At 64.1% G+C, this 56,746-nt stretch carries 56 protein-coding genes (1 of these 56 running past the window's edge); 15 read left to right on the top strand and 41 right to left on the bottom strand.

Annotation, left to right across the window (positions count from 1 at the left end):
• Positions 1–98: 98 nt before the first annotated feature.
• The gene (locus GA566_RS00780; RefSeq protein ID WP_137923575.1) at positions 99–1,085 is read right to left on the bottom strand and encodes a tripartite tricarboxylate transporter substrate-binding protein; all 987 of its coding nucleotides are present in this window, start codon (positions 1,083–1,085) and stop codon (positions 99–101) included.
• Positions 1,086–1,441: 356 nt separating this feature from the next.
• On the opposite strand from GA566_RS00780, the gene GA566_RS00775 reads away from it, so the two are divergent.
• From GA566_RS00775 to GA566_RS00750, 6 genes are all read left to right on the top strand, one after another.
• Complete coding sequence (locus tag GA566_RS00775) at positions 1,442–1,972, top strand: Fur family transcriptional regulator (RefSeq protein ID WP_137923576.1); 531 nt, start codon at positions 1,442–1,444, stop codon at positions 1,970–1,972.
• 65 nt (positions 1,973–2,037) lie between these two features.
• On the top strand, positions 2,038–3,135 hold the full coding sequence (locus tag GA566_RS00770; RefSeq protein WP_160471210.1) for a GTP-binding protein: 1,098 nt from the start codon (positions 2,038–2,040) through the stop codon (positions 3,133–3,135).
• A 388-nt stretch (positions 3,136–3,523) separates the two neighbouring features.
• Positions 3,524–4,210 (top strand): RNA polymerase-binding protein DksA, encoded by a 687-nt coding sequence (gene dksA / locus GA566_RS33160; RefSeq protein ID WP_237379999.1) that lies wholly within the window; start codon positions 3,524–3,526, stop codon positions 4,208–4,210.
• 200 nt (positions 4,211–4,410) lie between these two features.
• A complete protein-coding gene (locus GA566_RS00760; protein WP_160471209.1) occupies positions 4,411–5,613 on the top strand; it encodes a GTP-binding protein in 1,203 nt (400 codons plus the stop codon).
• Positions 5,546–6,007 (top strand): hypothetical protein, encoded by a 462-nt coding sequence (locus GA566_RS00755; protein WP_237379996.1) that lies wholly within the window; start codon positions 5,546–5,548, stop codon positions 6,005–6,007. Before GA566_RS00760 ends, GA566_RS00755 begins: the two co-directional genes overlap by 68 nt.
• Positions 6,008–6,115: 108 nt before the next feature.
• Positions 6,116–8,230 (top strand): TonB-dependent receptor, encoded by a 2,115-nt coding sequence (locus GA566_RS00750; protein WP_137923580.1) that lies wholly within the window; start codon positions 6,116–6,118, stop codon positions 8,228–8,230.
• Between the two features lie 172 nt (positions 8,231–8,402).
• Here GA566_RS00750 and GA566_RS00745 read toward each other — a convergent pair whose 3' ends face one another.
• The 23 genes from GA566_RS00745 to GA566_RS00635 form a co-directional block, all read right to left on the bottom strand.
• Positions 8,403–9,323, bottom strand: coding sequence for an MBL fold metallo-hydrolase (locus GA566_RS00745; RefSeq protein ID WP_160471207.1), 921 nt, complete (start codon positions 9,321–9,323; stop codon positions 8,403–8,405).
• Complete coding sequence (locus GA566_RS00740) at positions 9,320–9,574, bottom strand: DUF1289 domain-containing protein (protein ID WP_160471205.1); 255 nt, start codon at positions 9,572–9,574, stop codon at positions 9,320–9,322. Before GA566_RS00740 ends, GA566_RS00745 begins: the two co-directional genes overlap by 4 nt.
• Positions 9,571–10,080 carry a YbaK/EbsC family protein gene (locus tag GA566_RS00735; protein ID WP_137923583.1) on the bottom strand — a complete coding sequence of 170 codons (510 nt, stop codon included), beginning with the start codon at positions 10,078–10,080 and terminating at the stop codon, positions 9,571–9,573. The genes GA566_RS00740 and GA566_RS00735 overlap by 4 nt, the downstream gene beginning before the upstream one ends.
• A gap of 14 nt (positions 10,081–10,094) precedes the next feature.
• The gene (locus GA566_RS00730; protein WP_160471203.1) at positions 10,095–11,024 is read right to left on the bottom strand and encodes a hydroxymethylglutaryl-CoA lyase; all 930 of its coding nucleotides are present in this window, start codon (positions 11,022–11,024) and stop codon (positions 10,095–10,097) included.
• Between the two features lie 49 nt (positions 11,025–11,073).
• On the bottom strand, positions 11,074–12,015 hold the full coding sequence (locus tag GA566_RS00725; protein WP_160471201.1) for a glyoxylate/hydroxypyruvate reductase A: 942 nt from the start codon (positions 12,013–12,015) through the stop codon (positions 11,074–11,076).
• A gap of 262 nt (positions 12,016–12,277) precedes the next feature.
• A complete protein-coding gene (locus tag GA566_RS00720; protein WP_160471199.1) occupies positions 12,278–14,320 on the bottom strand; it encodes an acetyl/propionyl/methylcrotonyl-CoA carboxylase subunit alpha in 2,043 nt (680 codons plus the stop codon).
• Positions 14,321–14,383: 63 nt separating this feature from the next.
• On the bottom strand, positions 14,384–15,424 hold the full coding sequence (bioB, locus tag GA566_RS00715) for a biotin synthase BioB (protein WP_160471197.1): 1,041 nt from the start codon (positions 15,422–15,424) through the stop codon (positions 14,384–14,386).
• Positions 15,425–15,457: 33 nt separating this feature from the next.
• Positions 15,458–16,216, bottom strand: coding sequence for a dethiobiotin synthase (bioD, locus tag GA566_RS00710; RefSeq protein WP_160471195.1), 759 nt, complete (start codon positions 16,214–16,216; stop codon positions 15,458–15,460).
• A complete protein-coding gene (bioF, locus tag GA566_RS00705) occupies positions 16,213–17,448 on the bottom strand; it encodes an 8-amino-7-oxononanoate synthase (protein ID WP_137923589.1) in 1,236 nt (411 codons plus the stop codon). The genes bioD and bioF overlap by 4 nt, the downstream gene beginning before the upstream one ends.
• The gene (bioA, locus tag GA566_RS00700) at positions 17,438–18,835 is read right to left on the bottom strand and encodes an adenosylmethionine--8-amino-7-oxononanoate transaminase (RefSeq protein ID WP_160471194.1); all 1,398 of its coding nucleotides are present in this window, start codon (positions 18,833–18,835) and stop codon (positions 17,438–17,440) included. Before bioA ends, bioF begins: the two co-directional genes overlap by 11 nt.
• Before the next feature lie 409 nt (positions 18,836–19,244).
• The gene (locus GA566_RS00695; RefSeq protein WP_137923591.1) at positions 19,245–20,030 is read right to left on the bottom strand and encodes an enoyl-CoA hydratase/isomerase family protein; all 786 of its coding nucleotides are present in this window, start codon (positions 20,028–20,030) and stop codon (positions 19,245–19,247) included.
• Between the two features lie 23 nt (positions 20,031–20,053).
• On the bottom strand, positions 20,054–20,980 hold the full coding sequence (locus tag GA566_RS00690) for a prolyl oligopeptidase family serine peptidase (protein WP_160471192.1): 927 nt from the start codon (positions 20,978–20,980) through the stop codon (positions 20,054–20,056).
• A gap of 30 nt (positions 20,981–21,010) precedes the next feature.
• Positions 21,011–22,618 carry a carboxyl transferase domain-containing protein gene (locus GA566_RS00685; protein WP_160471191.1) on the bottom strand — a complete coding sequence of 536 codons (1,608 nt, stop codon included), beginning with the start codon at positions 22,616–22,618 and terminating at the stop codon, positions 21,011–21,013.
• A gap of 65 nt (positions 22,619–22,683) precedes the next feature.
• On the bottom strand, positions 22,684–23,109 hold the full coding sequence (locus GA566_RS00680) for a YchJ family metal-binding protein (RefSeq protein WP_160471189.1): 426 nt from the start codon (positions 23,107–23,109) through the stop codon (positions 22,684–22,686).
• Entirely contained in the window at positions 23,106–23,786 is a 681-nt protein-coding gene (locus GA566_RS00675; protein ID WP_160471187.1) for an HAD family phosphatase, read from the bottom strand. Before GA566_RS00675 ends, GA566_RS00680 begins: the two co-directional genes overlap by 4 nt.
• Entirely contained in the window at positions 23,783–24,442 is a 660-nt protein-coding gene (locus GA566_RS00670; RefSeq protein ID WP_160471185.1) for a 2-hydroxychromene-2-carboxylate isomerase, read from the bottom strand. The genes GA566_RS00675 and GA566_RS00670 overlap by 4 nt, the downstream gene beginning before the upstream one ends.
• A 93-nt stretch (positions 24,443–24,535) precedes the next feature.
• A complete protein-coding gene (locus tag GA566_RS00665) occupies positions 24,536–25,666 on the bottom strand; it encodes an acyl-CoA dehydrogenase family protein (RefSeq protein ID WP_160471183.1) in 1,131 nt (376 codons plus the stop codon).
• Positions 25,667–25,702: 36 nt separating this feature from the next.
• Positions 25,703–26,383 (bottom strand): SDR family oxidoreductase, encoded by a 681-nt coding sequence (locus GA566_RS00660; RefSeq protein ID WP_160471182.1) that lies wholly within the window; start codon positions 26,381–26,383, stop codon positions 25,703–25,705.
• A gap of 43 nt (positions 26,384–26,426) precedes the next feature.
• Positions 26,427–27,608, bottom strand: a complete 1,182-nt coding sequence (locus tag GA566_RS00655; RefSeq protein ID WP_137923599.1) for an acetyl-CoA C-acetyltransferase — start codon at positions 27,606–27,608, stop codon at positions 26,427–26,429.
• A 39-nt stretch (positions 27,609–27,647) separates the two neighbouring features.
• The gene (can, locus tag GA566_RS00650; protein WP_137923600.1) at positions 27,648–28,319 is read right to left on the bottom strand and encodes a carbonate dehydratase; all 672 of its coding nucleotides are present in this window, start codon (positions 28,317–28,319) and stop codon (positions 27,648–27,650) included.
• Positions 28,316–30,127: a bifunctional isocitrate dehydrogenase kinase/phosphatase gene (gene aceK / locus GA566_RS00645; protein WP_160471179.1), complete on the bottom strand. Its 1,812-nt coding sequence runs from the start codon at positions 30,125–30,127 to the stop codon at positions 28,316–28,318. The genes can and aceK overlap by 4 nt, the downstream gene beginning before the upstream one ends.
• 110 nt (positions 30,128–30,237) lie before the next feature.
• On the bottom strand, positions 30,238–31,419 hold the full coding sequence (locus GA566_RS00640) for an isovaleryl-CoA dehydrogenase (RefSeq protein WP_137923602.1): 1,182 nt from the start codon (positions 31,417–31,419) through the stop codon (positions 30,238–30,240).
• Positions 31,420–31,534: 115 nt separating this feature from the next.
• A complete protein-coding gene (locus GA566_RS00635; protein ID WP_137923603.1) occupies positions 31,535–31,960 on the bottom strand; it encodes a MerR family DNA-binding transcriptional regulator in 426 nt (141 codons plus the stop codon).
• Between the two features lie 186 nt (positions 31,961–32,146).
• Here GA566_RS00635 and GA566_RS00630 point away from each other — a divergent pair, with 186 nt between their 5' ends.
• Positions 32,147–33,223, top strand: coding sequence for an MBL fold metallo-hydrolase (locus GA566_RS00630; protein WP_160471178.1), 1,077 nt, complete (start codon positions 32,147–32,149; stop codon positions 33,221–33,223).
• A 21-nt stretch (positions 33,224–33,244) separates the two neighbouring features.
• On the opposite strand, the gene GA566_RS00625 is transcribed toward GA566_RS00630, so the two are convergent.
• The 5 genes from GA566_RS00625 to argS all read right to left on the bottom strand — a co-directional run bounded on the left by GA566_RS00625 (position 33,245) and on the right by argS (position 38,484).
• Positions 33,245–34,075, bottom strand: a complete 831-nt coding sequence (locus tag GA566_RS00625) for a helical backbone metal receptor (RefSeq protein ID WP_160473189.1) — start codon at positions 34,073–34,075, stop codon at positions 33,245–33,247.
• A complete protein-coding gene (locus GA566_RS00620) occupies positions 34,075–34,881 on the bottom strand; it encodes an SDR family oxidoreductase (RefSeq protein ID WP_160471176.1) in 807 nt (268 codons plus the stop codon). Before GA566_RS00620 ends, GA566_RS00625 begins: the two co-directional genes overlap by 1 nt.
• Before the next feature lie 247 nt (positions 34,882–35,128).
• A complete protein-coding gene (locus GA566_RS00615; RefSeq protein WP_137923606.1) occupies positions 35,129–35,767 on the bottom strand; it encodes a thiol:disulfide interchange protein DsbA/DsbL in 639 nt (212 codons plus the stop codon).
• A 106-nt stretch (positions 35,768–35,873) separates the two neighbouring features.
• Positions 35,874–36,629: an SPOR domain-containing protein gene (locus GA566_RS00610; RefSeq protein ID WP_160471174.1), complete on the bottom strand. Its 756-nt coding sequence runs from the start codon at positions 36,627–36,629 to the stop codon at positions 35,874–35,876.
• A gap of 49 nt (positions 36,630–36,678) precedes the next feature.
• On the bottom strand, positions 36,679–38,484 hold the full coding sequence (gene argS / locus GA566_RS00605; protein ID WP_160471172.1) for an arginine--tRNA ligase: 1,806 nt from the start codon (positions 38,482–38,484) through the stop codon (positions 36,679–36,681).
• 179 nt (positions 38,485–38,663) lie between these two features.
• Here argS and GA566_RS00600 point away from each other — a divergent pair, with 179 nt between their 5' ends.
• Positions 38,664–38,984, top strand: coding sequence for a DUF1840 domain-containing protein (locus tag GA566_RS00600; RefSeq protein WP_137923609.1), 321 nt, complete (start codon positions 38,664–38,666; stop codon positions 38,982–38,984).
• A gap of 260 nt (positions 38,985–39,244) precedes the next feature.
• Here GA566_RS00600 and GA566_RS00595 read toward each other — a convergent pair whose 3' ends face one another.
• Together GA566_RS00595 and GA566_RS00590 are read right to left on the bottom strand one after the other, a co-directional pair.
• On the bottom strand, positions 39,245–39,664 hold the full coding sequence (locus GA566_RS00595) for a YqjD family protein (RefSeq protein ID WP_137923610.1): 420 nt from the start codon (positions 39,662–39,664) through the stop codon (positions 39,245–39,247).
• Between the two features lie 85 nt (positions 39,665–39,749).
• Positions 39,750–39,914: a DUF1328 domain-containing protein gene (locus GA566_RS00590; protein WP_084003954.1), complete on the bottom strand. Its 165-nt coding sequence runs from the start codon at positions 39,912–39,914 to the stop codon at positions 39,750–39,752.
• 281 nt (positions 39,915–40,195) lie between these two features.
• Here GA566_RS00590 and GA566_RS00585 point away from each other — a divergent pair, with 281 nt between their 5' ends.
• Complete coding sequence (locus GA566_RS00585; RefSeq protein WP_160471170.1) at positions 40,196–41,587, top strand: CHASE3 domain-containing protein; 1,392 nt, start codon at positions 40,196–40,198, stop codon at positions 41,585–41,587.
• 186 nt (positions 41,588–41,773) lie between these two features.
• Here GA566_RS00585 and GA566_RS00580 read toward each other — a convergent pair whose 3' ends face one another.
• The 5 genes from GA566_RS00580 to GA566_RS00560 all read right to left on the bottom strand — a co-directional run bounded on the left by GA566_RS00580 (position 41,774) and on the right by GA566_RS00560 (position 47,722).
• Entirely contained in the window at positions 41,774–42,181 is a 408-nt protein-coding gene (locus GA566_RS00580; protein WP_137923612.1) for a response regulator, read from the bottom strand.
• 64 nt (positions 42,182–42,245) lie between these two features.
• Positions 42,246–42,878, bottom strand: coding sequence for a response regulator transcription factor (locus tag GA566_RS00575; RefSeq protein WP_137923613.1), 633 nt, complete (start codon positions 42,876–42,878; stop codon positions 42,246–42,248).
• 267 nt (positions 42,879–43,145) lie between these two features.
• The gene (locus tag GA566_RS00570; RefSeq protein ID WP_137923614.1) at positions 43,146–43,544 is read right to left on the bottom strand and encodes a hypothetical protein; all 399 of its coding nucleotides are present in this window, start codon (positions 43,542–43,544) and stop codon (positions 43,146–43,148) included.
• Positions 43,545–43,872: 328 nt separating this feature from the next.
• A complete protein-coding gene (gene metH / locus GA566_RS00565) occupies positions 43,873–46,620 on the bottom strand; it encodes a methionine synthase (protein ID WP_160471167.1) in 2,748 nt (915 codons plus the stop codon).
• A 34-nt stretch (positions 46,621–46,654) separates the two neighbouring features.
• A complete protein-coding gene (locus tag GA566_RS00560) occupies positions 46,655–47,722 on the bottom strand; it encodes a homocysteine S-methyltransferase family protein (protein ID WP_137923616.1) in 1,068 nt (355 codons plus the stop codon).
• A 213-nt stretch (positions 47,723–47,935) separates the two neighbouring features.
• Between GA566_RS00560 and GA566_RS00555 the strand changes: the two genes are divergently transcribed.
• Positions 47,936–48,328: a rhodanese-like domain-containing protein gene (locus GA566_RS00555; RefSeq protein WP_137923617.1), complete on the top strand. Its 393-nt coding sequence runs from the start codon at positions 47,936–47,938 to the stop codon at positions 48,326–48,328.
• A 79-nt stretch (positions 48,329–48,407) separates the two neighbouring features.
• Here GA566_RS00555 and GA566_RS00550 read toward each other — a convergent pair whose 3' ends face one another.
• The 4 genes from GA566_RS00550 to GA566_RS00535 form a co-directional block, all read right to left on the bottom strand.
• Positions 48,408–48,665, bottom strand: a complete 258-nt coding sequence (locus GA566_RS00550) for a DUF3567 domain-containing protein (RefSeq protein WP_137923618.1) — start codon at positions 48,663–48,665, stop codon at positions 48,408–48,410.
• A gap of 238 nt (positions 48,666–48,903) precedes the next feature.
• Positions 48,904–49,734, bottom strand: coding sequence for an alpha/beta fold hydrolase (locus GA566_RS00545; protein WP_160471165.1), 831 nt, complete (start codon positions 49,732–49,734; stop codon positions 48,904–48,906).
• Between the two features lie 43 nt (positions 49,735–49,777).
• A complete protein-coding gene (locus GA566_RS00540; RefSeq protein WP_370459251.1) occupies positions 49,778–50,869 on the bottom strand; it encodes a DUF3108 domain-containing protein in 1,092 nt (363 codons plus the stop codon).
• Positions 50,826–51,689, bottom strand: a complete 864-nt coding sequence (locus tag GA566_RS00535) for an IclR family transcriptional regulator (protein ID WP_160471163.1) — start codon at positions 51,687–51,689, stop codon at positions 50,826–50,828. The genes GA566_RS00540 and GA566_RS00535 overlap by 44 nt, the downstream gene beginning before the upstream one ends.
• A 145-nt stretch (positions 51,690–51,834) precedes the next feature.
• Between GA566_RS00535 and GA566_RS00530 the strand changes: the two genes are divergently transcribed.
• The 5 genes from GA566_RS00530 (at position 51,835) to rfaE2 (ending at position 56,262) form a co-directional block, all read left to right on the top strand.
• The gene (locus GA566_RS00530; RefSeq protein WP_160471161.1) at positions 51,835–52,815 is read left to right on the top strand and encodes a fumarylacetoacetate hydrolase family protein; all 981 of its coding nucleotides are present in this window, start codon (positions 51,835–51,837) and stop codon (positions 52,813–52,815) included.
• 145 nt (positions 52,816–52,960) lie between these two features.
• Positions 52,961–53,785: an enoyl-CoA hydratase/isomerase family protein gene (locus GA566_RS00525; protein ID WP_137923622.1), complete on the top strand. Its 825-nt coding sequence runs from the start codon at positions 52,961–52,963 to the stop codon at positions 53,783–53,785.
• A 51-nt stretch (positions 53,786–53,836) separates the two neighbouring features.
• On the top strand, positions 53,837–54,649 hold the full coding sequence (locus GA566_RS00520) for a PhaM family polyhydroxyalkanoate granule multifunctional regulatory protein (RefSeq protein ID WP_137923623.1): 813 nt from the start codon (positions 53,837–53,839) through the stop codon (positions 54,647–54,649).
• A gap of 186 nt (positions 54,650–54,835) precedes the next feature.
• The gene (locus tag GA566_RS00515) at positions 54,836–55,681 is read left to right on the top strand and encodes a ferritin-like domain-containing protein (RefSeq protein WP_137923624.1); all 846 of its coding nucleotides are present in this window, start codon (positions 54,836–54,838) and stop codon (positions 55,679–55,681) included.
• Between the two features lie 89 nt (positions 55,682–55,770).
• Positions 55,771–56,262, top strand: coding sequence for a D-glycero-beta-D-manno-heptose 1-phosphate adenylyltransferase (rfaE2, locus tag GA566_RS00510; RefSeq protein ID WP_137923625.1), 492 nt, complete (start codon positions 55,771–55,773; stop codon positions 56,260–56,262).
• 240 nt (positions 56,263–56,502) lie between these two features.
• Here rfaE2 and GA566_RS00505 read toward each other — a convergent pair whose 3' ends face one another.
• On the bottom strand, positions 56,503–56,746 hold the end of the coding sequence (locus tag GA566_RS00505) for an SPOR domain-containing protein (protein WP_160471159.1). The gene runs 533 nt beyond the window's last position; only the last 244 of its 777 coding nucleotides appear in the window; the start codon falls outside the window, past its right edge; the stop codon is at positions 56,503–56,505.

The raw sequence follows: 56,746 nt of genomic DNA, 5'->3' as shown, positions 1-56,746 counted from the left end.
CGGACGGCAGCTTTCCCACTATAGGCAACGGCTCACGGACAAAAATAAAAAAAGCCACGCATCGCGCGTGGCCTTTTCTTCATATTGCGACAGTCCGATCAGTCGGCGTACACGCCAGCCTTCTTGATCACCGGCGTCCACTTGTTGATTTCCGATGCCAGGAACGTGCGCAGCGAATCCGGCGTGGCGCGTTGCGCCGGCACGGCTTCCGCACCCAGTTCCGCCATCTTGGCGCGGAACGTCGGGTCCGTCACCGACTTCTGCAGCGCGGCCGAGAGCTTGTCGATGACCGGCTTCGGCGTGCCCTTCGGGGCGTACATGGCGTGCCAGATCTTGACTTCCACGCCCGGCATGCCCTGTTCGGCTGCGGTCGGGATGTCCTTGAACGCTTCCACGCGACGCGACTGCATGGCCGCGTAAGGCTTCAGCGCGCCTGCCTTCAGCTGGCCGGCGATGTTCGTGGTCTGGTCGCACATCAGGTTGACCTGACCGCCCAGGATGTCGGTCAGTGCCGGCGCCGTGCCCTTGTACGGCACGGTGGTCAGCTCGGTCTGGATCGCGCTCTGGAACAGCAGGCCGCACAGGTGCGAGGCCGAGCCGATACCGGCGTTGGCCAGCGACAGCTTGGCGGCGTTGGCCTTGATGTACGGGATCAGGTCCTTGAAGTTGGCGGGCGGCATTTGCTTGTTGCCCACCATGATCATCGGCACGTCGGCCACTTCACCGACCATCTCGAAATCCTTCAGCGGATCGAAGCCCAGGTTGCGATAGAGGGCCGGCGCAGTGGACATGCCGATATGGTGGATCAGGATCGTGTAACCGTCGTTCTTCGCCTGCGCCACTTTCTTGGCGCCGATGGTGCCGCCAGCACCGCCGAGGTTTTCGATCACGATCGTGGTGCCCAGGTGCTTGGACATGATCGCCGTGAGTTCACGCGACACCTTGTCTGTGGGGCCACCGGCCGCGAACGGCACCACGGCCTGAACCGGCTTGCTGCCCGGAAATTCCTGAGCCTGGGCTCCCGTGAAGGCACCCACGCCGGCCACAACCAGCGCGGCTGCAAATTTGATTGCAACTCGTTTCATTTGCGTCTCTCCTGTTCCCTCTGTAACCCGTTCCAGCGCCGCCCGCGCCGCCGGAAATCCCGCGTTTCGCGAGCACCGGCCCCGTCGATCCATATCGGAAAACACGGGGTGACCATCGGCACGATGTATGGGTGGTAAGCGGCTGCAAACCCCGCCGACAGGCGGAGCCGGAGGTGGATGTTAGCAACCGCGAACAAGCGCGAGGTATAGGGGCTAACCCGCGAGAAACGGACATATCCGAGGGAACCGAAGACTTCCTCGGACACTCACCCGAACGGGTGCGCAACGCCCTCCGGAAAGACCTTGCTTGTGCAACTGAATTGCAACTCGATGGGCGCTATGGTTAAATCTCCGGCATGACCCGCACCACCTCCGAACCCGCTTCCACGCGCGCCAAGACGCTGCCTGCCGAGGCGGAACCCGATACCGATGTCGATGCCGCGCAAGCTGCCCAGGCGCGGCTGCGGCATCTGGGCGCCCGTGTGACCCAGCCCCGCGTGGCGATCCTGGCTTGCCTGATCGATGCCGACGAGCCGCTGACGCACCAGGCCGTGATCGACCGCCTGCCGCCCGATGGCGACGTGGATCGCGTGACCGTGTATCGCGTACTCGACTGGCTCGTCGATCAGGGCATGGCACAGAAGCGCGCTGGCCGCGACCGCGTCTTCCGTTTCACGCTGGTGGAGCACGAGGCAGCCCGCGCACAGGTGCATCGGCAGCACAGCCACTTTCATTGCACGCGCTGTGACCGCACCTTCTGTCTCGAATCGGCGGGCAAGTCCGTAGCGCCCAGGGTGCCCAGCGGCTTTGCCGTGGAGCACGTGGAACTGACCGTCAACGGCGTATGTGCCGAATGCGGAAGGGTGCGCGATGCCGGCGGGCAGTAACACCGAACACTGAATAACATGCCGGCCAGACGCCGGCCCAACGATCTCCCTCGGAGTCCAACGACATGTCCAAGCTCATTCCGGTCACGATCCTGACCGGCTTCCTCGGTAGCGGCAAGACCACGCTGCTCAAGCGCATCCTGAACGAACAGCACGGCATGAAGATCGCCGTGATCGAGAACGAGTTCGGCGAAGAAAATATCGACAACGAGATCCTCGTGCAGGATGGCCGCGAACAGATCGTGCAGATGAGCAATGGCTGCATCTGCTGCACGATCCGTGGCGACCTCGTGCAGGCCCTGTCGGATCTGGTCACCCAGCGCGACGAAGGCAAGCTCGATTTCGACCGCGTGGTAATCGAGACCACCGGTGTGGCCAATCCGGGTCCTGTGGCGCAGACCTTCTTCATGGACGAGGAAATTGCATCGCGCTACCTGCTGGACGCCGTGATCACGCTGGTGGATGCCAAGCACGGCAACATCCAGCTCGACAAGCAGGAAGAAGCGCAACGCCAGGTGGGCTTTGCGGATTCGATCTTCATCACGAAGTCCGATCTGGTCAGCGCCGCAGAGGTGGACGACCTGCGCCACCGTCTGAAGCACATGAACGCCCGTGCGCCGATCCGCACCGCCAACTTCGGCGAGGCACCGATCGACACGATCTTCGACCTGCGCGGCTTCAACCTCAACGAAAAGCTCGAGATCGATCCCGAGTTCCTGCGTACCGACGAGCACGACCATGACCATGGGCACGATCATGCGCACGGCGAGGAGTGCGCCCCCGATTGCGGTCACGATCACTCCCATGACCACGGCCACGATCACGGGCATGGTCATGCGCACGACCACCATCACCACCACCACCACACGGACCGCATCGCCTCGTTCGTCTTCCGTAGCGACAAGCCGTTCCACTACGGCAAGCTGGAGGAATTCCTGTCAGGCATCCTGTCGGTGTACGGCGAGAAGCTGCTGCGCTACAAGGGCGTGCTCTATATGGAAGGGGTGGACCGCAAGGTGGTGTTCCAGGGCGTCCACCAACTGATGGGCAGCGACATCGGCGCCAAATGGGAGAACGAGACGCCCGGTACGCGCATGGTATTCATCGGCGTGGACTTGCCGCGCGACGCCATCCTCAAGGGCCTGACCGCCTGCCTCGCCTGATTCCCGTCCAGTCCATCGCTGGTTGACCGGGCAACGGCCGGTCTGCCCGATGCGTCATATGCCCCCGCCGCCACCCTGGCCGGCGGGCGGCCTCCCCCGCTTTCTGCGCCCGACACCCTCCAGATGGGTGGAATATGGGGAAAACTCCTGTCTCTTGTCAGTCTTTCTCCCATATCTCGAAGAAATTTGTTCAAGTACAATAGGCCGGATTTGATACGGGCGGCGCACCTCTGGGCGTTGCCGGTATTCGCAGGGCGGCAGGCGTCGTCAGCACGAGGCAAGGGCCGCCAGCAGGCGCGGTCGCAGGGCTTTAGTGCGGAGACCGCCCTCCGCCTGGGGTTCCTCGCATACGCGCCGTCACTCTTCGACGCGTAGAGAGAGGTGCCCCATGACAGCCGCAACAAAAAGCAAGGAAAGCCGCAGCAAGACAGTTACCGCTGCGACGGAGACGCTCAAGGCGCAGCCTGTAAAGGCGACGCCAGCTCCCCGCGGCAGTACGGCGCACGCCGAAGCGGGCGAGGCCAAGGGAGGCACGCGAAGCAGCAAGACTGCAGCCAGCCAGAGTGAAACAGCCGCACCGCGCAAGCGGACGGCCACTGCACCCGAGCGGACGAAGACACCGCCGGTCGCATCAACAAGAGAATCAGCAGGTACCATGAGCAGCAACAAAATTCTGACTGAAGCTGAAATCCTGAAGATGAGCGACAAGGACTACATGAACGAGGCGCAACTCGCCTTTTTCAAGAATCGCCTTCAGCAGCTTCGCGACGATATCCTCAAGAATGCGGACCAGACGACGGAGCACCTGCGCGAAACGGTCATCGTGCCGGACCCGGCCGACCGTGCCACGATCGAGGAAGAACACGCCCTCGAACTGCGCACGCGCGACCGTGAGCGCAAGCTGCTGAAGAAGGTGGAACAGTCGCTGCAGCGTATCGACTCCGGTGACTACGGCTGGTGCGAGGAAACCGGCGAGCCGATCGGCGTGCCGCGTCTGCTGGCCCGTCCCACCGCCACGCTGTCGCTGGAAGCCCAGCAGCGCCGCGAACTGCGCCAGAAGCTGTTCGGCGACTGATCCGCCGCTCGGCGCATCGAATGCTGGCCATGCGGCCCGGCCTTGCCGGGCCGTTTTTGTTTTTTGCGGCAAACCCCGCTTCCAGCCGCCTTGCCGTCACGCGGGCGCACTACCATTAGCTGTGAGCCCGACCTGTTACAGGGGCCGGCTTTCTGCTACAGTCGCAACCTTGTTGCAATAACAGTTACAGATCCCATCACATGGCCGCTCGCCTGCCCGTCACCGTGTTGTCCGGATTCACCGGCGCCGGCAAGACCACCGTGCTGCATCACCTCGCGTCGCAGCATGGCGCGCGCATGGCCGTGGTGGACAGCCAGGGCGACCTGCTGGCCGAGGTGGAGAAGCTGGCGCAGGCCGGCCAGCACGATCATGTGGTGATCGAGGCCACCGCCACCGACGAGCCGCTCGGCATTGCCGATGCCTTCGCGTTCGAAGACCAGCACGGTGGGCAGGCACCCGGCGTGGTGCATCTCGACACACTGGTAACAGTCGTCGATGCCAGCCGCTTCCTGCAGGACTTCCACGACGCAGACTTTCTCTCCGCACGCGGGCTGGCCGACGCCGACGACGACCGCACCGTTGTGGATGTATTGATCGACCAGATCGAAATCTGCGACGTCATCGTCGTCAACAAGATCGACCTTGTCGATGCGGGCCAGTTGGGCCGCCTGCATGTGGTGCTGCACGCGCTCAATCCGCGCGCCGATATCGTCGATGCCAGCCATGGCAATGTGGCCGCCGAGCGAGTGCTGGGCACGGGCCGGTTCGATATCGATGCCACGCCGAATGCCGCAGGCTGGCAAGCCGCGTTGCAAGGTGATGCCGTGCCTGCCGCTGCGGGGGTCTCCACCCTGCTCTACCGTCGTCGCCGTCCTTTCCACCCACAGCGCTTCGCCGACCTGATCCATACCGAGTGGATGCGCGAGCATGGCGACGTGCTGCGTTCGCACGGATTGTTCTGGCTGGCCAGCCGCATGGATATCGCCGGCGACTGGAGCCAGGCTGGCGGTGTCTGCCGTCCCGGTGCTGCCGGTGCGTGGTGGGCCGCCATCGACGCCGAGGAATGGCCGTCCGAAGGAATGGCACGCGCGGCCATCGAGGCCGACCTGCTCGAAGACGGCCTGCCCGCCGAGTACGGTGACCGCCGCCAGGAGCTGGTGCTGACCGGCATCGACCTCGATTCCGACGCGCTGCTCGCGCGGCTCGATGCGTGCCTGCTGACGGACGAGGAGATGGCAGCCGGCCCGGAAACCTGGGCCACCTATCCCGATCCGTTCCCGGACTGGGGTGACGCGTTCGACGACGTGCATGACCATGACCACGAAGGTCACGATCATGATCACGACCATGCGCACGATCACGATCATGGCGACGGCCCTTGTGGCTGCGGGCATGCGCACTGACGTTCCGCTTCTCTCGCGCTGGCGGGCACGCGGCGTTGGCTTCTGGCCAGCGCTGTGGCTCGTGGCCTGCCTGTTGCTCGCGCAGCATGCGGGTCTGGTGCACCGCGTGGTGCACGGCGGTTTTCCGGCCTTGCCGCAAGTCAGTCTCGTGACGGCTGCGGATGCAAGCCATGGCGCCCATCACGGCGCCTCGTTCCTGAAACTCGGTCTCCACTCGTGCGTGCTGTTCGACGGTGCGACAATGGCTGACACCCTCTTCGGCATTTTCACGCTGCCCGATCTCGCCTTCGGCAAGCCGGTCAAGCCGGCAAACCTGGCGTGGCGCTGGCCCGATCTGCCGGCCGCGCGTCCATTCCACTCCCGCGCGCCTCCATCCGCATTCGCATTCGTCTGATCGCCTGGGTCGTGGCGCACTGCCACGCGCCCTCGCGTCTGCCTGACCGGGCATGCTGCGCCTTGAGCCGCGCCGCATGCCCGCCCACTCGAATTCGAATCGCGAGCCATGTACTCGAACTCCAACCGTATTCCGGCGGTGCGCCGCACCCCGCTGGCGGCACTTGCCGCCCTGATCGCCACTGGTCTTTCCTCCGCCGCCATCGCGCAGGACGCCACTCCGCAAACGCTGAAGGAAGTGGTGGTCACCGCCAATCCGCTCGGCAGCGACCTGAACGACATGGTCGCGCCCGTCTCCACGCTCGGCGGCGATGCACTGACCGTGCGCCAGGGCAGCACGCTGGGCGAAACGCTGAACAGCCTGCCCGGTGTGACCTCGTCGTACTTTGGCCCCAACGCCAGCCGCCCGATCATTCGCGGTCTCGACGGCGACCGCATCAAGGTGCTGCAGAACGGCGGCTCCACGCTCGATGCCTCCACGCTGTCCTACGATCACGCGGTGCCCATCGACCCGCTGATCGCCGAGAAGATCGAAGTGGTGCGCGGGCCCGCCGCGCTGATGTACGGCGGCAATGCCGTGGGCGGTGTGGTCAACGTGATCGACAACCGCATCCCGCGCGATCCCATCACTGGGGTGTCTGGCGCAACTGATTTCAGCGGCACGATAGGCGGCGACAAGGGCCGCAACGCCAGCGGCATGATCGAAGCCGGCAACGGCAAGTTTGCGGTGCATGCCGACGCGTTCGTGCGCCAGACCAGCGACCTGCGCATCCCCGGTTATGCACGCAGTGGCACGCAGCGTGCCACGCAGCCGCTGCCCGAAGGCGAGAGCGAGGCGTACGGAAAAATCCCGAACACCAACGCGCACCAGGAAGGCGGATCGCTGGGCGGCTCGTACACATGGGCCGATGGCTTCGTGGGCGCGAACTGGTCCACGTATCGCAACGACTACGGCACACCGGCCGAGGAAGACGCACGCATCAAGATGCGCCAGGACCGTTTTGCACTGGAAGGCGAAGCCCGTAACCTGGGCGGCAGCACCAACGGCATCATCCAGTCCGTCAAGGGCAAGTTCAGCTACACCGACTACGAGCACCGCGAGATCGAGGGCGGCGAGACCGGCACCACGTTCAAGAATCACGGCTGGGATGCCCGACTGGAAGCCACGCACGGCAAGATCGGCAACATGACCGGTGTGATCGGCACGCAGTTCGGTCACACCGATTTCTCGGCGCTGGGCGAGGAAGCGTTCGTACCGACCACCGCCACGGACAACGCCGCATTCTTCGTCTTCGAGGAACTGCCGCTGATCTCGTCGGGCGATCTGAAGCTGAACTTCGGCGGTCGCCTCGATCACAGCCGCGTGAAAGCGAGCGCCAACGGGAACGACCGTTTCAGCGATGCCGAGCGCAGCTTCAACGCCGGCAGTGCGTCGGCCGGCCTGCTCTACAAACTCAACCCGGTCTGGACGGTCACGTCGAACCTGTCCTATACCGAGCGCGCGCCCACGTTCTACGAACTGTACGCGAACGGCCCGCACCTGGCCACTGGCTCGTATGAAACCGGCGATCCAAACGCGAGCAAGGAACGCGCAACTTCGATCGACCTCGGCATGCGTTTCAAGCAGGGCAATCATAGCGGCAGCGTGTCGGGCTACTACAGCCGATTCCAGAACTATCTCGCACTGGTCAACACCGGTGGCTTCCGCGACGAGGAAGGCAATGTCGTAGCCGGTGGCGCTGACGGTGCACTGCCGGCTTACCAATACCTTGGCGTGCCGGCCACGCTGTATGGTTTTGAAGCCGACGGCAAGACGCGCCTGCTGAACAAGATGCTGACCACCAGCGACACGCTCGACTTCGAAGCGCGCGCGGATTACGTCCACGGCGAGAACCGCAGCAACGGCGAACCGCTGCCGCGTCTGTCGCCGCTACGTCTCGGTGGCTCGCTGGTCTATGGCGCTGGCCGCTGGGGCGCACGCATCAACGTGGACTGGAACGCGCGCCAGAGCCGCGTACCCGCTGGCGACACGCCGAGCGATGCGTACACGATGCTCGGTGTCGCGCTGACGTACAAGATGAAACTGTCGGGTACGGAAACGCTGTTCTATGTGCGCGGGGATAACCTCACGAACACGGAAGCGCGCAGCGCGACGTCGATCTTGCGGGATATCGCGCCGCTGCCGGGCCGGAGTGTGAGAGTGGGGATGCGGACGCAGTTTTAACTCGCGTTTCCGCTTGTTTGCTCCCCTCTCCCGCATGGCGGGAGAGGGGTTGGGGGAGAGGGCATGGCGGTGCAAGCTGCCACTATCGGCAAGCAGAAGCGCTGGCCCTCTCCCCCGCCCCTCTCCCGCTTGCGGGAGAGGGGAGAAAAGCATGGGGCAAGAGAGGCGGCAATCAATCCCGATTGCTCACCATCTCACCATCCCGCACCAACGCCCCCACCTTCGCCAGCGCCTTCATCGCCTGATCGAAGACCGCTTCCATCGACTGCGCCGCCACATAACGCGCCCGCACCCGCTGCATCAGCGGCGTCCCGGCAAACCACGCAAACAGGTCTTCTCGCGAAATCGTCTGTGCTTCGAGCAGCTTGAATTTCACGAGCACCCGTATCGCATGCGTCGCGTTGCGCAGTGGATCGCTGCGCAGATACTCCAGCCGGCTGCGCGCACGAGTCACCGCCTGCGCCACATCATCGAATACCCGACCATGGCCGGGGATCACGATGCGGGCGTCGAGCGTATCAATGCAGTCGAGGATCGCTGCCTGTTCGGCAAAGCCGCTCTCGCCGTCCAACTCCGGGAAGATCACGCCGAAGCCGTTTTCCCACAACGCATCGCCGGAGATCAGGATGCGCGATTGCGGCGCGAACAGCATCACGGCGTGGGGATCGTGCCCCGGTGCGGCGATAACCTGCCAGTCGATGCCACCGAGACACAATGTGTCCCCGTCGCGCAGCACATCATCGAACGTGAAGCGCGTGCACTGCTGCCCCGTAGCGACAAAGCTCAATGCATCGTCGTCCCATATCGATACCGCTGGCGCTTCCGCAGCCGGGATCGACGTCACCGGTTGCCAGCGCGCCTGCAGCGCCGCGTTGCCGCCGCAATGATCGGAATGGAGATGGGTGTTGATGACACGGCGCAGTGGTCGTCCATCGAGCGCGTTTTCCACCAACGCCACGGTCTGCGCGGCGTGTGTCACGTACCCCGTATCGACGAGGGTCGTGTCCTGCGTGGCATCGTCGATGAACAGCACGTTGTTCGCCGACAGCCAGCCGCGCTCGAACACGCGCAAGGTGTCGGGCAGCGCAATCATGCTTCGCTGCCTTCCTCGCACAACTGCGTCACGCGCGACGGCAGCAGCGCCCAGATGCGGCGGCGCTCCACGTCATCGGCTTTGGACCAGCCCGCAATTTCCTCGATGGTACGCAGGCAGCCTTCGCAATAGCCGCTCGTGCGATCCATCTTGCAGATGCTGCGGCATGGCGATGGCACGGGCGAGACGATATGCGCCGCCGCCGCGCCGCGCACCAGTTCCGACAGCAACCTGCGTCGTGCGGGTGTCATTGCGGCGCCTGTGCCACGTCCACCACCGGCGCGCCGGTCATGGCTTGCAACTGCTGGGGCGTGAGATTGAACACCGCGTGCGGATGTCCCGCCGCAGCCCAAACGCTCTGGTACTGGAACAGGTCCGCGTCGAGCAGCATCACGGGCGCCACCGCATGGCCGATCGGGCAGACACCGCCAATGGCATAGCCCGTCTTCTCGCGCACGAACTTCGCATCGGCCTTGCCGAGCGGACCTACGCGCGCAGCCACCTTGGCTTCATCCACGCGATTGCTGCCGCTGGCGATCACCAGCACCGGCACATCGTCCTTCACGCGACGGAAGATGATCGACTTCGCAATCTCGGCCACGCTGCAGCCGAGTCCGGCCGCGGCTTCGGCAGAGGTCTTGCCGGTGGCCGGCAGCATCACGACGGGACGGTCATGGCCGATGCCGGCGAGCAGATCGGCCACGCGCTGCGCGGATTCGGGCAGCGCGGGGGAGGGTGCGGGGGATGTCTGGCTCATGTCTTGTCTATCGTTCAAACGCAGGTAGCAGGCGCAGCAGCCGCCCACTTGGTCAGCAGCGCCTTGCCCACGCGCGAGCTGTTGGGGCGGCCAATGGACTGCGAAATAAAGTCGCCGGTGCGCACCACGGCTTCGAGATCGATGCCGGTGTGCAGGCCCATGCCGTGCAGCATGTACAGCACGTCTTCGGTGGCCACATTGCCCGTCGCACCCTTCGCGTACGGACATCCGCCAAGACCCGCCACCGATGCGTGGAAGATGGCGATGCCAACTTCCAGACTTGCCAGGATGTTCGACAGTGCCTGCCCGTACGTATCGTGGAAATGGCCCGACAGACGATCCATGGCGAATTCCGCCGACACCGCGCGCATCACCTCCTGCACCTTGGTCGGCGTGCCTACACCGATGGTGTCGGCGATATCGATCTCGTCGCAACCGAGTTCGCGCATGCGGCGCACCACATCGACCACGGCACTGACCGGCACGTCGCCCTGATACGGGCAGCCGAGCGAACAGGAGATACTGCCGCGCAGCCGCATGCCCGCTTCCTTCGCCGCCGCAGCCACGGGCTCGAAGCGCGCGATCGATTCGGCAATCGAGCAGTTGATGTTCTTCTGCGAAAACGCTTCGCTGGCCGCGCCGAAGATCACCACCTCATCGGCCCCGGCAGCCACCGCGCCTTCGAAGCCCTTCATGTTTGGCGTGAGCACCGAATACAGTGTGCCGGGCCGTCGCGCGATGCGTGCCATGACCTCGGCGCCATCGGCCATCTGCGGCACCCACTTCGGCGAGACGAACGATGCGGCTTCGATGTTGACGAAGCCGGCATCGGTCAATTGATTGATCAGCGCGACCTTGACGTCGGCGGGCACCATCGCCTTCTCGTTCTGCAGGCCATCGCGCGGCCCCACTTCGACGATCTTCACGTATTGGGGGATAGTCATCGTTATCTCCTCGTGCGCGGCATGGTGGCCGCGCCTTCGATCAGGGCTTTCAGTAGCCGCGCTGCAGGTCCACGACACCAGCGATTGGCTTGCCTTCGGACAGCAGCCGGATCTTGTCCGCAATCTGCGCGATGCTGTCTTCGCGCAGCGTCAGCGCGGAGATATGTGGCGTGATCGTGATGCGCGGTTCCTGCCAGAACGGATGCTCCGCCGGCAGCGGTTCGGTGCGGAACACGTCCAGCGTGGCGCCCGCGATCTGGCCATCCTGTACCGCGGCCAGCAGGTCTTCCTCCACCACATGCGGACCACGCGCCACGTTGATCACGTAGGCGCCCCGGGCCAGCTTGTACAGCAGATCCGTGCCGATGATGTCCTCGGTCTCGGGCGTCAGCGGCAGTACGTTGACGAGCGCCTTGAGGCCATCGAGAAACGTCTTCTGTCCGTCATCGCCATGGAACGACTGCACGCCTTCCACAGTTTTTTCCGAACGGCTCCAGCCGCGCACGGGGAAGCCGAAGCTGGCGAGCGTACGCGCGATGTGCGAGCCAAGCGTGCCGATGCCCATCACGCCAATCGTGAAATCGGCACGACGATGCGGCTTCAGGAATTTCCAGTTGCCAGCCTTGTGCTGTGCATCATAGGCATCGAGCTTGCGGAAGTAGCGCAGCACGGCAGCGGTCACGTACTCGCTCATCTGTGCAGCCATGCCGGCATCGTCGAGACGCACGATGGGCACGCCTGCAGGCAGCGCATCGGGATGCGTATCGCGCAGGCGCAGAATGCCATCGACGCCCGCGCCCAGGTTGAACACGCCCTTGAGGTCCGTTCTGCCGCGCAGCATTTCCAGCGGCGGACGCCACACCACGGCGTAGTCCACGGACTGCCCCTGGCTCTCCTCCCAGGTCAGGCATTGCGCTTCCGGCAACACCTCGGCAAATCCTTCGATCCACGGCGCGTAGCGTCCATCAGGCACGTACAACTGCAACTTCATCTCGACTCCATTGTTGTGTGGGGCTATCCGGCGATTATGCGCTTGTCTTCTGGTTGTTGGCGGGCGGTGGGCGGTTAGCGCACGACGCGTAGTACTACCGTCCGTAGTTATGCGCTCCCCTCTCCCATGTCAGTGGGAGAGGGGTGGGGGTGAGGGCTGGAGGATCTGCTTGCCGACCTGTCGAAATTTGCACCGCTGGCCCTCTCCCCTAACCCCTCTCCCGCATGCGGGAGAGGGGAACAAAACTAGAGCGGAAGAGAAATTACGCGCCAGCCGCTTCCTCAACCGCAAACGCCAGCAACTGCGCGCCTTCCGCAACCTGCTCGCCCACGCCGTACAGCACCTCGCTCACCACCCCGTCCGTCGGCGCCGCGATGGTGTGTTCCATCTTCATGGCTTCCATCACCAGCAGCGGGGTGCCGCGCGTCACCTTGCTGCCGGGCTGCACCATCACGGCGATGACCTTGCCGGGCATCGGCGCGGTCAGCTTGCCGCCCTCGCCTTCTGCCTCGCCGGCATGCAGCAGCGGATCGAGCCAGCCGAGTACAGTATGGCGGCCGTCATGGAACACATGGAACGTATCGCCTTCGCGATGCACCTGTCCGTGCGTGCGGCGCGTGCCGAGGTCAACACGGATGTCGTCGGCCTTGAACGTGTACGCGAACGGTGCGGCTTGATCCGCGTAAATCAGCGTGCTCTTGCGCGTATCGCGCACATCGCCCTTGAGCACGACCTCCAGCTTGTGTCCCGCGGCTTCGAAATACAGCGTGCGCGTATCGCGGCCATTGAGGCGCCAGTTGCCGGCGTGCGTCCACGGCGAATGCCGATCGGCCTCGTCGATGCGCCGCTCTTTCGACTCGCGCTCCAACAACGCGGCCACAGCCAGCGCAATCGATTCGATGCCTGCCGATTTTTGCGGCGGGAACAGCGTGGCCTGATTGCGTTCGATGAGACCCGTATCGAGATCGGCCGTGCGGAAGGCGTCGGACTTGATCAGTCGCTGCAGGAACGCCACGTTCGTCGACAACCCCACCACGTGATAGTGCGCCAGCGCCTGGCTCATGCGATGCAGTGCTTCATCGCGATCGCGGCCCCAGACGATCAGCTTGGCGATCATCGGATCATAGAACGGGCTGATGGTGTCGCCCTCGCGCACACCGGCATCGATACGCACGCCCGCCGGGCCATGCGCATCGCCGCCGCGCATGAACTGCACCGCTGGCGGCGTACGCATGAAGCGCAGCGTGCCGGTGGATGGCAGGAAACCCTTCTCCGGATTCTCGGCGTAGATGCGCGCTTCGAGCGCATGGCCGTCGATGCGCAATTGTTCCTGCGTCAGCGGCAACGCTTCGCCGCATGCCACGCGCAGTTGCCATTCGACGAGGTCCTGCCCGGTAATCATCTCGGTCACCGGATGCTCCACCTGCAGGCGCGTATTCATCTCCATGAAGTAGAACGAACCGTCCTGATTGGCGATGAACTCGACCGTGCCCGCGCCCACGTAACCCACGGCGCGCGCAGCAGCCACGGCCGCATCGCCCATGGCGCGGCGACGCTCTTCCGTCATGCCCGGCGCGGGCGCTTCTTCCAAAACTTTTTGATGGCGACGCTGCACCGAGCAGTCGCGCTCGAACAGGTAGACGCAGTTGCCGAGCGTATCGGCAAAGACCTGGATCTCGATATGGCGCGGACGCGTCAGGTATTTTTCGACGAGCACCTTGTCGTCGCCGAAGCTGGCCAGCGCCTCGCGCTTGACCGATGCCAGCGCAGCCTCGAAGCCCTCGCCCGCATCCACTACGCGCATGCCCTTGCCACCGCCACCGGCGCTGGCCTTGAGCAGCACCGGATAGCCGATGCCGTCGGCCTCGCGTCGCAGCAGCGCCGCCTCCTGATCCTCGCCGTGATAGCCAGGCACCAGCGGCACTGCAGCTTTTTCCATCAACTGCTTGGCCGCGCTCTTGCTGCCCATCGCGTGGATGGCTTCGGCAGGCGGGCCGATGAAGACGAGACCCGCTTCCGCGCAGGCGCGTGCGAAATCCTCGTTCTCCGAAAGAAAGCCGTAGCCCGGGTGGATGGCCTGGGCGCCGGTCTCCTTCGCCATCTCGATGATGTGGTCCGCGCGCAGATAGCTGTCGCGCGCGGCCGGGCCGCCGATATGCACGGCCTCGTCGCAAAACGCGACATGCCGTGCGTCGGCGTCTGCGTCCGAATACACGGCCACCGTGCGAATGCCAAGGCGACGGCACGTGGCCGCTACCCGGCAGGCAATCTCGCCACGGTTGGCGATCAGGATCTTGTTGAACATGGCTCCTCCCTTGTTGTCTCCGGTCGGCGAGCCAGCGTCCTCAGATCGGCAAACCCTCTCCTGTTATCCCGCGTAGCCTTCCGCGCGGATGTCCAGGCGTGCCAGCAGTGCGCGGTCGCGATCTGCCTGCGGGTTGCCGGTCGTCAGCAGCCTTTCGCCGTAGAAAATGGAATTGGCGCCGGCCATGAAGCACAGCGCCTGCAATGCTTCGTCCATGGCCTCGCGGCCAGCGGACAGGCGCACCATTGCGCGCGGCATCGTGATGCGTGCCACCGCAATCGTGCGTACGAACTCGAACGGGTCCAGCGCTTCGGTGCCCGCCAGCGGCGTGCCCTCGACCTGCACCAGGTTGTTGATGGGCACCGACTCCGGATACGGGTCCATGTTCGCCAGTTGCGCGATCAGGCCCGCCCGCGCCGCGCGCGATTCGCCCATGCCCACGATGCCACCGCAGCACACGTTGATGCCTGCTTCACGCACATGGCCGATCGTGTCGAGACGATCCTGATACGTGCGCGTGGTGATGATCTTGCCGTAGAACTCCGGCGAGGTATCGAGGTTGTGGTTGTAGTAGTCGAGGCCCGCATCCTTCAGGCGCTGTGCCTGTTCGGCCTTCAGCATGCCCAGCGTGACGCAGGTCTCCAGGCCCATGGCCTTCACCTCGCGCACCATGTCGATCACGGGCTCCAGGTGACGCTCCTTCGGGCTGCGCCATGCGGCACCCATGCAGAAGCGCGTGGCACCGTTAGCCTTGGCGGCGCGCGCGGCGTCGAGCACGGCGTCCAGTTCCATCAGCTTCTCGGCCTTCACATCGGTATCGTGGTGCGCGCTCTGCGGGCAGTAGCCGCAATCCTCTTCGCAGCCGCCGGTCTTGATCGACAGCAGCGTGGACAGTTGCACGGTGTTGGCGTCGAAGTTCTCGCGATGCACTTGCTGCGCGCGGAACAACAGGTCGTTGAACGGCAGCGCAAACAGCGCGGCCACATCGTCCACGCGCCACGCATCGGTGTCCTTCGACGCAGCGGCAGCGATGTTGCGTGCCGACTGGCGCAGGGCATCGGCGGAGATGGAAGCGACGGTTTGTTCTTGAGCGATTTGAGTCATGATCGGTATTTCGTATTCTGTTCGTGGGGCGCGTCAGATCTGACGCTGCGCGGATGTGGTGGCGAATGCGGCGGCTTGCGGGCCGTCCAGCAATGGCCTGAGATCGAGATGCTGCGCGGCGACGGCCGGGGCCACCTGCCAGGGCAGTTCGCCAAGCAGCGGCGCGTCCAGCGCATCCTGCAGCGTGACGATGTTCTCGGTGGGTAGCAGCATGTCCGGATCGATGCGGTTGGCGATCCATCCCGCCAGCCGCAGGCCGCGCGAACGGATCGCCTCGGCGGTCAGCATCGCGTGGCTCAGGCAGCCCAGGCGCACGCCCACCACCATGATGACGGGCAGGTCCAGCATCACGGCCAGATCGGCCGTGTTCCAGCGCGCCGCGCCCACATCGAGCGGCACGATAAAGCCGCCCACCCCTTCCACTACCACTGCCTCGGCCTGCCGACGCAAGCCATCGAATGCCAGGCGGATCGGACCGCGCGTGATGCGCTCCCCTTCGAGCGCGGCAGCCAGATGCGGCGATGCCGGCGTGCGGAAGAAGAACGGGCACATCTCGTCCTGCGGCACGATGACCGAACCCGCTGCGCGCAACTGGTCCACATCGTCGTTCTGCCACACATCGTCGAGCCACTCGCCACCTGCCGCGATAGGCTTCATGCCGACGGTGCTATAGCCCACGCCATGCAGCGCATGCAGCAACGTGGCCGTAGCGTGTGTCTTGCCCACGCCGGTATCGGTGCCGGTCACAAAGCAGGCAAAGCGCTCGGGCCGGTTCTCAATGATTCGGCTCATGCGGCCTCCCTGTGTGGCGCGGATGTGGCATGCGCCGGCACCAGGCGTGCGATCGCATCGACCAGGCGCGCCACATCCTGTTCCGTATGCGAGGCCGACAACGTGATGCGTAGCCGCGCCGTTCCTGCCGGCACCGTCGGCGGACGAATCGCACCGACCCGGAGCCCTTCCGCTTCCAGCGCGGCGGACAGCGCCAGCGCGGCGGCGTTGTCACCGACGATCAACGGCTGGATGGCAGTCTCGCTTTCGCCCAGTGTCCATCCCGCTTGCGCGGCCAGTTCACCCAGACCGTTGCGCAATTGCGCGATCAGATCGGCCAGATGCGCGCGACGGCACTCGCCTTCCTCGCCCGCGATGATGTCGAGGCTGGTCAGCAACGCGTGCGCCACGGCAGGCGGCGCAGCCGTGGTGTAGATGTACGGACGCGCCGTGTTCACCAGATGCTCGATGATCGTCGCGTGCGCGGCCACGAACGCACCGGCCACGCCAGCGGCCTTGCCGAGCGTGCCGATGTAGATCAGCCGCTCCGAGCGCAGGTTCAGATGTTCGAACACGCCCCGGCCATGCGCGCCGAGCACGCCAAAACCGTGCGCATCGTCGACGATGATCCACGCGTCATGCTGTTCGGCCAGCGCCAGCAGTTCGGTGAGCGGTGCGATATCACCATCCATGCTGAACACGCTGTCGGTGACGATCAGCTTGAGCTTGCTCGCGCTGTTCCGCAGCAATGCATCGAGCGCGGCGGTGTCCCCATGCGGATAGCGTTGCACGTCGGCCTTCGCCAGCCGCGCGCCATCGATCAGCGAGGCATGGTTCAGCGTCTCGCAGAACAGCGTGGCGCCTGCTGTACCGAGCGACGTCAGCACGGACAGGTTCGCCATGTAGCCCGTGCAGAAGTACAGCGCCTGCGCCTGCGGGATATGCGGCGACAGCCAACGCGCGAGTTCGTGTTCGAGCTGCGCATGGGCCAGCGAATGACCGCTGACCAGATGCGAGGCGCCACTGCCCGCGCCATAGCGATGCGCGCCTTCGGCCAGTGCATGCGCGATGGAAGGATGATTCGCGAGGCCGAGGTAATCGTTGCTGCAGAACGTCAGCAGCGGCTGCGGTTCGGCATCGATGGCACCCACCGACTGATGCGGCGCGCAGGCGGTGTGCGCGATGCGGCGGCGGCGCGTCAGCGCCTGCGCCTCGCGCTCGGCGGCGGCCTGTTGCAGGAGATCAAGCAGCATGGCGAGTCTCCTGTTCTTGCGGACCAAGCACGGATTGCAGCGTCGCCAGCAGTTGTTCGCCGAGCCAGTTCGCCAGCGCGGCGTCGAAGACGTACGGCGGCATCACGTACAGCGTGTTGCCGATCGGACGCGCCAGCACGCCATGTGCACGTGCGGCGATGTGGAAGCGCGCGGCAAAGTCCGCACCGGCTGCATCGGCATCGACATCCGCCGCCCAGATCAGTCCACGCTGGCGTACGTTGCTGACGCGCGCATCGGCGGCAATACCGGCCATCGCATCGGCCAGCCACTGTGCGCGGTCGCGGTTGTGTGCGAGCACATTGTCCTGCTCGAACAGATCGAGCGTTGCGAGCGCGGCGCGGCACGCCAGCGGATTGCCCGTGTACGAGTGCGAATGCAGGAAGCTGCGTGCGATGTCATCGGCCACAAACGCACGCTGGATTTCCGGGCGCGACAGCACGAGCGACAGCGGCAGATAGCCACCGGTGATGCCTTTCGACAGGCACAGGAAATCGGGCCATGCATGCGCGGGCACGGGCTCGCCATCGCGCGTCTGCTCCCACGCGAAGAAGGTGCCGGTGCGGCCGCAGCCTACCGCGATTTCATCGGCGATCAGGTGGATGCGATAGCGGTCGCACAGTGCACGTGCGCCATCCAGATACGACGGGTCGTACATCGCCATGCCCGCCGCGCCCTGCACCAGCGGCTCGACGATCAACGCGGCGATCTGGCCCGCGCGCTCGCGCAGCAGGGTTTCCAGTTCGGCCAGCGCGCGTGCGGCCACATCGGCGGCGGTTTCGTCGCCCGCGGCCTGATGCGCATCGGGCGACATCACCACATGGGCGCGTCGCGTCAGCGGATCGTAGGCATCGCGGAAGATTTCCACGTCGGTGACGGCCAGTGCGCCGACCGTCTCGCCGTGATAGCCATGGCGCAGGCACACGAACTCTCGCTTGGTGGCGAGGCCGGTGTTGCGCCAGTAGTGGAAGCTCATCTTCAGCGCGATCTCGACTGCCGATGCGCCGTCCGAGGCATAGAATGCATTGCCGAGCGCGTGGCCGGTAAGTGCGGACAGCCGCTCGGCCAGTTCCACCGCCGGTGCATGCGTGCAGCCGGCCAGCATCACATGTTCGAGCGTTTGCAGTTGTGCGGTCAGCGCCGCGTTGATGCGCGGATTGGCATGGCCGAACAGATTGACCCACCAGGAACTGATGGCGTCGAAATAACGATGGCCGTCGGTATCGACCAGCCACGGGCCGTCACCACTGGCGATAGCCAGCGGCGGCTCATTGCTGGCCGCATCGGGCCGCAGGCGCGTACACGGATGCCACACGGCACGCTGACTGCGTGCGGCAAGCGTCTGTGTCTGGGGGACAGGATGTGTCAATGGACCCTCCTTGGAATAACCATGAGCCACGCCACCGACGGTAGGTGCCGGGCAGTCGCGGTCTGGGAAAGGCTCATGGTAGGGAGGGGCATTGGGGGTTGGCAAATATCGCGCGGCGCGTCGTTTATCAGTGGTTTAGGAGAGGAAGCGCGAAGTTGGTGGCGTTCGTGGTTTGCATGTCACTTGGGTGTGGCGTTTGGACGCTAACTTTCGGCATTTATTTGTTGTGCTGTCCCTTGCTCGCTGCTGGTTTGCTCCCCTCTCCCGCGAAGTGGGAGAGGGGCGGGGGAGAGGGCCAGCGGTTCTAAATGCGATATGTCAGCAAGCAGAGCCTCTTGCCCTCTCCCCCAACCCCTCTCCCGCCTTGCGGGAGAGGGGAGCAAAAAACCGAGGGGAGATCAATACACACTCAAACCTTCCAGCTCGCCGCCCGTTTCTCCAGAAACGACCGCACCCCTTCCCGTCCTTCCTCCGACGACCGGATCGATGCAATCCGGTTTGCCGTATCCGCCAGCAAATCCCCATCGATCTCCCGCCCCGACACTTCCTGCACCAGCCGCTTGCTTTCGCGCACGGCGTTCGGGCTGTTGCCGATCAGCGTGGCGGCGATCTCTGCCACTTTCTCGTCGAGTGCCTGCGGCGACGCCACCGCGTGAACAAAGCCCAGCCGCAGCGCTTCCGCCGCATCGAAACGTTCGGCCGTGATGAAGTAGCGGCGCGACGCCTGCTCCCCCATTGCGCGAATCACGTACGGGCTGATCGTCGCCGGCAGCAGGCCCAGCTTCGCTTCCGACAGACAGAAGTGCGCCGACTCCGCCGCCACTGCAATATCGCAGGCGGCCACCAGACCCATGCCACCGGCATAGGTGTCGCCCTGCACGCGTGCAATAACAGGCTTGGGGCACGACCAGATCGTATGCAGCATCTGCGCCAGCGTGAGTGCGTCGGCGCGGTTCTCGTCGTCCGAGTAACCGGCCATCTTCTTCATCCAGTTCAGGTCGGCGCCCGCGCAGAAGGCTGGACCATTGCCGGTCAGCACGATGGCGCGCACCTCGGGCGTATCGCCCAGCGCGCGGAAGGCGCCGGTCAGTTCGGCGATGACCGTTTCATTGAACGCGTTGCGCACATCGGGACGGTTCAGCGTGACCGTGGCGAGGTGGCGTTCGGCCGTGACCGTCAGCGTCGTGAATTGCATGTCTCTCTCCGTGTTCGGAATCGTTATGAAGCCTGCTCGACCGTGCCCGTCGTGGCGGAACTCTCGCGCTCGGGCAGGTCGTCGAACGGCAGTCCCAGTTGGCGGAAGAACGCGCCTACCTCGGGCAGCCACAGCGCCAGCCCCTTGCGGCTGCTGAACAGCTTGTGCGAATCGGTTTCAAACTCGCCGACATCGATAAAGCGCGCATCTGCCGCGCGGCCCGTCGCGTAGGACTTGTAGTTGTTGAACATGCGCTCCGGTAGCGGCCACGGCCAGAAGCTGTCGTTGTCGCCATAGATCCAGAGCGAGGGATAGCGCGCCGTGCGGCCATAGTCACCAAAGGCATCGATCAGGCCGTTCTCCCAGCCCGGGCACTTGTCGTTGCGCAGGCCGCCCGCAAAATTCACCACGCCGAGCACACCCGGATAGCCGATGGCCGACAGCGCCATGGTCGACAACCCGCCATACGATTGGCCGACCACGACAATGCGCAGCGGGTCCACGTAGGGGCGCTGCACGAGGTAGTCGAGCGCCGCCACCACATCCTCGGCCTGCTTTATGCCATTGGCATGGAAGTCGCACCCGCCGCCCACATAGACGCCGCCCGATTTCGAGAAGCCCTGGCGCATCGGCAACGCTACCGCGTAACCGCGCCGCAGGAACTCGGCGGTCTGCGCCTCGAAGCGCGCGCGGCCTTGAAACGCGGGCTTGCCCGGCGACTTGCCGTGATTGATCACCACCAGCGGGAACGGTCCCATCCCGGCCGGGCGGAAGATCGTCGTCTCCAGGTTGATCGTCTTCTCCTGCCCCGTCTTCGGCACCATCACCACCTGCTCCACCACATGCGGCGGCAACGTGGATTGCGCGATGCTCACACCGCACCACGCCATGCCCGCCGCAGCGGCCAGCAGGAGCGTGAAAGCGCGGACGGAGGAAACAGCTCGGGACATGACAACAACCAACCTTCAGGAGAAAACGCACTACATGCGGAAGACGCCGAACTTCATCTCGCCGATCGGCGCATTGAGGCTGGCGGACAAACCAAGGCCGAGTACAGTGCGCGTCTGCGCGGGATCGATGACGCCATCGTCCCAGAGCCGCGCGCTCGCAAAATACGGATGGCCCTGGTGTTCATACTGCTCGCGGATCGGGGACTTGAACGCTTCCTCTTCGTCGGCGCTCCACTTGCCGCCCTTGGCCTCGATACCATCGCGGCGCACCGTCGCGAGCACACTCGCGGCCTGCTCGCCACCCATCACCGAAATCCGCGCGTTCGGCCACATCCACAGGAAACGCGGCGAATACGCGCGGCCACACATGCCGTAATTGCCCGCGCCGAACGAGCCGCCGATGATGACCGTGAACTTCGGCACCTGCGCCGTGGCCACTGCCGTGACCATCTTCGCGCCATTGCGCGCGATGCCTTCGTTCTCGTACTTGCGGCCCACCATGAAGCCCGTGATGTTCTGCAGGAACACCAGCGGAATCTTGCGCTGGCAGCACAGTTCGATGAAGTGCGCTCCCTTGAGGGCCGACTCCGAGAACAGGATGCCGTTGTTGGCAATGATGCCCACCGGGTAGCCCCAGATCCGCGCGAAGCCGCAGACCAGCGTGGTGCCGTAGCGCGCCTTGAACTCGTCGAACTCGGAGCCATCGACGATGCGCGCGATGACTTCGCGCACGTCATACGGCTTGCGCGTATCGGTAGGAATCACACCATACAGTTCCTCCACCGGATACAGCGGCTCCTGCGGTTCGTGCAATCGGATCTGGTCGGGCTTGCGACGGTTCAGGTGCTGCACGATATTGCGCGCGAGCGAGAGCGCGTGATGATCGTTCTGCGCAAAGTAGTCGGCCACGCCTGACAGCCGCGTATGCACGTTCGCGCCGCCGAGATCTTCCGCGCTGACTTCTTCACCTGTAGCCGCCTTCACCAGCGGCGGACCGCCCAAAAAGATCGTGCCCTGGTTCTTGACGATGATCGACTCGTCGCTCATCGCGGGTACATACGCACCGCCCGCCGTGCACGAACCCATCACCACGGCGATCTGCGGAATGCCCTGCGCGGACAGGTTCGCCTGGTTGAAGAAGATGCGGCCAAAGTGATCGCGATCGGGAAACACATCGTCCTGATTGGGCAGGTTCGCACCGCCCGAATCCACGAGGTAGATGCACGGCAGGTTGTTCTGCTCGGCGATCTCCTGCGCGCGGATATGTTTCTTGACCGTCATCGGGTAATACGTGCCACCCTTCACCGTGGCGTCGTTGCAGACGATCACGCACTCCTGCCCGGCCACGCGACCAATACCGGTGATGATGCCCGCGCCGGGCGCGGCATTGTCGTACATGTCGTACGCGGCCAGTTGCGACAGTTCGAGGAACGGCGTGCCCGGATCGAGCAGTTGCTGCACGCGGTCACGCGGCAGCAGCTTGCCGCGCCCGAGGTGCTTGTTGCGCGCGTCCTCGCCGCCGCCTTCGGCCAGCTTGGCGATCTTCTGGCGCAGGTCCGCCACCAGCGCCTGCATCGATTCGGCATTCGCCTTGAACGATTCTGCGCGTGCGTTCAGTTTGGTTTCCAGCGTGGGCATGTCTCTTCCTGTGGATGCTTTTTACGTTGCCTGCTTTTGCCGGGTACTACCTGTACTGCCTTGCTTCAATCCTGCTCTTTCAGCTCGCCGTCGATATAGAGCCAGCGCGCCGGAGTATTCGGCTCGCGCGGCTCGAAGACGAAGCGGCTCAGTTCCTCCATGCGATGCGCGCGCCCGCCCACCTTGTAGCGCGCCACAAACGCCACCGTGGCGTGCGTGTCGTCCTGCTGCACGTGCGATTTCACGGTGAGTCCAAGCCAGCGCGTGCCGTTGTCGAACGACAGGTCCTCGGGGCATGTCGAACCATGCCAGGTCTGCCGCAGCCATCCTGCATCGCCCAGCACATAGGCGCTGTAGCGCGAGCGCATCAGCGCCTCGGCGGTGGCTGGCACGGCCTCGCCACGATGAAACCGTCCGCAGCAACTGGCGTAAGGCCCATTGCCGCAGGGGCACGCTGCGGCTGCTGCATCGGCGGCGCGCTTTTTCGTCATCCGATCAGCTCCGGCAGATCGCGCATATCCGTAAAGATCGTCTTCGCACCCGCCGCGCGCAGTTCATCGGCCGAGTTCAGCGCCGCGTAACCGAACACGGTCATACCGGCCGCGACACCCGCCGTAGTGCCCGTGGGGCTGTCCTCGATCACCGCGCAACGTGCCGGGTCCGCGCCCATCGTGCGCGCCGCCAACAAGTACACATCCGGCGCGGGCTTGGTGTGTTCCACCTCGGTCGACGAAAAGATGTGTTCGCGCTCGTCATCGACGAACAGGTCGATCAGTCCCGTATGGTTCAGTTGCAGCTTCACCTTGATGCGGTCCGCGCCCGACGCCACGCAAACCGGCAGCCCGCTTGCCTTGATCGCCTCGATGGCCTGCCGGATATACGGCACCGCCTCGAGTTCTGCCTGGAGCGTGGCGTTGCGGCGCACGAACCAGTCCGACAGAAAGTTCTCGGGCAACGGGCGGCCGAGACGGGCCTCGATGTTGCCGAGTTCGTCCTTGACGGCGCGCCCAAGGAACCATCGCTTCGAGTCTTCGAGCGAGATCTCGATGCCCAGTTCGTTGAGCACGCGATTCAGCAGGCGATGGACGATGGGCTCGCTGTCGACGAGCACGCCGTCGCAGTCGAAGATCACACAATCAAAACGGGCGGACTGGTTTGCTACGGTCATGCGGGTTTCTTTTCCTTCGTCATGTCATTGCCGCCAACGGCGCGGAGTTCGGTAGGCCGTTGGCCTTTCAAATGGGCTTCCACCTGCTGGAAGCGGTCAAAGCCCCAGAACGGTTCGCCGTCGATGATGACGAAAGGCGAGCCGAACACGCCCTTGGCCATCGCTACGTCGATCTCCGACTTGAGCTGGTCCTTGATCTGGTAGCTCGTGGCGCCTTCGTTCATGGCCACGGCATCGATGCCGAGCGCCTCGGCCAGTTTTGCCAGTTCCGCAGGCTCGGCGATATTGATGTCATCGACAAACAGCGCGCGGTACACGGCCTTGGCGAAAGCCGTAGCCACGTCGCCACCGCGATGGTTCTGCAGCCACAGCACGGCACGCGCGGCGTGCTGCGTCGGCAGCGGGAAATGCGTGGGGCGCTTGTATTCGATGTCGTGAAACGCCGCGGTGCGCTCGAAATCGCGCCAGCAGTACTCGCCCTTGAGCGGAATCGACGGCAGTGGCGACGACCCCGTGGTCTTGAACACCACGCCCAGCAAGATGGGATGCCACAACACGCCACGCCCGTACTTCTGCGCGATCTCGTCGATGCGTGTGCTCGCGAAATAGCCGTAGGGCGAGGAGAAATCGAAATAGAAATCGATGGGGCTGGTCATCGCAAGGTGGCTCCGGTGAGGATGCGTTTCAGGGGCGTTTCAACTACGTTTCAGGTACGTCTCAACGTTGCAGCTTATCCAAACTTCTACGAGCTATCCAAGCGCGCGGGCGATCAAAATCTTCTGGATATCGCTGGTGCCTTCGTAGATCTGGCACACGCGCACATCACGATAGATCCGCTCCACCGGGAAATCGTTCACATAACCATACCCGCCGAACACCTGGATGGCATCCGAGCACACGCGCTCGGCCATCTCGCTGGCGAACAGTTTTGCCATCGCGGCTTCCTTCAGGCAGGGCCGGCCGGCATCCTTCAATGATGCCGCGTGCCACACCATCTGGCGCGCCACCTCGATCTGCGTCGCCATGTCCGACAGCCGGAACTGCACGGCCTGATGCTGGAACAGCGGCTGGCCGAAGCTCTCGCGTTCCTTCGCATACGCCAGCGCGGCGTCGAACGCGGCGCGCGCCATGCCGATGCTTTGCGAAGCAATGCCGATGCGTCCGCCTTCCAGACCGGACAGCGCCATCTTGTAGCCTGCGCCTTCCTCGCCCAGCAGGCAATCCGCCGGCACGCGGCAATCCTCGAATACGATCTGCGCGGTATCCGAGGAATGCTGGCCGAGCTTGTCCTCCAGGCGCGCGACGATATAGCCCGGCGTCGAAGTCGGCACCAGGAAGGCGCTGATGCCGCGCTTGCCTGCAGCCTTGTCGGTCACCGCCATGACGATCGCCACATCGGCATGCTTGCCGCTGGTGATGAACTGCTTCACGCCGTTGAGCACGTAGTGATCGCCATCGCGCGTGGCCGTGGTGCGCAGCGCCGATGCATCGGAACCCACGTGCGGCTCGGTCAGGCAGAACGCGCCAAGCATCTCGCCGCGCGCCAGCGGCACGAGCCACTTCTGCTTCTGTGCATCGTTGGCAAACGCCATCAGCATGCTGCACACCGGGCAGTTGTTGACGCTGATGACCGTCGATGTGCCGCCATCACCCGCTGCGATCTCTTCCAGGATCAGCGCCAGCGACAGATAGTCGAGCCCCGCGCCGCCCAGTTCCTCGGGTACGGCCACGCCATAGGCACCGAGCCGCGCGAGTTCGCGATGCACGTCCTTGGGGAACGTCTTGTCGCGGTCCCACTGCGCGGCCTGCGGCGCGATCACGTCCTGCGCAAACTGGCGCACGGCGTCGCGGATCATTTCCTGTTCGGGGGTCAGCAGCATGAACGTTGTCTCGATTGGCGCGGCACGGGCGCACCCTTACCAGGGAATCGGCGTGCCGTCGTAGTTGTGGAAACTGCCGTTATCGGTCTGCGTCAGGCCAGCCAGCGTGCGACGAATGCCGGCCACGCTCTGCTGCGGCGTGAGGTCGGCCTGCGGCCCACCCATGTCGGTCTGCACCCAGCCCGGATGCAAGGCCACGCAGATGGCATGGCGCGCGTCTAGCGATACGGACTTGAGCACCGCGTTGACCGCTGCCTTGCTGATGCGGTACATCCACGCGCGGTTGCTCTCCATCCCGCCGATGCTGCCCATCTTCGATGACAGCACGGCCAGCACGCCGCCGCGCCCGTGATTGCCGGTCTCGACGAACGGCAGCAGCAACGGCAATGCCATCATCGGCCCCAGCACATTGCTGTGCATCACCGCATCGAAATCCTGTTTCGGAATCGGCTGCGCGCCCTCGGTACGCGGCCCGATCACGCCGGCGTTATAGATCGCCACGTCGATCGTCTCGCCATCGAGCTTCCAGCCCAGGCCCGCTACCGCTGCGGCATCGGTCAGGTCCAGCTTGTGCGCCTCGGCGCCAAGCGCCTTGATCGCTTCGATACCTTCATCGCTGCGCGCGACGGCGATGACGCGCCAGCCATCGGCGCGGTACTGACGGACAAACTCAAGGCCGAGGCCGCGCGAGGCACCGAGAACGAGAGCGGTGGGCATGGGAGAGATTCCTTTTTTGTTATTGGTTATCGATGAAGAACGGTCAGATGATTTCGATGCCGACCGCCGTGGCTTCGCCGCCGCCAATGCAGAGGCTGGCCACGCCGCGCTTGCCGCCGGTCTTGCGCAGCGCGCCGATCAGCGTGGTCATGATGCGCGCGCCCGATGCACCGATCGGATGACCCAGCGCACACGCGCCGCCGTGGATGTTGACCTTGTCGTGCGGAATCTTGAGATCGTGCATCGCAGCCATCGGCACCACGGCGAATGCCTCGTTGATTTCGAACAGGTCCACGCTGTCGCTGGTCCAGTCGAGCTTGCGATACAGCTTGGCGATGGCATCGACGGGCGCGGTCGTGAACCAGCCCGGTGCCTGCGCGTGCGAGGTATGGCCGAGCATGCGCGCCAGCGGCTGCAGGCCCAGCGATGTTGCGGTGGATTCGCGCATCATCACCAGCGCGGCGGCACCGTCATTGATCGACGACGACGATGCCGCAGTGATCGTGCCGTCCTTCGCAAACGCGGCTTTCAGCGACGGGATCTTGTCGACCTTGATGCGGCGCGGACCTTCATCGGTGTCGATCACGGTATCGCCACCCTTGCCCGAGATCGTCATCGGCACGATCTCCCAGCGGAAGTCGCCCTGCTCCGTGGCACGCTGCGCACGTCGCACCGACTCCATCGCGAACGCATCCTGCTGCTCGCGCGTGAACTGATACTTGGCCGCGCATTCCTCGCCGAAGGTGCCCATCGCGCGACCCTTCTCGTATGCATCTTCCAGACCGTCCAGCATCATGTGGTCGTAGATCATGCCGTGGCCGATGCGATAGCCGCCGCGCCCCTTCGGGATCAGGTACGGCGCATTGGTCATGCTTTCCATGCCGCCCGCCACGGCGATATCGAACGAGCCAGCCAGCAGCCCGTCATACACGCTCATCGCCGCGCGCATGCCCGACCCGCACATCTTGTTGACCGTGGTACACGCCACACCGAGCGGCAGCCCCGCACCAAGCGCGGCCTGTCGTGCCGGCGCCTGACCCTGTCCTGCTGGCAGCACGCAGCCGAACACGACTTCCTGCACCTGATCCGGCTGAAGACCGGCCCGCTCCACTGCTGCACGAATCGCCGCCGCGCCAAGCTGCGGCGCCGTCAGGCTACTGAGTTCACTCTGAAACGCGCCCATCGGGGTGCGTGCCGCAGAAACGATGACTACGTGATCTTGCATGTCTGTCTCCTCGTGAAGCGGGGGGGTCTGATTTCGGGTTCAGCGGATCGATGCCTGCGGCGGTTCGCCGTATTGCTGGAGAGCGGCAGCGGTCTGCGTCTGCAATTCGTCGTTGTTGCTGGCGGCCATGCCCAGATCGCGCAGCAGGCCGTCGGACACGCCATAGATCCAGCCGTGTACGGTCACTTCCTGACCGCTGGCCCATGCATCCTGCAGCACGGTGGTCTGGCAAACGTTGTTGACCTGTTCGATCACGTTCAGCTCGCACAGGCGCGTATGCGCATCGTCTTCACGCAGCACGGTGCCGAGATAGGCGGAATGCTTGTCGGCCACATCGCGCACATGGCGCAACCAGTTGTCGGCCAGGCCCACGCGCTCGCGCTTGAGCGCCACCTTGACGCCACCGCAGCCATAGTGACCCACCACGGTGATGTGGCGCACCTTGAGCACTTGCACAGCAAACTGGATCACCGACAGCGCATTCAGGTCGCTGTGCGCGATCACGTTGGCGATGTTGCGATGGACGAAGACTTCGCCGGGGGCCAGGCCCAGGATCTGGTTGGCGGGCACGCGCGAATCGGAGCAGCCGATCCACAGGTACTCGGGCGCCTGCTGGTTGGCCAGGCGCGTGAAGAATTCGGGGTCTTCCGCGTTGACGCGGTCTACCCATTCGCGATTGTTGCGGAACAGCTGGGCGATGGCTTCACTCATGCTGCCCTCCTTGCGTCGTCGATTGTTGCGCCGCCGTAGCGGTGATGAAAACGGTCATGCTGTGAATAGGCAAAAAAGTCATGGACATGACCGGCCAGAAGCCGGTCTTTGTAGTGCTGCCACATGGCAGCGTCAAAGAAATCGGGATGATGCCGCAGGAACGCGGCGCGCACGCGCGGATCGCCAAGCAGGAACGTGCGGTAGGTCTCCGGAAAGACATCGTGCGGACCTACGGTGTACCACACGTCGCCTGACATTTCCTCCTCTTCGTTGCGCGGCTCGGGCACGCGGCGAAAATTGCAGTCGGTCAGGTACTCGATTTCGTCATAGTCGTAGAACACCACGCGGCCATGGCGTGTGACGCCGAAATTCTTGTAGAGCATGTCGCCGGGGAAGATGTTCGCGGCGATCAGTTCCTTGATGGCATCGCCATACTCACGGATGCCGTGATCCACCTGTTCGTCGCTGCCGTCCTTGAGCCAGATGTTCAGCGGCGTCATGCGACGCTCGATATAGACGTGCCGTACCACGATCTCGTCGGTGCCATCCTTCGCACGCTGATATTCGAGCATCGACGGTGCATGCTGTTCCAGTTCGCGCAACAGCGCGTCATCGAAGCGCGACAGCGGAAATGCCACGTTCGAATATTCAAGCGTATCGGCCATGCGGCCCACGCGGTCGTGCTGCTTCACGAGCTGGTACTTCGACTTCACCCCTTCGCGCGTGGTTTCCTTGGGCGCGGGGAACGTATCGCGGATCACCTTGAACACGTACGGGAACGAGGGCAGCGTGAACACCAGCATCACCAGTCCCTTGATGCCCGGCGCGCTGACGAAGCGATCCGACGAGTGCTGCAGGTGATGCAGGAAATCGCGATAGAACAGATTCTTGCCCTGCTTCTGCAAACCCAGGCTCGAATAGATCTCGGCGCGTGCCTTGCGCGGCAACAGGTCGCGCAGGAACGTGACGTAGGCCGATGGAATTTCCATATCGACCATGAAGTAAGCATGCGCGAACGAGAACAGGATCAGCAGTTGCTCGGGCCGCAGCAGGACCGCGTCGAGCACCAGCTTGCCGGACGCGCCATGGATGACCGGGATCACCATCGGCCAGGTCTGGTCGCCGTTGACGATGCGTCCAATGATGAAGGCCGACTTGTTGCGGAAGAACAGCGACGACAGCGTATGCACCTGGAAATTCGGCGCCACGGTGAACGCGCCGGCATGTTCGTCGATGGCCTTGAGCACGTAGCCCACATCGCGCCGCAGATCCTCGAATGGCAGGTCGAGCTGGAAGTTATGCACGACCCGTTCGAAGCAGGCCGCCATGCCCTCGCGGCTGCCCGGATAGTAGGCGCGGTATGTGGGCCGCATCGGCGACTCTTCGTTCTCGATGTATTCCGTCGAGATGGCCGGGCGCACAAAGATGAAATCGTTGTTGAAGTACGAACGATGCAGGATGCGCGTGCAGACCGAGTTGAAAAACGTCTCGGCCAGTTCGGGCTGGTGGTGGTTGGTCAGCAGGCCGATGTAGTGCAGCTTGATCTGCTGCCAGATGGTGTCGTCGATATGCTCGGCGTCGTATTCGTCCTGCAGCAACACCTCGCATTCGCGCACGCGTTCGTTGTAGAACGCGATACGGTCGCGCTGCAGTTGCTGCAGCCCGTGCCAGTCAGCCGCCTCGAAGCGCGTCTTCGCCTGGATGCTGACTTCGCGGAACAGCCGGTAATGCTTGTCGAACCCGTCCAGCATGGTCCGCGCCACATCGTAGGCAATCTGCGAGGAAAGCAGCTTGGGGAAGTGGGACATGGACGGGCGGTTCCGAGCAAGAAAGAAAACGCGAAAGGCAGTCGAGATTGTAAGGGCGTTCGGCACTTACCATTGGGTATCCCCGCTGGCGAGAACCGAACGCGCGCCGATTACATCGTTTCCGCGAACAATTCGCGGCCGATCAGCATGCGGCGGATTTCCGAAGTGCCCGCGCCGATCTCGTACAGCTTGGCATCGCGCCACAGCCGGCCCACCGGATACTCGTTGATGTAGCCGTTGCCGCCGAGGATCTGCACCGATTCGCCCGCCATCCACGTGGCCTTCTCGGCGGTGTACAGGATCACGGCCGCGCAATCCTTGCGCACCTGGCGCACGTGATCGGTGCCCAGCGAATCCAGGTTCTTGCCCACCGTGTACAGATAGCTGCGTGCCGCCTGCAGCGTGGTGTACATATCGGCCACCTTGCCCTGGATGAGCTGGAATTCGCCAATGCTCTGGCCGAACTGCTTGCGGTCGTGGATGTACGGCGTCACTACATCCATGCACGCCTGCATGATGCCGACCGGGCCGCCCGACAGCACGGCGCGCTCGTAGTCGAGCCCGCTCATCAGCACCTTGGCACCGCTGTTTTCCGCGCCGAGGATGTTTTCCACGGGCACTTCCACGTCCTGGAACACCAGTTCGCCGGTGTGCGAGCCGCGCATGCCGAGCTTGTCCAGCTTCTGCGCCACCGAGAATCCCTTCATGCCCTTCTCGACGATGAAGGCGGTCATGCCGCGCGCGCCAAGGTCCGGCTCGGTCTTGGCGTAGACCACGAGCACGTCGCAGTCAGGACCGTTGGTGATCCACATCTTGGTGCCGTTCAGCACGTAGCGGTCGCCCTTGAAATCCGCGCGCAGCTTCATGCTGACCACGTCCGATCCCGCATTCGGCTCGCTCATCGCCAGCGCGCCGATCCAGTCGCCGGATACCAGCTTCGGCAGGTACTTCGCCTTCTGCGCAGCCGTGCCGTTGCGATGGATCTGATTCACGCACAGGTTCGAATGTGCGCCATAAGACAACCCAACCGATGCCGACGCCCGGCTGATCTCTTCCATCGCGATCATGTGCGCGAGGTAGCCCATGTTGGCGCCGCCGTATTCCTCGGCCACCGTGATGCCCAGCACGCCGAGATCGCCCATCTTCTTCCAGGCATCCATCGGAAACTGGTCGGTGCGGTCGATCTCGCCAGCGCGCGGTGCCAGTTCGGCCTGCGCCCAACTGCGCACGGATTCGCGCAGCATCTCGATGTCCTCGCCGAGATCGAATCTGAGGCCGGGAAGTTCGGTCATGGTTGTCTCCTGATTGGGCGTTTTGCTTGCGTTGTCTGGCTTTGGCTGTGTCGCTATTTTATTGACGTTTACGTAAACGTCAATTAGGTACGATGCGCAGGTTCGGACTCTTCTCTCACGCTGCCTGGCTGGTGCCTGCCGCGTGATGTGCCGCCAGCAGCGCCTTACACTGCCGCTCGTGCTGGTCGATCTCGGCAAGCTGCGCCTGCAGGTCTTCCATCTGGCGTTCCAGCGTGCCGCGATGCTGTGACAACAGATGCAGAAATCGTTCGAGTTGCGGCGCCGTATCGCGCGGAGATTCGTAAAGATCCAGAATCTCGCGGATCTCGTTGAGAGTGAGCCCTAACCGCTTGCCGCGCAGCGTCAGCTTGAGGCGGGTCCGCTCGCGGCTGTTGTAGACGCGCTTGCGTCCGCTGGGGCCTTCACGGTCGGGCGACAGCAGGCCCTGATCCTCGTAGAAACGGATGGCGCGTGGCGTGACTTCGAACTCGCGCGCGAGGTCCGTGATCGTGTAGGTGGCGGAAGATGGCTGAGCCGACATATGGCGTCCTGCGAAAGTGAACGATCGTTCGTGGATTCGTTGCGCGATCAAGTTTTTCGTCTAAGATGACGAACGTGGGTCGCAGATTGACGTTAACGTTAGCGTCAACTTCCCCGCCTGACAATCGACATTCGAGAGCGCGCCGGCAAAAGCCCCGAGCGCGCCGGCTTTTCCGTGAGACATCCCATGAACGCACTCGAACATCAGCTCCAGTATCCGTTTGGCGAAACCATGCCTGAACCGGGCAAGCGACAGGAGGTGGCGCCCGGCGTCTACTGGCTGCGCATGCCGCTGCCGTTTGCGCTGGACCACATCAACCTGTGGCTGGTCCGTGACCGCATCGAAGGCCGCGACGGCTGGACGATCATCGACTGTGGTATCACCAACGACACCATCAAGACCCACTGGGAAACGATCTTCGCCAACGAGCTGGAAGGACTACCCGTCCTGCGCGTGCTGGTGACCCACTGCCATCCCGATCACGTCGGGCTGGCGCACTGGATCTGCGGCCAGTGGGATGTGCGTTTGTGGATGAGCCTGGGCGACTACATGACCGCGCGCGTGATGGCCGGCGGCTCGGGCGTGGGTTCGAATGCGGGCGGCGATTTCGCGGCCAGCCACTTCGCGCGCCATGGCCTGACCGATGAAGACCATCTCGAAAAGCTGCGGGCGCGCAAGGCGTACTACCCGTCGATGGTGCCCGACGTGCCCACGCAATACCGTCGCCTGATGGATGGCGACACGGTGGAAATGGGCGCCGATCCGGCCACGTCGTCGTGGCGCGTGATCACGGGCTACGGCCATGCACCGGAACATGTGGCGCTCTACAACGCTGCGACCAACGTGCTGATTTCCGGCGACATGGTGCTGCCGCGCATCTCGACCAACGTCAGCGTCTTCGACATGGAGCCGGAAGCCAATCCGCTACAGCTCTATCTCGATTCGCTCGGCAAATACGACGATCTGCCTGCCGATGTGCTGGTGCTGCCTTCGCACGGCCGCCCGTTCCGCAACATCCACACGCGCATCCGCCAGTTGCACGAGCACCATGTGGATCGTCTGGCCGAAACGCTCGACGCCTGCGCGGAAAAGCCCTGCCATGCGGTGGATATCGTCAGCGTGATCTTCCGTCGTCAGTTCGACATCCATCAGTTGACGTTCGCGATTGGCGAATCGCTCGCGCACCTGCATGCGCTGTGGCATCGCGGCGAACTGGTGCGCCATACGGGCGAGGACGGCATCATCCGCTTCACGAAAGCCTGATGCTTTCTCTGCTGGCGACGGTCAGATACCGGCCGCCGCCAGTGCCTGCAGATACTTCACACCGGCCACGGCGCGGCTGCCGTACCACGACAGCATCTCGCCATCCACCAGCAGCACAGGCTTGCCGATCTGGCGCTCCAGCGCATCGGCATGATCCTCGGTGAAGCGGTACGGTTCGGTCGATAGCAGCACGGCGTCCAGCTCACGCACCAGTGCATCGCTCCATTTGAACGTCGGATAGCGCTCGCCTTCCGCATTGGGACGGCTGCAATCGCCATCGACACAGGCCACGAGCGCATCGTCGGGCCATGTCGACCAATTCACGAGCGCGAGCATCTGACTGATATAGGTGGCGCGCGACACCGTCATCCATGGGTCTTGCCAGATGGCGTAGAGCACGCGTCGTGGCGTCCATTTGCGTGCGCGCAGTGCATCGAGTGCTTCGCGCAAATTGAAGGATAGCCGCGTTGCCTCGGCCTGCTTGTCGAAGATGCCGCCGAGCAATGTGTACAGCGCGAAGTTATCGTCGGGACGACACGGATGGGTGACGATCACATGCGGCACGAAGCTGCGGATCTCATCGACGGTCTCCTTCCGGTTCTCGTCGATGTTGACGATGACGTGCGTCGGCGCCAACGCGCGCAGGCGATCCACCTTCACGTCCTTGGTGCCACCCACTTTCTCCACGGCCCGCACCGCAAGCTCGGGGTGGATGCAGAAGCCGGTGCGCGCGACAATGCGATCAGCGAGGCCGAGATCGAACAGCAACTCGGTGATCGATGGCACGAGCGAGGCGATACGCACCTCGCCGGAAGCGGTGTCGTGTTGCTGGCCGATGGCATCGATCCACATCATGTGTCCCGCGCTTCCGCAGACTTGCGCGGCTTGCGCGGCGCGCGGCGGAACAATGCGTCGTAGAGCCAGAACGGCAGCACGTGCAGCACCGTTGCCACCACACCCATCTGCCACGGAATCACCTTGAACCGCGTGCCACCCGCGATCTCGCGCACCGCCTTGCGCGCGAAGTCATCGGCATCCATCAGGAATGGCATGCGATACGGATTGTGCGCGGTCATCGGCGTGCGGATATAACCCGGTGCGATGGTCACCACACGAATCCGCTCGCGCGATTGTTCCAGCCGCAGGCTCTCCAGCAGCTTGATCACTGCTGACTTCGACGCACTGTAGGCCCCGCCACCCGGCAAGCCGCGCACACCCGCCACGCTGGCAATGCCAACGAGCGTCCCACGCCAGCCATCGGCGCCCGGGGGCTGCTTGCACATTGGCGAGAGAAACGGCTGGAACGTGGTCAGCGTACCGAACCAGTTGGTATCCATGACGGCACGAAACTGCTCCAGATCCTCACGCTCGCTGGCCACGGTGCCAACCGAAATTCCGGCGTTGGCGATCACCACATCGGGACAGCCCACATGGGCGAGAAAATCGGTGGCGGCGGCCAGCATCGCATCGGCATCGCGCACATCGGCGGTGTAGATGCGTACGGCATCGGGATTTGGCAGGGTGTCGGCAAAAGCCCGCAATGCGTCTTCGCGCCGACCAACGAGACCCAATGCCGCGCCTCGCGCCGCATAGGCCCGCGCCAGCGCCTGGCCAATGCCGCTGGACGCACCCGTGAGAAAGATCTTTTGATTTGGCATGGGGTGGAATATAGCTGGTTCAACCGCTTCCCTTGGTTTACTCCCCTCTCCCGCTTGCGGGAGAGGGGCGGGGGAGAGGGCCAGCGATTCAAATTGAGACAAGTCGGCAAGCAGAACTTCCTGCCCTCTCCCCCAGCCCCTCTCCCGCCATGCGGGAGAGGGGAGTAAACAATCAGGGATTCAAGCGCCCATAAAAAAACCCGGCGACACCGCCGGGTTTTTTGTCTTACCTCAAGCGCTCAAACGCTCAAAGCTTCTTTCCACGTACGCCGTCGACCAGGAAGTCCATGGTCTTGATCGCGTTGGGAATCGTGCCGGCGATCGAGGGCGAGGTTTCGTACTTACCTTGCACCACGACAGTCGGCACGCCATCGATCTTGTACGCATCGGCAATCTTGTTCGCGCGCTGGGCGCTGGTCGTCACCGAGAACGAGTTATAGGTGTCGAGCCACTGCTTCTTGTCGATGCCGTTCTGCGCCATGAAGTCGGCGATCTCGTTGGTATCCAGCATGCGCTTGCGTTGCTTGTGGATGGCCTCGAAGACCTTGCCGGTCATGGCGTCGAGCTTGCCCAGCGATTCCAGCGCGTAGTAGATCTTGGTATGCGGCAGCAGGTCGTCACGGAAGGCTACCGGCACGCGCTTGAACACCACGTCCTTGCCCTGCTTCTTGATCCATGCTTCCAGTTCCGGCTCGAAGTCGTAGCAATGCGGGCAGCCGTACCAGAAGAACTCGGTCACTTCGATCTTGCCAGCCGGCACAGCTTGCGGGGCTTTCAGAACGGTGTAGTCCTTGCCTTCGGTCGGCGCGGCCATGGCGGCGGGCGCGGACATCAGCAGGCCGCTCACGGCGGCAACGGTAGCGATCAGTGCGGCAATTTTCTTCATGTTCGAAGGGCCTTACAGGTTGAACGTGCGATGAATGCGTCTGGATGATTGGGGCTAGGACCACGGCGGCGGCGCTTGGTTCACGCCGCCGCCACCCCATCCGGAATTATTGCTTGGTAAAGCGGATGACCGAGGCGTCGAAACCAGCCGACTGCAGGCGGTCCCGCACGCGGTTCATGTCCTCGATCCGGTTGAACGGTCCCACCCGAACGCGGTACATCTTGATCCCGTTGACATCGCGGTCCGTGACCCGCGCCTCGAAGCCCTGCATGGCCAGGTTGGCCTTCTGCCGGTCGGCATCATCCTGCGATCGGAACGCGCCCACCTGCAACAGGTATCCGACCTTGTTGGCATCGGCCTGTGCAATTTCTGCGATCGGATCGGCTACCGGCTTCTCGGCCGGACGCGTCACCGGCTTGTCCGCAGGCTTTTCGGCCGGCTTGTCCGTCGGCTTGATCGGCGTCAGGCCGTTGCCATTTGTCGCACCCGGCTCGGCCGGACGCGTCGTCGCCACGGACGGCTGGGACGGTGCGGCGGGCGGCTCGGCCTGGCCCACGGGCTTGGCGGGCGTCTTGCTCCACAGCGGACGGTTCGGGTCCGACGGCTCGGCGCTTGGCTGCTGAGGCTGAGTCGGACTCGGCAGCGCGCTGGTCACGTTACCGGGCTCGGTCGCGCGCGGGGTGGCGGGGCCATTGACGCCCTTCTGCTGGAACGGCGCGGGCGACTTGGTGATGTACAACGCGATGACCACGGCAATCGCCAGGCCAACGATCAGGCCGAGCACCAGGCCCAGGAACGTGCCGCCGCGTTGCGTCAGGCGATGGCGGACGGTGCGCGCGGCGCGCTTGGCTTTGTGTTGCATGAAGTCCTCTTCGGTGATGCCGGGGATTATAGAGCCACCTGCACCGGGTTCAGGCTGCCTGTTCCCGATCCATCCGTTGCGGCGCGGACACACCGATCACGGCCAGACCGTTCCTGAGCACCTGACGCGTTGCGGCCAGCAGCGCCAGGCGGGCCCGCTTGACCGTCTCGTCGTCCACGAGCACGCGGTCCGCGTTGTAGAACGCGTGGAAATCCCCAGCCAGATCGCGCAGGTAGAACGCCACGGCATGCGGCGCCAGTTCGCCAGCGGCGGCGGCCAGCATGTCGGGGAACTCCGCCAGACGACGGCCCAGCGCAATGGCCTGCGGGCTGACATCGGCAGCGGTCACGGCCGCCAGGTCCACGCTGGCCAGCTCGGGCAGGCGCGTCTGCCAGTCGGCACCGCCCCATGCCTCGAAGATCGAGCAAATGCGCGCGTGGGCGTACTGCACGTAATACACCGGGTTCTCGTCGTTCTGCTTGAGCGCCAGGTCCACGTCGAACACGAATTCGGTATCGGCCTTGCGCGACAGCAGGAAGAAGCGCACCGCATCGCGGCCCCGCGTGAAGTGCGCAGGCCAGTCGGCCACGGCGCCTTCCAGGCAGCCGCGAATCGTCTCGCTGCCGCCGTTGCTCCATTCGATCAGGTCTCGCACGGTCACGTAGGAACCGGCGCGCTTGGAGATCTTGACCTCCTCGCCGTCCTTCATCACGGTGACCATCTTGTGCAGCACGTAGTCGGGGTAGCCCTGCGGAATGCCGATGTCCAGGCCCTGCAGGCCGGCGCGCACACGGGCAATGGTGCCGTGGTGGTCGCTGCCCTGCACGTTGATGACCTTGGCGAAGCCGCGCTCCCACTTGGTGGTGTGGTACGCCACGTCGGGCACGAAGTACGTGTACGTGCCGTCCGTCTTCTTCATGACGCGATCCTTGTCGTCGCCATCGTCCGTGGTGCGCAGCCACAGCGCGCCTTCGTTCTCGTACGTCTTGCCCTTGGCCACCAGCGACTGCACGGCCGATTCCACGCGGCCATCGCTGTACAGCGACGACTCCAGGTAATAGCGGTCGAACTTCACGCCGAACGCCTGCAGGTCGATGTCCTGCTCGTTGCGCAGATAGGTGACCGCGAACTTGCGGATCGACTCGATATCCTCGATGTTGCCCGATGCCGTGACCGGCTCGCCATCAGAAGCGGCCACGGTCTTGCCAGCCAGGAAGTCGGCAGCGATCTCGGCGATGTAGTCGCCGTTGTAGGCAGACACGGGCCAGCCTGCGTCACCCGGCTTCATGCCGCGCGCCCGTGCCTGGACGGAGATGGCCAGCGTCTGGATCTGCACGCCGGCGTCGTTGTAGTAGAACTCGCGATGGACCTTCCAGCCCTGCCAGTCCAGCAGGTTGGCCAGCGCGTCGCCCAGCGCGGCCTGTCGGCCGTGGCCAACGTGCAGCGGGCCGGTCGGGTTGGCCGAGACGAACTCCACCAGCACCTGGCCATGCTCGCCGGCGGCCCGGGCACCGTAGCGGTCGCCATCGGCCAGCACGGCGCGCAGCACCTCGGCGCGGGCGGCCGGGGTCAGGCGTAGGTTGATGAAGCCGGGACCGGCGATTTCCAGCGCGGCCACCAGCACCGAGGCACGCGGATCGGCGTTGACCGCGTCCACCACCTTCTGCGCCAGTTCGCGCGGGTTGGTCTTCAGCGCCTTGGCCACCTGCATGGCGATATTGCACGCCAGGTCGCCGTGGGCGGCTGCCTTGGGGCGCTCGAACGTGACCGCGGGCAGGTTGACGTCGGCCGGGGCCAGCGCACGCACGGCGTCAGTGAACGCGGCGGCGAGTTGTGAGGTCTGAACAGGCAGCATGGATATCTTGGCCTCGAAGGCGGAAGCTGCCGGTTGCGGGCCACGGCCAAGTGAAGGCCGCGCCGCCCAACCGACATTGCAAATCGGGAAACGCGGAATTTTATCAGGTGCTATGCTGACATCATGCGACTGGTCGGGCGCCTGGGGCGCGCGACCCCCCACTCGTGAAAGGAAACATCATGCTGATCACCTTCAAATCCCACGCGGCGCAGGACCTGATCATGATGAAGGACCTTGCCGTCACGCTGCTTGGCATCATCGGCAAGCACCTGGGCGAGCGCGGGGTGATCACGTCCGAGGAGATGCCGGCGGCCATCCGCAAGCTCGAAGCCGCCGTCCTGGACGCGAAGCGGACCCACCCGGCCGATACCACCGTTCACCCCGGCGAACAGGATGACAAGGAAGAGGAACCGCTGCATCTTGGCCAGCGGGCCTACCCATTCCTGGACATGCTGCGCCTCTCGCAGAAGGAAGGCACCGACGTGTTGTGGGGCGTCTGAGCCGCCTTCGCATTCGTTGCTCCCTGCTGCATGACCGTTTCACTGGCGGCCACGCGCCGCCAGCCTTGCTGCATCCGCAGAAAGGCTTCTGAAAGATTTGTCCCTCGCCTTCCCCTGCGCACGAAAAAAAAACCCGGACACCGTGAGGTGCCCGGGCATCCCGGATCAGGGATTTATCCGGAAAGGGGGTTGCTGCAAGGTTGAAGGAAGCAAGACCTCCTTCGAATACGCATGACGTGGCCGTCGGATTGCTCCAGACGCTATTCGTCCGAACGGCGGCCCGCCAACATCAATCCGATACACGCGCCCACCAGGGCGGCAATACCGATGGCCTTCATCGGCGATTCGGCCACGCGCTGGCGGCCGTGATCCACGGCCACGCTGGCCTGGTCTCGCGCCCAGTGCATGCCGTCCAGGCTGCGTTCGCGCATACGCTCGGCCATCTCGTTGGCGCGCATGCGCAGGCGGCGGCCAGCGGCCAGCCCCTCGGCCGACCCCTCGTGCGCCAGCACGTCGATGGTTTGCTGGAGCTGGGCGATCAGCGCCTTGACTTCATCCGATGCGGGCGTCATGGCGTCGCGGCTATCGCGGGCGGAATGCTTGATCTGGCGAACAGCCGCATCGGCGCTGTCGTGCAGATGGTTGATTTCCTTACGGACCTTCGGATTTTGCGTGAGCATGTATGGACTCCTGTTTTCCGGTTCGGGATCTTTCAGCATGGCGCCCGTCGAGAGACCCGGCGGGCTTAGCCGAGACCTGTCGCGCTTACCGTCGGCGCACCAGGCCCATTACAAACGTCACCAGGGCCACCACCAGGAAGATGAAGAACAGGATCTTGGCAATCTCCACTGCGCCGGCTGCAATGCCACCGAAGCCGAAGATCGCCGCCACCAGGGCGACAATGAAAAAGACGAGTGCGTAATACAGCATGGCCGGTCTCCCGAGGTTAGCGGGCGCCCCGGTATGCCGGTTTGCCCGGCTTGCGCCACGGTGCGCAAGCTCATAGCCTCATGCTAGGGGCCGGCCCTTTGACCGCACACCGAAACCTGACCGATTCAGATGTCAGCCGAGTCCTACACCGCGCCGCGCGCCGCGCCGGATGCGGCGCCGGGCGCGCACCGGTACGATTGACCCCGCTGAAACGATGTGATTCCATGGCCGCCCGTGTGCCCTGCTTGTCGATGGGCGGCGCCTCAACCGGTACTCTCCCGATGGCCAAGCATTCCCTCCTTCTCCGTAATTCCCTGTTGCTGGCCGGGGGCATCGTGCTGACCCTGGCGGTGCTGATCGCATCGGAAACCGGCAACCTGCGCCTGCGCCAGGGCTATACGGAGGCCATCCGCTCCCAGCAATTGCAAAGTGATCTTGGCGCGCTGGCCGCCGAACTCGTCAATGCAGAGGCCGGGCAGCGCGGCTACCTGCTGACCGGAAAGGAGAGCTATCTCGATCCGTACTACAAGGCACTGCCGCACATCACCGACCTGATGGCGCGCATCCGCCAGCATTACGCCGATGACCCCGAGGGGCTGCGGCTATTCGGCGAGACTTCGCAGTTCGTGACGCGCAAGCTCAACGAGATGGCACTGACGCTGGTCTACGGCAAGCGCGACGTGGACGTGGCGCTCGACATGATCCGCACCGACTTCGGCAAGCAGACCATGGAAAGCGCGCGGCGCGGACTGGAACAACTGCAGGTGCGCGAGTCCGGCACGGTCACGCACAACCTGGAAGCTGCCGAGCATGACCTGCAGTTGTCGCGTTACGGCATCGGCCTGCTGACCGCCATCAACATCCTGCTGCTTGTCACGGTGGGGCTGGGACACCAGCGCCGCATGACGATGGCCGAGGCGGCCCGCACCCAGCTCGAAGAAGAAAGCGCACGGCTCGACCGCAAGGTGCGCGCACGCACGCGGCAACTCTCTGCACTGGCCGCTCACTTGCAACGCGTAACCGAAGACGAGAAGACACGGCTGGCGCGCGAGTTGCACGACGAACTTGGCGCGATCCTCACAGCCATCAAGCTCGACCTGCACTGGGTCAAGATGCGCGTGCAGGCCACCCACCCCGAAGCGCGCGACAAGATCACACGCGTGATGCAGCATGCCGACCAGGCCATCCAGATCAAGCGGCGTCTGATCGAGGATTTGCGGCCCACGGTGTTGCTGAACCTTGGGCTGCGCGAAGCCATCGTCCAGTTGGTGGAAGACGTTGGCGCCCGGAATCAGTGGGAGACCGAACTGGTGCTGCCCGAGTCGCTGCCCCAGTTGCGCGACAACGCCGCTATCGCGATGTACCGCATCGTCCAGGAATCGCTCAACAACGCCAGCAAGTACGCGGAAGCCACGCATGTGTCCGTAATCCTGGCCTGCACCGACCAGCAGATCACGCTGACCATCCGCGACGATGGCCACGGCCTGCCGCCTGACTTCGACGTCACCACCACCGCCGGCCATCACGGTCTGCTCGGCATGGAGCAGCGCGTGCTGGCACTGGGGGGCACGATGCATGTGGATTCCTCGCCGGAACAGGGCGTGACGATTCGGGCAGAGGTGCCGTTGACGACCGCGGTGCTGGCACCGCCTGAGGAGGCGGCGGAGGTTTGAGGGATTGATGCGGAGAGGGAGAGGTTCTTGTATTTGCTCCCCTCTCCCGCTTGCGGGAGAGGGGCGGGGGAGAGGGCCGGCAGTTCAAATTGCTATGTGGTCGGCAAGCAGAACCTCATGCCCTCTCCCCCAACCCCTCTCCCGCTCGCGGGAGAGGGGAGCCAACACCGAGAGGGGATCAAGCAATCACCCCGCCGACATCGCATATTCCTCGATCACCCGGAACACCTGCTCCAGTTCCAGCGATTTGTCGAAGAAATAATCCGCACCGGCATCGGCGCACTGGCGCCGGTACATGGATACCTGGGCGTGGTTCGTGTAGACGATGCGGATGCCGGACATGCTGGCTTTCTGCATTTCGCGCAGGACATTGATGCCGTTGCCCTGACGCAGTTGCAGATCGACGATCACCACGTCGTAGTTGCCGCGCGCGGCCAGCCCCACGGCCATGCTCTCCGTATCGGCCCAGTCCACCTCCTTCACAAACGGAAAGGCGGTGAGATATTCCAGCAGCATGCCCCGCAACACCTCCGAGTCCTCGATCAGGAGGACTCGCAGCGAGCGAGGGGAAGAGGCCGTGGCTTGCTCCGGCATGGCTGTTGGAACGGGGCTGGAGGTGGTTATGCGATAGAAGTCCGACGTGAGCTGCGGTGGATACCTATTCGACCAGGCCGTTCTTGATGGCGTAGTAGGTCAGGTCGGCGTTGGTCTTCATACCCATTTTCTCCAGGATGCGCGAGCGGTAGGTGCTCACCGTCTTCACGCTCAGGAACAGTTCATCGGCGATCACCGAGACGGATTGGCCGCGCGAGAGTTTGCAGAAGATCTGAAACTCGCGCTCGGACAGCGTCTGGTGCACGGGTTGTTCGGTTGGCTTGTCGAGTCCGCCGATCAGCAGGTCTGCCACGACGGGGCTGACATAACGGCGGCCCTGCGCCACGGTGCGGATGGCCTTGACGAGATCGTCCGGCGCGGATTCTTTCGTCAGATAGCCCGACGCGCCCGCACGGATCAGGTTGATCGCGTACTGGTCTTCCGGATAGGTGGACAGGATCAGCACCGGCAGGTTAGGCAGGCGCTGGCGGATCAGCTTGAGTACATCAATGCCGTTGCGATCCGGCATGGAGATATCGAGTACGAGCACGTCGAACTCGCTATCCCGCAACTGCGCCATCACTTCATCGCCGCTCGCGGCTTCGCCCGTCACCTTGATGTCGGGCTCCTCTGAAATGAACTGGCGCAGACCGGCGCGCACGATCTCATGATCGTCGGCGATCAAGACGCGAATCATCGGGTGTCTCCACGGTGAGGGGTACGGCCAGCCTGCCGAAGCACGAACCGGGCCGGTTTCCTGCATTGTAGTGCTGGCGCCGCGCGGAAGATGTCGGTGTCAGGCTGACATGGGCGGGGAGATCCGCGCTGGGGAAATGCTGCACTGCGGCGCACAAAACGACAACGGGCGCCATCACGGCGCCCGTCTTCTCTTCATTGTTCCCGACCCCGGCAGATGGCGGTCTGGAGGGGCCCGCCGTCTGCCGGTTGTCAATGGAACAGAGGATTACTGGATCTTGGTGCCGCCATCGGCACCGGCCGAAGCACCCAGCGCGCTGCTTTCGGCGCCGTCCTTCTTCGACTTCGACTTGCTGGCGTGGCTGCCCTTGGTCTTCGTCGTCTTGTCAGCCTTGTGAGCCTTGTCCGCCTTGCCACCCTTGTCGGCATGCGACGCCGGGTCGGCTGCGCTCGGGCTGGCCGGCGTTACGGCACCGGTTGCCGCACCGCCAGCATTGACACCGGCGTTCGCGCCAGCGCCCAGGCTGCCCGACGGAGAAGCCGGCGTAGTGGCCGTTATGCCGCCACCGGCTTGCGTACCGGCGGTGACGCCAGTCCCTTGCGCCATCGCCAGCGACGAGGCAGCAGCAATCGACAGGGCAGACAGCGAGATCAGCAGCTTCTTCATGGATGAGACTCCTTGACTGGTATGCACCGCAAGCGAAACATTCGCTGCGGCATTCACGCGGTGTCACGTGAACTGGGTTCCAGTCTAGGGAGCACGACCATGCCGGTCTGTGAGCACTTGTAATGCCCTGTAAGCAGTGGTGAAGACATTGCGGACATGAACGACGATCATCGCGCCGGCATCGCCAGATAACGTCCGCATCGGGAATCCCTTACGCATCAACGTTACCCGCGCGGCGACCACGCAACAAAAAGCCGGGAGGCCGCTGATATGCGGCGTCCCGGCTCTCGCAATGCATTGCAACTGCTTACAGCTGCGACTTCGCCGCTTACAGGTTCGGCGCCAGCGCACGCTCCAGCGTCAGGCGATCCTCGCCACGGCGGGCCACCATATCGTCGAGCTGGTCCTGCCCGATCTTGCCCACACTGAAGTACGTCGAGTCCGGATGCGACAGGTAGAAACCGCTGACCGATGCCGCCGGCGTCATTGCCAGCCCTTCGGTAATGCCCATGCCGATATCCGCTGCATCGAGATACTCGAACATCGGCGCCTTGACCGTGTGTTCCGGGCAGGCCGGATAGCCCGGCGCCGGACGGATGCCGCGATACGTTTCGTCGATCAACTGCTCGTTGCTCAGCGACTCCGCCGCGTCGTAACCCCACAAGTCCTTGCGCACGCGCTCGTGCAGGCATTCGGCAAACGCCTCGGCCAGACGGTCGGCCAGCGACTTGAGCATGATCGCGCTGTAGTCGTCGTGATCGGCTTCGAACTGCGCTTCCTTCTTGTCCACGCCGATACCGGCCGTCACCGCGAACACGCCGATGTAGTCGGCCACGCCGCTCGACTTCGGCGCAACGAAATCCGCCAGGCAGCGGTTCGGACGCTTCACACCATCCACTACGGGACGCTCGCTCTGCTGGCGCAGGTTGTGCCACGTCATGGCGACCTGCGTGCGCGACTCGTCCGTGTAGATCTCGATATCGTCGTCGTTGACGGTATTCGCCGGCAGCAGCGCGATCACACCATTGGCCGACAGCCAGCGGCCCTGGATCAACCGGGCCAACATGCTCTTGCCATCGGAGAAGACGCGGCGCGCCGATTCGCCAACGATCTCGTCGTTGAGGATGTCGGGGAATTTGCCAGCCAGATCCCAGGTCTGGAAGAACGGGCCCCAGTCGATGTACTTGGCGAGTTCGGACAGATCGTAGTTGCGGAACACGCGGCGGCCGATAAACTTCGGCTTCGGCGGCACATAGGTGCGCCAGTCGATCGGCGTCTTGTTCGCACGCGCCTCGGCCAGCGTCACCATCGGCGTGGCCTTCTTGTTGGCATGCTGCGTGCGGATGCGGTCGTAGTCGGTCTTCAACTCGTCCAGGTACTTCGCGGCGCCTTCATCGGAGAGCAGGCTCGACGCCACGCTCACCGAGCGCGAGGCATCGGGCACGTACACCACCGGACCGTCATAGTTCGGCGCGATCTTGACTGCCGTGTGCACGCGCGAGGTCGTAGCGCCGCCAATCAGCAGCGGAATCTTCTTGATGCGGAAGTAGTCGTCGCGCTGCATCTCGGACGCCACGTACGCCATTTCTTCCAGCGACGGCGTGATCAGCCCCGACAGGCCCACGATGTCTGCGCCCTCGACCTTGGCACGCGCCAGGATCTCGTTGCACGGGACCATCACGCCCATGTTGACCACTTCGTAGTTGTTGCACTGGAGCACCACCGAGACGATGTTCTTGCCGATGTCGTGCACGTCGCCCTTCACCGTCGCAATCACGATCTTGCCGCGTGCGCGCACATCGCCGCCAGCCTCGGCCAGCAGGCGCTTCTCTTCTTCGATGTACGGCAGCAGATGCGCCACGGCCTGCTTCATCACGCGCGCGCTCTTGACCACCTGCGGCAGGAACATCTTGCCCGCGCCGAACAGGTCGCCCACCACGTTCATGCCGTCCATCAGCGGGCCTTCGATCACCTCGATCGGACGACCGCCGCGCGCCGCCACTTCCTGGCGCACTTCCTCGGTATCTTCCACGATGAACGTGGTGATGCCATGCACCAGCGCGTGCGTCAGACGCTGCGACACCGGCACCGGCTGCTCCGGCGTGCCGCGCCAGGCCAGGTTCTCTTCCTTCTTCTGGCCGCCGCCCTTGAACTTGTCGGCAATCTCCAGCAGACGATCGGTGGCATCGTCGCGACGATTCAGCACCACGTCTTCCACGCGCTCGCGCAGTTCCGGATCGAGCTGGTCATACACGCCGAGCTGGCCGGCGTTGACGATGCCCATGTCCATGCCCGCCGCAATGGCGTGGTACAGGAACACGGTGTGAATCGCCTCGCGCACCATGTCGTTGCCGCGGAACGAGAACGACACGTTCGACACGCCGCCGCTCACCTTGGCATACGGCAGGTTCTGCTTGATCCAGCGCGTGGCCTCGATGAAGTCCACCGCGTAGTTGTTGTGTTCCTCGATACCGGTCGCCACCGCGAAGATGTTCGGATCGAAGATGATGTCCTCGGGCGGGAAGCCCACTTCGTTCACGAGGAAGTCATAGCTGCGCTTGCAGATCTCGGTCTTGCGCGCGAACGTGTCGGCCTGCCCCTTCTCGTCGAAGGCCATCACCACGCTGGCCGCACCATAGCGGCGAATCATCGTGGCGTGGTGGCGGAACTGTTCCTCGCCCTCCTTGAGCGAGATCGAGTTCACCACGGCCTTGCCCTGCACGCACTGCAGACCCGCTTCGATCACGTCCCACTTCGACGAGTCGATCATGATCGGCACGCGCGCGATGTCCGGCTCCGACGCAATCAGATTCAGAAAGCGCACCATCGCCGCCTTCGAATCGAGCATTGCCTCGTCCATGTTGATGTCGATGATCTGCGCGCCGTTCTCGACCTGCTGGCGCGCCACAGCCAGCGCCTCGTCGAACTGGCCGTTCAAGATCATCCGCGCGAATGCCTTGGAACCGGTGACGTTGGTCCGCTCGCCAACGTTGACGAACAGCGTGTCGTCATCGATCGTGAACGGCTCCAGGCCGGACAGGCGCATCGGACGCGGGGGCAGGTGTTGCTGGCTCATGATTCTTTTCTCTATGCTCGGTGCGTGCGATGTGTCAGGCGGCGGCGTCTTCGGCCACGTTGTCGGAATAGTTCGCCCACGCGCGCGGGGCCTTGTTGGCTACGCGCTTGGCGATGGCCGCGATGTGGTCCGGCGTGGTGCCGCAGCAGCCGCCCACCAGGTTCACCAGGCCCGAGGCTGCGAATTCCTCCACCAGCGCCGAGGTGACTTCCGGCGTTTCGTCGAAGCCGGTATCGCTCATCGGATTGGGCAGGCCCGCGTTCGGATAGCACGACACGGCGGCGTCGCAGATCTTGGCCAGCTCGGCCACGTACGGGCGCATCAGCGTGGCACCCAGCGCGCAGTTCAGGCCGAAGGTGACCGGACGCGCATGGCGCAGGCTGTTCCAGAACGCTTCCACGGTCTGGCCGGACAGGATGCGGCCAGAGGCATCGGTCACAGTGCCCGAGATCATCACGGGCACGCGCTCGCCGGTGTCCTCGAACAGTTGGTCGATGGCAAACAGTGCAGCCTTGGCGTTGAGCGTGTCGAAGATCGTCTCGACCAGGAACACATCGGCGCCGCCTTCGAGCAGGGCCTTGCCTTGCTCGTAGTACGAGTGGCGCAGTTCCTCGAACGAGACATTGCGCGCGCCGGGATCGTTGACGTCCGGGCTGATGCTGGCCGTCTTGGGCGTCGGGCCGAACGCGCCGGCCACGAAGCGCGGCTTCTCGGGCGTGCTGTACTTGTCGCAGGCGATGCGCGCGAGGCGGGCGGCCTCGACGTTCATCTCGTACGCCAGGTCCGCCATCTTGTAGTCTTCCTGCGCCACGCGCGTAGCCCCGAACGTGTTGGTCTCGATCAGGTCGGCACCGGCAGCCAGGTATTGCTCGTGGATTTCGCTGATGACCTCGGGACGCGTCAGCAGCAGCAGTTCGTTGTTGCCCTTGACGTCGATGGGGTGGTCCAGGAAACGCGTGCCGCGATACTCGGCTTCGCCAAGCTTGTAGCGCTGGATCATCGTGCCCATGGCGCCGTCGAGGATCAGGATCCGTTCACGGAGCAGCTTGGGAAGGCTGGCGGCCCGGGTATAGGGGCGGGGGGCAGGTTGGACGGCGCTCATCTGGGGCTTCACTGGAATGTCACCATCGGTCCACGGTATGACGGACCGCCGGCGCAAAATTTGGGCAAGATCGCGATTTTATCAGGTAGATCAAGGTATTGCGGCCGGCAGGAAAGGGGCTTTCCAAGGCTTTTTCGCCGGTTGTCAGGTCCGGCCTGCACGCCTACACTGAGAGACGCTTACGCCACGAACCCCGGTATTCCCGTCAACGCCATGCAACACCTGACCCCCAGCGATGCCCGCACGCTGCTCGATGCCGAGCCCGATGGGCTGTTCATCGACTGTCGCAGCGAGATGGAGTACCTGTTCGTCGGCCATCCGCAAGGTGCGCATAACGTCCCCTGGAATGATGGCCCCGACTGGGAGGTCAATCCGCACTTTGTGCAGGCGGTAAAAAAGCTGGCCGGCCATGCCTCGGCGCGTCCGGTGATCCTGATCTGCCGCAGCGGCAACCGCTCGGCAGCGGCGGCGCGGGCGCTGGAAGGCGCCGGATTCACCACGGTCTATAACGTGTTGCACGGCTTCGAAGGGGACCTCGATCCGCACCGGCATCGTAATACCGTCAACGGCTGGCGCCATGACGGCCTGCCGTGGGAACAATACTGAACGCCTTGCCCGAACCAAAAGAAAACGCCCGCTGATGCGGGCGTTATCGTGTCCGGATCGTGCGTTGCCAGTCGGTGACTCAATGCATGACAAGGGGGTTGTTCATGACAATGTCGAACTTGCCGAGGAATTCGTCCACTTCCTCGACCGATGGCTCGCTCTCGATCAGACGCGTCACGTCGGCGCGGAAGGTCTCGGCCATATGGCCGCCGAGAAAAATTTCGCGTTTCAGGTTCTTGTCGACGATTTCGTAGCCGCCCGAGGCAAGGGTCGCATGCTCGACATCTGCGCCAAACTCGACAATGCAATAGTTGTCGCTGTTGTAGATCATTTGCATCGCACTACCTCCTGGCGTATGGTTGGCGCCCTGTTCCTGGCCGGAACCGACGCGATTTCCTCTCCAAGCTGAGGGTAGCCGTCCTTAATTCAAGTCGGACGCGCCTCGTGCAGCTGCTTGTCCCTGGTTGTTGCTTGTTGCTTGTTGCCCTTTTGCTGCCCTCTTACATTGGGCATCGGCGCGTGAAGCAAGTTTCTTGAGCACCGGGCACTACTGTGTTGCGAACTACACGGTTGCGTTACGGAATATCACACTGTCCGCCACATGCAGCGTGGCCGAGGAACACGTCGAACGCGGCATGGAACCGTTCCGGCTGTTCGATAAACGACAGGTGCGCAGCGTCGGGAAGCACCTCCAGCTTCGCACCAGGAATTTTTTCGGCAATGGATTGGGCCATCGACACCGGCGCACCCTCATCCTTGTCGCCCACAACCACCAGCGTCGGGCAACGAATCCGCCGGATGGCCTCGGCCAGATCGAATGCCAGGATGGCCTGCGCCACCCCCACAAACCCTTGCACCGGCGTGGCGCGAATCATCTGCGCAATCCGTTCGACTGCCTCGGGATGACCGTCGCGATAGGGCTGCGTCATCCAGCGTTCGAGCGTGCCTTCCTGCAAACCCTTCATGCCATGCGCCTCTGCCTGGCCAATCCGGTTGGCCCACATCGGATGCGCTGTCATGGGAGTATGGTCGATCGTGTCCACCAGGGTGAGCGATAACAGCCGCTCGGCGTGGCGAACACCCAACGTCTGCCCCACCATCCCGCCTACCGATACCCCACAGAAATGCGCCTGGCCGATATCGAGCGCATCCATCACTGCAATGACATCATCCGCCAGACGGGTCATCGTGTAGGCGCCCACGGGGGCATCGCTGCCGCCATGACCCCGCATGTCGATGCGCAACACGCGATAGCGCGAGGCCAGATGGCGGGCAGTGTCGTCCCACAGTGTCAGGTTCGCAGCCAGCGCGTGGGCCAGTACGACCCACGGGCCCTCGCGGCCGTCGACCCGAACCTGAAGTCCGACATCTCCCGCCTGGATGCGCTGCGACCCTGTGTCAGACATATGGCAATCCCTGTGTTGTCCAGCGTTGTCACGGCGCTCACTATCACCGTCCCTCACTACTACGATAGACGAGATCAATTTGTGTGCCATCGGGTTCCGTCTGACGCAACCGCGCTGGCATCCAGTCCAATGACGGCGCCAGCCAGATTTCCACGCGACGGCGATCTCCCGGGTGGCGTGGCAGCCGCATGAAGTGGCGCGTGCGCACCATGCCCGTGCCGATATCGATATTCTCCTCACCCACGTACTGAACCTGCATCGGCTCCACTTCCGTGGTGTCCGCCACATTGAACGTCTCCGTGACACCCGGTGTGGCATAGCGCTGCGGGTCGCCGCGCGCCCATCCAACCAGTTGCAGGAACACGCTGAACCGGTCCTGGAAGTTGGTCGGCATCGGCACCTGGCCGCCACGCGTTTCAAACACCACCGTACTTGCGGCGTGATCGAAGCGGGCCACCGCCTGCTTGTTGCGGCGGGCCTCCTGGTATCGCGTGGGCTGCAGGCCGCGTGCGGTCATGTCACCGCTGCTTTCAAACGCGAAGCGGAACCACAGCACGCGCGTTTCCACCGCCAGCCGGTAGTGCCGGCCATCCTGCTCCCATCGGATGGTGCCGTCGGGGTTTTGCACGCCATTGACGAAACTCGCGTAACGCATGGTCACCGAAGGTGGCGGCGCATAGTTCGGCCCAGGCACGGCGGGCGCTTCCGTAGGCGCGCTGGCCTTGGCACCCGCGTTGGCATTGGCGGCATCGCCCGTGCCGCCGGCTCCGGCATTGGCGGTGGTATCACCGCTCGTCGAGGTAGCAAGCGCAGGCGCTGCCGGTTCTGGGGCGGATTCGGTTTCAGGAACGGGCGTTTGAGCAGCCTGTGCCGGACGCACTTTGGGCGGTGGCCGGGGCCGTGGCGGCGCAGGCGGTGCCGGAGGGGGAATCAGGATCGCCTCAAGCGCAGGCGTATCCGGCAGCGGCGGCAGCGTGGTCAACGGTATGTGGTTCAGGCCGAGCAGCACCAGCGCATGCGCGATCGCCACCAGTACGAGCACCACCAGCCAGCGACGGATACGCCGATAGCGGGGCGAACGCGAAGAATGCCTACGAGGGTTGGCCGTCCTGTCCGGCCGGTTGGCTGTCGCCAAGGTAACCGAGCTCCGAAGAGATCTGCCGCGCGATGTCGCGCACACGCCGATCCACCGCACCGCCCCATTCTGCATCGAATACGCTCTGCGCGCCGAGCACGATGAGCGCCATCGACAAATGGCCATTGGCATCGAACACTGGCGTGGAGATGGCATTGATGCCCGGCAGCACGCCGCCCCGCGTGCGCGCCGCGCCGCGCTGGCGGACATCGGCGCAGATGGCGTCGTATGCGGCGAGCGATGCGGGCATGTCAGGCAGTGCGGCATCGCTGCGCGTCGAGAGTTCGCGCTCGATCAGCGGCAGTGTCTGACGCCGTGACAGATACGCGCCATACAACCGCCCCGTGGCCGAATTCAGCATCGGCATCACATCGCCCAGCCGCAGACTCACGCTGACTGGATGGCTCGATTCCTCCCAATGCACGATGGTGGGACCATGATTGCCCCACACGGCGATGCCGGCAGTCTGGTCGATCTCGTCGCGCAGTTGCGACAGCACCGGCCGCGCGCGGCGCACCGGATCGAGCCGGTTCAGACCCGCCAGCCCGAGTTGCAGCGCGAAGGGTCCGAGGTCATAGCGCTGGCTGACGGCATCCTGCGTCACGGCCCCCAGCCGCTGGAAGCTGACCAGGTATCGGTGCGCCTTGGCCGGATTCATGTCGGCGGCGGCGGCCAGGTCGCGCAGCATCATCGCGCGGGGCGAGGCCGCCAGTGCCTGTAGCAGCCGGAAGCCGACTTCGATCGACTGGATGCCAGCACGCTTGTCGTCGTCGCTGGATGAGGTGTCGCCGGGGGTGTCGTGGTCGTCCACAACCGTCATGCGTGCTCGCTAAAGGGAAATTGGAGAAATTGGAAAAGTGCTGTCGGCCATTCTATACAAGCCGGCCCGTCGCGGATTCACAACCCCGGTCCGGTAGACTACCGCCCATCCATTTCGCCCAACGTTCGCAAACGTTCGATTCCGCATGAAACTCGCCACATTGAAGGACGGTTCGCGCGACGGCCAGCTCGTCGTTGTCTCGCGCGACCTGAAGACCGCGCACTACGCCACCGATATCGCCGGCAAGATGCAAACCGCGCTCGACGACTGGCAGTTCTACGCGCCGCAACTGCAGGATCTCTACGATGCACTGAACGCAGGCCGCGCGCGCCATCCGTTCCCGTTCGAGCCCAAGCACTGCATGGCGCCGCTGCCGCGCGCCTATCAATGGGCCGACGGCTCGGCCTACGTGAACCATGTGGAACTGGTGCGCAAGGCACGGGGCGCCGAGATGCCGCCCGAATTCTGGACCGATCCGCTGATGTACCAGGGCGGCTCGGACGACTTCATCGGCCCGCACGACGACATCGTCTGCGCCAATGAAGCCTTCGGCATCGACTTCGAAGCCGAAGTGGCCGTCATCACCGGCGACGTGCGCATGGGCGCCACGCCCGAACAGGCTGGCGAGGCCATCCGCCTTGTCATGCTGGCCAACGATGTATCGCTGCGCAACCTGATTCCCGCCGAACTGGGCAAGGGCTTCGGCTTCTTCCAGAGCAAGCCGGCCACGGCCTTCTCGCCCGTGGCCGTCACGCCCGACGAACTGGGCGATGCGTGGCAGAACCGCAAGGTCCATCGCCCGATGACGGTCCACTGGAACAGCAAGAAGGTGGGCACGCCCGACTGCGGCACCGACATGGTGTTCGACTTCGGCCAGTTGATCGCCCATATCTGCAAGACGCGCAACGTGCGCGCGGGCAGCATCGTCGGCTCGGGCACGATCTCGAACGTGGACCGCAAGAAGGGCTACGCCTGCATCGCCGAGAAACGGACCATCGAGACCATCGAGAATGGCAAGCCGGAGACGGAGTTCATGAAGTTTGGCGATTCCGTGCGCATCGAGATGCTCGACACCGATGGCAAGTCGATCTTCGGCGCCATCGACCAGGAAGTGGTGGCCCGGTAAGCGCAGCCATCGCATCGGGACCGGGTGCAAACCCGGCTTGCCCCACCCCGTACCGATCCGCCTATAATTCCCCGACCGCTTGGTCGGGGAATTTTTTTGCCCGGCCGGGCCGTCCCCGACACAAAAGACAGAGAGCCCGCCGACTATGACCTCCGAAGACCAGACACTGTCCCCCCGCCTGTCGCGTTATCAGGCGCTCACGCTGCGCCGCCACGGCCCGGTGCTCGAAGTCATCATGGGCGCGGCACAGTCGTCCAACCGCAAGCTGGCCACGGCGGATGCCAACATGCACCGCGAACTGGCCGAGATCTGGCGCGACATCTCCGCCGATCCCGATATCCGCGTCGCCATCATCCGGGGCGAAGGCAAGGGCTTCTCGGCGGGCGGCGACCTGGCGCTGGTGGAAGACATGGCCAATGATTTCGAGACCCGCACCCGGGTCTGGCACGAGGCGCGCGACCTCGTCTACAACGTCATCAACTGCGACAAGCCCATCGTCTCCGCCATGCACGGCCCGGCCGTGGGCGCGGGTCTGGTGGCCGGGCTGCTGGCCGATATCTCGATTGCGTCGAAGACCGCGCGCATCGTCGATGGACACACGCGGCTGGGCGTGGCAGCGGGCGATCATGCGGCCATCGTGTGGCCGCTGCTGTGCGGAATGGCCAAGGCCAAGTACTATCTGATGCTGTGCGAGTCGGTCAGCGGCGAGGAAGCCGAGCGGATTGGCCTGGTATCGCTGGCAGTGGAAGAGGACGAACTGGTTGCCAAGGCATTCGAGGTGGCCAACCGGCTCGCGGCGGGTTCGCAATCCGCCATCCGCTGGACCAAGTACGCGCTCAACAACTGGCTGCGCATGGCCGGTCCCGCGTTCGATACCTCGCTGGCGCTTGAATTCATGGGCTTCGCTGGCCCCGACGTACACGAAGGCATGGCGAGCCTGCGCGAGAAGCGGCCGCCCCAGTTCCGGTAACCGGCCGTCCTCTCCCTAGTCGGACGGCCCCGACAGATGGAGTGCCGCACCATGTTCGGACAGATCCCCGATTTCTCGAATAGCTTCGACCTGCTGCGCAGGATGTGGTCCAGCGGCAGCGGCATGCCCAGCGGCCTGATGCCTGGCCTGAGCGCAATGACGCCGCCGATGGACCTCGACGAAGTCGACAAGCGCATCCACGACCTCAAGGCCGTGGAAAGCTGGCTCCAGCTCAACACCAACCTTCTGCGTACCACGATCCAGGGCCTCGAAGTCCAGCGCGCCACGCTCGTAGCGCTGCAGACTTTCGGCAACGCCCTGTCTCCCGAGAAGATGCAGAGCGCGATGGAGAACGTGGCCCGCGCGGCCAACGCCCCGAGCGCACATCCAGCCCATCACGCCAACCCGTTCGAGACGCCGCGCACGGTGTCCGAGGCACAGGCCGATGCCGAGAACGACGTCCCTGACGAGGAAGAAGCCGACTCGCCGCCCGAGTCTGCCGCCGAAACCGGGGACGCCGCTGCGTCCGACAGCGGCAACGCGCAACTGCCGCCCAATGCCGCGCTGTGGTGGGACCTGCTGCAGCGCCAGTTCGCACAGATCGCCAGCAGCGCGGCGGCGGCCAGCGCCGCGCCGTTCGGCGGGGGCATGTCGGGGATGCCCGGAATGCCCGGGATGCCAGGATTTGGCGGCATGGCCGCGGGGGCTGACGGCGCCGAGCCGGCCAGTCAGGCGCCCTCGACGGCCGCGCCAAAACCCACTGCACGGAAAGCCACCGCGAAAAAGCCTGCTGCAAAGAAGCCTGCAGCCAAGGCGCCCAAAAAGGCAGCCGCCCCAAAAACGGCCCCCGACGAGGCCAAGTGATGCATGCCGGGCGTGGCCAACGCCCGGCCTCCCCCCTCGCGGGAAGTGTCGTAGTCGCACCACTTTCGGGCGCCCTGTCAGGCGCACCGATAAAAATCCATCAGCGTTTGCTGAAAGACACTAGAGAAAACATTCGAGAATGATTCCTGTCTGGTAGAATCCGCCAGTGATTTCAAAGGCTTAGGCATGCTCTACCCCGAACTCTTCAAATCGTTGGAAGCGGTCCGCTGGCACATGGACAAGGACATCCCGTGGGATTCCTTCGACGCGAGCCTGCTCACCGACGACCAGGCGAAGACCATCCGCATGAACGCAATCACCGAATGGTCGGCCCTGCCCGCCACGGAAATGTTCCTGCGCGACAACCGCGACGATTCCGATTTTTCGGCGTTCATGAGCATCTGGTTCTTCGAGGAACAGAAGCATTCGCTGGTGCTGATGGAATATCTGCGCCGCTTCCGTCCGGACCTGGTCCCGACCGAGGAAGAACTGCACGCCGTGCGCTTCGAGTTCGATCCGGCCCCGCCGCTGGAAACGCTGATGCTGCATTTCTGCGGCGAGATCCGCCTGAACCACTGGTACCGCCGCGCTGCCGAATGGCACTCGGAACCGGTGATCAAGCATATCTACCGCACGCTGTCGCAGGATGAAGCCCGCCATGGCGGCGCCTACCTGCGCTACATGAAGAAGTACCTGGCCCAGTTCGGCGATACCGCCCGTGCCGCGTTCGCCAAGATCGGTGTCCTGATGGCTTCGGCTCGCCGCACCGAGAAGCCGCTGCACCCGACCAACCTGCACGTGAACAAGGCCCTGTTCCCGAACGACACGGTGCAGTCGCGCCTGCCGGACCCGGACTGGCTCGAGCACTGGCTCGACGAACAGATCCGCTTCGACGAGGTCTGGGAGAAGAAGGTCATCGAACGGATCCTGCACAACATGTCGCTGCTGTTCGAGCGCACGTTCGATTCCGTCCAGGACCTGAACCGCTACCGCAAGGAACTGAACGCCAACCTGCAGGCCGCCCAAGCCTGAGTTGACGCTTCTCCGCCGCGTGACAAGACCCCATCGGATACGATGGGGTTTTTCATTGGCGCGCCGACTTTTCCGACTCGCTCTCTCCCATGAACGCACCCGCCTACGAATCCAAGCTCGTTCCCGCCGACGACATCGCCGCCCTGCAAGCCGCCGTGGCCGCGCTGCCCCGCCCGCTGGTCTTCACCAACGGCGTGTTCGACATCCTCCATCGCGGCCACGCCACCTACCTGGCGCAGGCCCGCGCGATGGGCGCCAGCCTGGTCCTGGGCGTCAACAGCGACGCGTCGGTGAAGATGCTGGGCAAGGGCGACGACCGCCCGCTCAACAACGAGGCCGACCGCATGGCATTACTTGCCGCACTGGCCGCCGTGGACCTCGTGGCAATGTTCCGCGAGCAGACGCCGGTGGAGTTGATCCGGCTGGTACGCCCGGATATCTACGTGAAGGGCGGCGATTACGATATCGACACGCTGGAGGAAACGCGGCTGGTGCGGAGTTGGGGCGGCGAGGCGTATGCCATCCCATTCCTGCATGACCGGTCGACGACGAAGTTGTTGACGAAGGTGAGGGCTGGCTGAGTTTGCGGTTCTCCCGCACTGTTCTGGCTCCCCTCTCCCCCGCCCCTCTCCCGCAAGCGGGAGAGGGGAGAAAACCGAGGGTCGGTGCGAATGCTGCTGCCGGTATGCTCCCCTCTCCCACGAAGTGGGAGAGGGGTTGGGGGAGAGGGCCGGAGGGTCTGCTTGCCGACCATACGGCAATTTGCACTGCTGCCCCTCTCCCCCGCCCCTCTCCCGCAAGCGGGAGAGGGGAGAAAACCATCAGCCCCGCGCCGCGCCTTCGACGCGCGCCTGCATCCCCCCCTTGCAAGCCTGCATCACCTCCGCCCCATAGCGCTGGCGCACCTCTTCCATCCGCGCGCGCAGCGCTTCGTCCGTGGTTGCCACACGCAGCCATTGGCGCGAAATATTGCGGGGAGCGTCGCTGATCAGCGCCGTGCGGACGCCCTGGCCTCGCAGGGATTCCAGGAATCGATCCGCGCGCTCCCGTTCGCGGAACAGGCCT

Source organism: Cupriavidus sp. SW-Y-13 (genome assembly GCF_009793345.1).
Classification (GTDB): Bacteria; Pseudomonadota; Gammaproteobacteria; order Burkholderiales; family Burkholderiaceae; genus Cupriavidus.
Note: the sequence above shows the minus strand (reverse complement) of the source record. Positions and strands in the feature narration are given on the sequence as shown.

Bases quoted from the DNA above. Each gene is read 5' to 3' on its own strand.
- GA566_RS00780 (WP_137923575.1), bottom strand. From the start codon at position 1,085: ATGAAACGAGTTGCAATCAAATTTGCAGCCGCGCTGGTTGTGGCCGGC.
- GA566_RS00775 (WP_137923576.1), top strand. From the start codon at position 1,442: ATGACCCGCACCACCTCCGAACCCGCTTCCACGCGCGCCAAGACGCTG.
- GA566_RS00770 (WP_160471210.1), top strand. From the start codon at position 2,038: ATGTCCAAGCTCATTCCGGTCACGATCCTGACCGGCTTCCTCGGTAGC.
- dksA (WP_237379999.1), top strand. From the start codon at position 3,524: ATGACAGCCGCAACAAAAAGCAAGGAAAGCCGCAGCAAGACAGTTACC.
- GA566_RS00760 (WP_160471209.1), top strand. From the start codon at position 4,411: ATGGCCGCTCGCCTGCCCGTCACCGTGTTGTCCGGATTCACCGGCGCC.
- GA566_RS00755 (WP_237379996.1), top strand. From the start codon at position 5,546: ATGATCACGACCATGCGCACGATCACGATCATGGCGACGGCCCTTGTG.
- GA566_RS00750 (WP_137923580.1), top strand. From the start codon at position 6,116: ATGTACTCGAACTCCAACCGTATTCCGGCGGTGCGCCGCACCCCGCTG.
- GA566_RS00745 (WP_160471207.1), bottom strand. From the start codon at position 9,323: ATGATTGCGCTGCCCGACACCTTGCGCGTGTTCGAGCGCGGCTGGCTG.
- GA566_RS00740 (WP_160471205.1), bottom strand. From the start codon at position 9,574: ATGACACCCGCACGACGCAGGTTGCTGTCGGAACTGGTGCGCGGCGCG.
- GA566_RS00735 (WP_137923583.1), bottom strand. From the start codon at position 10,080: ATGAGCCAGACATCCCCCGCACCCTCCCCCGCGCTGCCCGAATCCGCG.
- GA566_RS00730 (WP_160471203.1), bottom strand. From the start codon at position 11,024: ATGACTATCCCCCAATACGTGAAGATCGTCGAAGTGGGGCCGCGCGAT.
- GA566_RS00725 (WP_160471201.1), bottom strand. From the start codon at position 12,015: ATGAAGTTGCAGTTGTACGTGCCTGATGGACGCTACGCGCCGTGGATC.
- GA566_RS00720 (WP_160471199.1), bottom strand. From the start codon at position 14,320: ATGTTCAACAAGATCCTGATCGCCAACCGTGGCGAGATTGCCTGCCGG.
- bioB (WP_160471197.1), bottom strand. From the start codon at position 15,424: ATGACTCAAATCGCTCAAGAACAAACCGTCGCTTCCATCTCCGCCGAT.
- bioD (WP_160471195.1), bottom strand. From the start codon at position 16,216: ATGAGCCGAATCATTGAGAACCGGCCCGAGCGCTTTGCCTGCTTTGTG.
- bioF (WP_137923589.1), bottom strand. From the start codon at position 17,448: ATGCTGCTTGATCTCCTGCAACAGGCCGCCGCCGAGCGCGAGGCGCAG.
- GA566_RS00695 (WP_137923591.1), bottom strand. From the start codon at position 20,030: ATGCAATTCACGACGCTGACGGTCACGGCCGAACGCCACCTCGCCACG.
- GA566_RS00690 (WP_160471192.1), bottom strand. From the start codon at position 20,980: ATGTCCCGAGCTGTTTCCTCCGTCCGCGCTTTCACGCTCCTGCTGGCC.
- GA566_RS00685 (WP_160471191.1), bottom strand. From the start codon at position 22,618: ATGCCCACGCTGGAAACCAAACTGAACGCACGCGCAGAATCGTTCAAG.
- GA566_RS00680 (WP_160471189.1), bottom strand. From the start codon at position 23,109: ATGACGAAAAAGCGCGCCGCCGATGCAGCAGCCGCAGCGTGCCCCTGC.
- GA566_RS00675 (WP_160471187.1), bottom strand. From the start codon at position 23,786: ATGACCGTAGCAAACCAGTCCGCCCGTTTTGATTGTGTGATCTTCGAC.
- GA566_RS00670 (WP_160471185.1), bottom strand. From the start codon at position 24,442: ATGACCAGCCCCATCGATTTCTATTTCGATTTCTCCTCGCCCTACGGC.
- GA566_RS00665 (WP_160471183.1), bottom strand. From the start codon at position 25,666: ATGCTGCTGACCCCCGAACAGGAAATGATCCGCGACGCCGTGCGCCAG.
- GA566_RS00660 (WP_160471182.1), bottom strand. From the start codon at position 26,383: ATGCCCACCGCTCTCGTTCTCGGTGCCTCGCGCGGCCTCGGCCTTGAG.
- GA566_RS00655 (WP_137923599.1), bottom strand. From the start codon at position 27,608: ATGCAAGATCACGTAGTCATCGTTTCTGCGGCACGCACCCCGATGGGC.
- can (WP_137923600.1), bottom strand. From the start codon at position 28,319: ATGAGTGAAGCCATCGCCCAGCTGTTCCGCAACAATCGCGAATGGGTA.
- aceK (WP_160471179.1), bottom strand. From the start codon at position 30,127: ATGTCCCACTTCCCCAAGCTGCTTTCCTCGCAGATTGCCTACGATGTG.
- GA566_RS00640 (WP_137923602.1), bottom strand. From the start codon at position 31,419: ATGACCGAACTTCCCGGCCTCAGATTCGATCTCGGCGAGGACATCGAG.
- GA566_RS00635 (WP_137923603.1), bottom strand. From the start codon at position 31,960: ATGTCGGCTCAGCCATCTTCCGCCACCTACACGATCACGGACCTCGCG.
- GA566_RS00630 (WP_160471178.1), top strand. From the start codon at position 32,147: ATGAACGCACTCGAACATCAGCTCCAGTATCCGTTTGGCGAAACCATG.
- GA566_RS00625 (WP_160473189.1), bottom strand. From the start codon at position 34,075: ATGTGGATCGATGCCATCGGCCAGCAACACGACACCGCTTCCGGCGAG.
- GA566_RS00620 (WP_160471176.1), bottom strand. From the start codon at position 34,881: ATGCCAAATCAAAAGATCTTTCTCACGGGTGCGTCCAGCGGCATTGGC.
- GA566_RS00615 (WP_137923606.1), bottom strand. From the start codon at position 35,767: ATGAAGAAAATTGCCGCACTGATCGCTACCGTTGCCGCCGTGAGCGGC.
- GA566_RS00610 (WP_160471174.1), bottom strand. From the start codon at position 36,629: ATGCAACACAAAGCCAAGCGCGCCGCGCGCACCGTCCGCCATCGCCTG.
- argS (WP_160471172.1), bottom strand. From the start codon at position 38,484: ATGCTGCCTGTTCAGACCTCACAACTCGCCGCCGCGTTCACTGACGCC.
- GA566_RS00600 (WP_137923609.1), top strand. From the start codon at position 38,664: ATGCTGATCACCTTCAAATCCCACGCGGCGCAGGACCTGATCATGATG.
- GA566_RS00595 (WP_137923610.1), bottom strand. From the start codon at position 39,664: ATGCTCACGCAAAATCCGAAGGTCCGTAAGGAAATCAACCATCTGCAC.
- GA566_RS00590 (WP_084003954.1), bottom strand. From the start codon at position 39,914: ATGCTGTATTACGCACTCGTCTTTTTCATTGTCGCCCTGGTGGCGGCG.
- GA566_RS00585 (WP_160471170.1), top strand. From the start codon at position 40,196: ATGGCCAAGCATTCCCTCCTTCTCCGTAATTCCCTGTTGCTGGCCGGG.
- GA566_RS00580 (WP_137923612.1), bottom strand. From the start codon at position 42,181: ATGCCGGAGCAAGCCACGGCCTCTTCCCCTCGCTCGCTGCGAGTCCTC.
- GA566_RS00575 (WP_137923613.1), bottom strand. From the start codon at position 42,878: ATGATTCGCGTCTTGATCGCCGACGATCATGAGATCGTGCGCGCCGGT.
- GA566_RS00570 (WP_137923614.1), bottom strand. From the start codon at position 43,544: ATGAAGAAGCTGCTGATCTCGCTGTCTGCCCTGTCGATTGCTGCTGCC.
- metH (WP_160471167.1), bottom strand. From the start codon at position 46,620: ATGAGCCAGCAACACCTGCCCCCGCGTCCGATGCGCCTGTCCGGCCTG.
- GA566_RS00560 (WP_137923616.1), bottom strand. From the start codon at position 47,722: ATGAGCGCCGTCCAACCTGCCCCCCGCCCCTATACCCGGGCCGCCAGC.
- GA566_RS00555 (WP_137923617.1), top strand. From the start codon at position 47,936: ATGCAACACCTGACCCCCAGCGATGCCCGCACGCTGCTCGATGCCGAG.
- GA566_RS00550 (WP_137923618.1), bottom strand. From the start codon at position 48,665: ATGCAAATGATCTACAACAGCGACAACTATTGCATTGTCGAGTTTGGC.
- GA566_RS00545 (WP_160471165.1), bottom strand. From the start codon at position 49,734: ATGTCTGACACAGGGTCGCAGCGCATCCAGGCGGGAGATGTCGGACTT.
- GA566_RS00535 (WP_160471163.1), bottom strand. From the start codon at position 51,689: ATGACGGTTGTGGACGACCACGACACCCCCGGCGACACCTCATCCAGC.
- GA566_RS00530 (WP_160471161.1), top strand. From the start codon at position 51,835: ATGAAACTCGCCACATTGAAGGACGGTTCGCGCGACGGCCAGCTCGTC.
- GA566_RS00525 (WP_137923622.1), top strand. From the start codon at position 52,961: ATGACCTCCGAAGACCAGACACTGTCCCCCCGCCTGTCGCGTTATCAG.
- GA566_RS00520 (WP_137923623.1), top strand. From the start codon at position 53,837: ATGTTCGGACAGATCCCCGATTTCTCGAATAGCTTCGACCTGCTGCGC.
- GA566_RS00515 (WP_137923624.1), top strand. From the start codon at position 54,836: ATGCTCTACCCCGAACTCTTCAAATCGTTGGAAGCGGTCCGCTGGCAC.
- rfaE2 (WP_137923625.1), top strand. From the start codon at position 55,771: ATGAACGCACCCGCCTACGAATCCAAGCTCGTTCCCGCCGACGACATC.